The sequence below is a fragment of the Mycobacterium sp. 4858 genome, assembly GCF_900240975.1.
Classification (GTDB): Bacteria; Actinomycetota; Actinomycetes; order Mycobacteriales; family Mycobacteriaceae; genus Mycobacterium.
In genome coordinates this window covers 1610179-1667849 of the sequence record NZ_LT968775.1, presented here as the reverse complement: position 1 = coordinate 1667849, position 57671 = coordinate 1610179, and the positions used below count along the sequence as shown (strand labels likewise).

At 69.4% G+C, this 57671-nt stretch carries 52 protein-coding genes and 1 tRNA gene (2 of these 53 only partly in view); 32 read left to right on the top strand and 21 right to left on the bottom strand.

Annotated elements, in window-relative coordinates:
* Positions 1 to 477, bottom strand: the 5' portion of a protein-coding gene (locus tag C1737_RS07600) for a lipase family protein (protein ID WP_102417627.1). 864 nt of this gene lie to the left of the window's left edge; only the first 477 of its 1341 coding nucleotides appear in the window; it begins with the start codon at positions 475 to 477; the stop codon falls past the left edge of the window.
* 182 nt (positions 478 to 659) lie between these two features.
* Complete coding sequence (locus tag C1737_RS07595; protein ID WP_068098483.1) at positions 660 to 1379, bottom strand: NUDIX domain-containing protein; 720 nt, start codon at positions 1377 to 1379, stop codon at positions 660 to 662.
* 46 nt (positions 1380 to 1425) lie between these two features.
* Here C1737_RS07595 and nadA point away from each other — a divergent pair, with 46 nt between their 5' ends.
* Genes nadA through nadC form a run of 3 tightly spaced genes read left to right on the top strand, consistent with a single transcriptional unit; the run spans position 1426 to position 4897 of the window.
* Positions 1426 to 2475 (top strand): quinolinate synthase NadA, encoded by a 1050-nt coding sequence (nadA, locus tag C1737_RS07590; protein ID WP_102417626.1) that lies wholly within the window; start codon positions 1426 to 1428, stop codon positions 2473 to 2475.
* Complete coding sequence (locus tag C1737_RS07585) at positions 2472 to 4046, top strand: L-aspartate oxidase (RefSeq protein ID WP_102417625.1); 1575 nt, start codon at positions 2472 to 2474, stop codon at positions 4044 to 4046. The genes nadA and C1737_RS07585 overlap by 4 nt, the downstream gene beginning before the upstream one ends.
* Positions 4046 to 4897, top strand: a complete 852-nt coding sequence (nadC, locus tag C1737_RS07580; protein ID WP_068098480.1) for a carboxylating nicotinate-nucleotide diphosphorylase — start codon at positions 4046 to 4048, stop codon at positions 4895 to 4897. The genes C1737_RS07585 and nadC overlap by 1 nt, the downstream gene beginning before the upstream one ends.
* Positions 4898 to 4902: 5 nt before the next feature.
* Here nadC and C1737_RS07575 read toward each other — a convergent pair whose 3' ends face one another.
* Positions 4903 to 5469 carry a TetR/AcrR family transcriptional regulator gene (locus tag C1737_RS07575; protein ID WP_102417624.1) on the bottom strand — a complete coding sequence of 189 codons (567 nt, stop codon included), beginning with the start codon at positions 5467 to 5469 and terminating at the stop codon, positions 4903 to 4905.
* Between the two features lie 40 nt (positions 5470 to 5509).
* On the opposite strand from C1737_RS07575, the gene C1737_RS07570 reads away from it, so the two are divergent.
* The gene (locus C1737_RS07570; RefSeq protein WP_102417623.1) at positions 5510 to 6538 is read left to right on the top strand and encodes an alcohol dehydrogenase catalytic domain-containing protein; all 1029 of its coding nucleotides are present in this window, start codon (positions 5510 to 5512) and stop codon (positions 6536 to 6538) included.
* A gap of 99 nt (positions 6539 to 6637) precedes the next feature.
* Here C1737_RS07570 and C1737_RS07565 read toward each other — a convergent pair whose 3' ends face one another.
* On the bottom strand, positions 6638 to 7060 hold the full coding sequence (locus tag C1737_RS07565; protein WP_102417622.1) for a nitroreductase family deazaflavin-dependent oxidoreductase: 423 nt from the start codon (positions 7058 to 7060) through the stop codon (positions 6638 to 6640).
* Positions 7061 to 7176: 116 nt separating this feature from the next.
* Here C1737_RS07565 and hisD point away from each other — a divergent pair, with 116 nt between their 5' ends.
* The 8 genes from hisD (at position 7177) to hisI (ending at position 13637) form a co-directional block, all read left to right on the top strand.
* Complete coding sequence (gene hisD / locus C1737_RS07560; protein WP_197509156.1) at positions 7177 to 8505, top strand: histidinol dehydrogenase; 1329 nt, start codon at positions 7177 to 7179, stop codon at positions 8503 to 8505.
* Positions 8502 to 9638, top strand: coding sequence for a histidinol-phosphate transaminase (locus C1737_RS07555; RefSeq protein ID WP_102417621.1), 1137 nt, complete (start codon positions 8502 to 8504; stop codon positions 9636 to 9638). The genes hisD and C1737_RS07555 overlap by 4 nt, the downstream gene beginning before the upstream one ends.
* Positions 9635 to 10255 carry an imidazoleglycerol-phosphate dehydratase HisB gene (gene hisB / locus C1737_RS07550; protein ID WP_102417620.1) on the top strand — a complete coding sequence of 207 codons (621 nt, stop codon included), beginning with the start codon at positions 9635 to 9637 and terminating at the stop codon, positions 10253 to 10255. Before C1737_RS07555 ends, hisB begins: the two co-directional genes overlap by 4 nt.
* The gene (hisH, locus tag C1737_RS07545; RefSeq protein ID WP_102417619.1) at positions 10252 to 10872 is read left to right on the top strand and encodes an imidazole glycerol phosphate synthase subunit HisH; all 621 of its coding nucleotides are present in this window, start codon (positions 10252 to 10254) and stop codon (positions 10870 to 10872) included. The genes hisB and hisH overlap by 4 nt, the downstream gene beginning before the upstream one ends.
* An 82-nt stretch (positions 10873 to 10954) precedes the next feature.
* Positions 10955 to 11698 carry a bifunctional 1-(5-phosphoribosyl)-5-((5-phosphoribosylamino)methylideneamino)imidazole-4-carboxamide isomerase/phosphoribosylanthranilate isomerase PriA gene (priA, locus tag C1737_RS07540; protein ID WP_067920810.1) on the top strand — a complete coding sequence of 248 codons (744 nt, stop codon included), beginning with the start codon at positions 10955 to 10957 and terminating at the stop codon, positions 11696 to 11698.
* Positions 11699 to 11705: 7 nt separating this feature from the next.
* A complete protein-coding gene (locus tag C1737_RS07535) occupies positions 11706 to 12506 on the top strand; it encodes an inositol monophosphatase (RefSeq protein WP_067920812.1) in 801 nt (266 codons plus the stop codon).
* A 1-nt stretch (position 12507) separates the two neighbouring features.
* Positions 12508 to 13293, top strand: coding sequence for an imidazole glycerol phosphate synthase subunit HisF (gene hisF / locus C1737_RS07530; RefSeq protein WP_067920814.1), 786 nt, complete (start codon positions 12508 to 12510; stop codon positions 13291 to 13293).
* Positions 13290 to 13637, top strand: a complete 348-nt coding sequence (gene hisI, locus C1737_RS07525) for a phosphoribosyl-AMP cyclohydrolase (RefSeq protein ID WP_067920816.1) — start codon at positions 13290 to 13292, stop codon at positions 13635 to 13637. The genes hisF and hisI overlap by 4 nt, the downstream gene beginning before the upstream one ends.
* A gap of 34 nt (positions 13638 to 13671) precedes the next feature.
* On the opposite strand, the gene C1737_RS07520 is transcribed toward hisI, so the two are convergent.
* A complete protein-coding gene (locus C1737_RS07520; protein ID WP_082973112.1) occupies positions 13672 to 14028 on the bottom strand; it encodes a WhiB family transcriptional regulator in 357 nt (118 codons plus the stop codon).
* 239 nt (positions 14029 to 14267) lie between these two features.
* Between C1737_RS07520 and C1737_RS07515 the strand changes: the two genes are divergently transcribed.
* Positions 14268 to 15359 carry a calcium:proton antiporter gene (locus C1737_RS07515; RefSeq protein ID WP_067920817.1) on the top strand — a complete coding sequence of 364 codons (1092 nt, stop codon included), beginning with the start codon at positions 14268 to 14270 and terminating at the stop codon, positions 15357 to 15359.
* Between the two features lie 3 nt (positions 15360 to 15362).
* Here C1737_RS07515 and C1737_RS07510 read toward each other — a convergent pair whose 3' ends face one another.
* Positions 15363 to 15818, bottom strand: a complete 456-nt coding sequence (locus tag C1737_RS07510) for a peroxiredoxin (RefSeq protein ID WP_067920819.1) — start codon at positions 15816 to 15818, stop codon at positions 15363 to 15365.
* Between the two features lie 95 nt (positions 15819 to 15913).
* On the opposite strand from C1737_RS07510, the gene C1737_RS07505 reads away from it, so the two are divergent.
* The 11 genes from C1737_RS07505 to C1737_RS07455 all read left to right on the top strand — a co-directional run bounded on the left by C1737_RS07505 (position 15914) and on the right by C1737_RS07455 (position 27765).
* On the top strand, positions 15914 to 17452 hold the full coding sequence (locus C1737_RS07505; RefSeq protein WP_068098471.1) for an anthranilate synthase component I: 1539 nt from the start codon (positions 15914 to 15916) through the stop codon (positions 17450 to 17452).
* Positions 17445 to 18134, top strand: a complete 690-nt coding sequence (locus C1737_RS07500) for a TIGR02234 family membrane protein (RefSeq protein WP_102417618.1) — start codon at positions 17445 to 17447, stop codon at positions 18132 to 18134. Before C1737_RS07505 ends, C1737_RS07500 begins: the two co-directional genes overlap by 8 nt.
* A gap of 113 nt (positions 18135 to 18247) precedes the next feature.
* Complete coding sequence (trpC, locus tag C1737_RS07495; RefSeq protein WP_055404126.1) at positions 18248 to 19066, top strand: indole-3-glycerol phosphate synthase TrpC; 819 nt, start codon at positions 18248 to 18250, stop codon at positions 19064 to 19066.
* Positions 19067 to 19083: 17 nt separating this feature from the next.
* Positions 19084 to 20346, top strand: coding sequence for a tryptophan synthase subunit beta (gene trpB / locus C1737_RS07490; protein ID WP_067920827.1), 1263 nt, complete (start codon positions 19084 to 19086; stop codon positions 20344 to 20346).
* The gene (gene trpA, locus C1737_RS07485; protein ID WP_068098468.1) at positions 20343 to 21158 is read left to right on the top strand and encodes a tryptophan synthase subunit alpha; all 816 of its coding nucleotides are present in this window, start codon (positions 20343 to 20345) and stop codon (positions 21156 to 21158) included. Before trpB ends, trpA begins: the two co-directional genes overlap by 4 nt.
* Positions 21155 to 22501, top strand: a complete 1347-nt coding sequence (locus tag C1737_RS07480; RefSeq protein ID WP_102417617.1) for a prolipoprotein diacylglyceryl transferase — start codon at positions 21155 to 21157, stop codon at positions 22499 to 22501. The genes trpA and C1737_RS07480 overlap by 4 nt, the downstream gene beginning before the upstream one ends.
* A gap of 59 nt (positions 22502 to 22560) precedes the next feature.
* A complete protein-coding gene (locus C1737_RS07475; protein ID WP_233214712.1) occupies positions 22561 to 22965 on the top strand; it encodes a DUF2752 domain-containing protein in 405 nt (134 codons plus the stop codon).
* Positions 22966 to 23031: 66 nt separating this feature from the next.
* A complete protein-coding gene (gene pyk, locus C1737_RS07470) occupies positions 23032 to 24450 on the top strand; it encodes a pyruvate kinase (protein ID WP_067920576.1) in 1419 nt (472 codons plus the stop codon).
* Positions 24419 to 25363 carry an acyl-CoA thioesterase II gene (locus tag C1737_RS07465; RefSeq protein ID WP_197509147.1) on the top strand — a complete coding sequence of 315 codons (945 nt, stop codon included), beginning with the start codon at positions 24419 to 24421 and terminating at the stop codon, positions 25361 to 25363. The genes pyk and C1737_RS07465 overlap by 32 nt, the downstream gene beginning before the upstream one ends.
* A 143-nt stretch (positions 25364 to 25506) precedes the next feature.
* Positions 25507 to 26904, top strand: a complete 1398-nt coding sequence (locus tag C1737_RS07460) for a bifunctional lysylphosphatidylglycerol flippase/synthetase MprF (RefSeq protein ID WP_102417616.1) — start codon at positions 25507 to 25509, stop codon at positions 26902 to 26904.
* Positions 26905 to 26979: 75 nt separating this feature from the next.
* On the top strand, positions 26980 to 27765 hold the full coding sequence (locus tag C1737_RS07455) for a maleylpyruvate isomerase N-terminal domain-containing protein (RefSeq protein WP_142393436.1): 786 nt from the start codon (positions 26980 to 26982) through the stop codon (positions 27763 to 27765).
* On the opposite strand, the gene cydC is transcribed toward C1737_RS07455, so the two are convergent.
* From cydC to C1737_RS07425, 6 genes are all read right to left on the bottom strand, one after another.
* A complete protein-coding gene (gene cydC, locus C1737_RS07450; protein ID WP_068091990.1) occupies positions 27754 to 29391 on the bottom strand; it encodes a thiol reductant ABC exporter subunit CydC in 1638 nt (545 codons plus the stop codon). The two genes, C1737_RS07455 and cydC, sit on opposite strands and share 12 nt — an antisense overlap.
* Entirely contained in the window at positions 29378 to 30991 is a 1614-nt protein-coding gene (cydD, locus tag C1737_RS07445) for a thiol reductant ABC exporter subunit CydD (RefSeq protein WP_102417615.1), read from the bottom strand. The genes cydC and cydD overlap by 14 nt, the downstream gene beginning before the upstream one ends.
* Positions 30992 to 31071: 80 nt before the next feature.
* On the bottom strand, positions 31072 to 32112 hold the full coding sequence (gene cydB / locus C1737_RS07440; protein WP_102417614.1) for a cytochrome d ubiquinol oxidase subunit II: 1041 nt from the start codon (positions 32110 to 32112) through the stop codon (positions 31072 to 31074).
* A 33-nt stretch (positions 32113 to 32145) separates the two neighbouring features.
* Positions 32146 to 33618 carry a cytochrome ubiquinol oxidase subunit I gene (locus C1737_RS07435; protein ID WP_102417613.1) on the bottom strand — a complete coding sequence of 491 codons (1473 nt, stop codon included), beginning with the start codon at positions 33616 to 33618 and terminating at the stop codon, positions 32146 to 32148.
* A gap of 83 nt (positions 33619 to 33701) precedes the next feature.
* On the bottom strand, positions 33702 to 34298 hold the full coding sequence (locus tag C1737_RS07430) for an HdeD family acid-resistance protein (RefSeq protein ID WP_102417612.1): 597 nt from the start codon (positions 34296 to 34298) through the stop codon (positions 33702 to 33704).
* Between the two features lie 29 nt (positions 34299 to 34327).
* Positions 34328 to 35656: an adenylate/guanylate cyclase domain-containing protein gene (locus C1737_RS07425; RefSeq protein ID WP_102417611.1), complete on the bottom strand. Its 1329-nt coding sequence runs from the start codon at positions 35654 to 35656 to the stop codon at positions 34328 to 34330.
* 199 nt (positions 35657 to 35855) lie between these two features.
* On the opposite strand from C1737_RS07425, the gene C1737_RS07420 reads away from it, so the two are divergent.
* Positions 35856 to 36050, top strand: a complete 195-nt coding sequence (locus C1737_RS07420; protein WP_142393435.1) for a hypothetical protein — start codon at positions 35856 to 35858, stop codon at positions 36048 to 36050.
* A 348-nt stretch (positions 36051 to 36398) separates the two neighbouring features.
* On the opposite strand, the gene C1737_RS07415 is transcribed toward C1737_RS07420, so the two are convergent.
* A tRNA-Leu gene (locus tag C1737_RS07415) sits at positions 36399 to 36475 on the bottom strand.
* Positions 36476 to 36601: 126 nt separating this feature from the next.
* On the opposite strand from C1737_RS07415, the gene C1737_RS07410 reads away from it, so the two are divergent.
* Positions 36602 to 37216: an ANTAR domain-containing response regulator gene (locus C1737_RS07410; RefSeq protein ID WP_102417823.1), complete on the top strand. Its 615-nt coding sequence runs from the start codon at positions 36602 to 36604 to the stop codon at positions 37214 to 37216.
* Positions 37217 to 37318: 102 nt separating this feature from the next.
* Here the strand turns inward: C1737_RS07410 and C1737_RS07405 are convergent, their stop codons facing one another.
* Together C1737_RS07405 and C1737_RS07400 are read right to left on the bottom strand one after the other, a co-directional pair.
* Positions 37319 to 38515, bottom strand: a complete 1197-nt coding sequence (locus C1737_RS07405; RefSeq protein WP_102417822.1) for a lipid-transfer protein — start codon at positions 38513 to 38515, stop codon at positions 37319 to 37321.
* Positions 38515 to 38955, bottom strand: a complete 441-nt coding sequence (locus C1737_RS07400; protein WP_068091982.1) for a Zn-ribbon domain-containing OB-fold protein — start codon at positions 38953 to 38955, stop codon at positions 38515 to 38517. Before C1737_RS07400 ends, C1737_RS07405 begins: the two co-directional genes overlap by 1 nt.
* Positions 38956 to 39102: 147 nt before the next feature.
* Between C1737_RS07400 and polA the strand changes: the two genes are divergently transcribed.
* The 3 genes from polA (at position 39103) to coaE (ending at position 44681) form a co-directional block, all read left to right on the top strand.
* Positions 39103 to 41763 (top strand): DNA polymerase I, encoded by a 2661-nt coding sequence (gene polA, locus C1737_RS07395; RefSeq protein WP_199182813.1) that lies wholly within the window; start codon positions 39103 to 39105, stop codon positions 41761 to 41763.
* Positions 41764 to 41999: 236 nt separating this feature from the next.
* The gene (gene rpsA, locus C1737_RS07390; protein ID WP_068091975.1) at positions 42000 to 43439 is read left to right on the top strand and encodes a 30S ribosomal protein S1; all 1440 of its coding nucleotides are present in this window, start codon (positions 42000 to 42002) and stop codon (positions 43437 to 43439) included.
* A 12-nt stretch (positions 43440 to 43451) separates the two neighbouring features.
* Positions 43452 to 44681: a dephospho-CoA kinase gene (gene coaE, locus C1737_RS07385; protein ID WP_102417608.1), complete on the top strand. Its 1230-nt coding sequence runs from the start codon at positions 43452 to 43454 to the stop codon at positions 44679 to 44681.
* On the opposite strand, the gene C1737_RS07380 is transcribed toward coaE, so the two are convergent.
* The 4 genes from C1737_RS07380 to C1737_RS07365 form a co-directional block, all read right to left on the bottom strand.
* The gene (locus C1737_RS07380; RefSeq protein WP_102417607.1) at positions 44678 to 45094 is read right to left on the bottom strand and encodes a hypothetical protein; all 417 of its coding nucleotides are present in this window, start codon (positions 45092 to 45094) and stop codon (positions 44678 to 44680) included. The two genes, coaE and C1737_RS07380, sit on opposite strands and share 4 nt — an antisense overlap.
* A 42-nt stretch (positions 45095 to 45136) precedes the next feature.
* Entirely contained in the window at positions 45137 to 46144 is a 1008-nt protein-coding gene (gene ligD, locus C1737_RS07375) for a non-homologous end-joining DNA ligase (RefSeq protein WP_102417606.1), read from the bottom strand.
* Positions 46129 to 46569, bottom strand: coding sequence for a DUF402 domain-containing protein (locus tag C1737_RS07370; protein WP_068091963.1), 441 nt, complete (start codon positions 46567 to 46569; stop codon positions 46129 to 46131). The genes ligD and C1737_RS07370 overlap by 16 nt, the downstream gene beginning before the upstream one ends.
* A 75-nt stretch (positions 46570 to 46644) precedes the next feature.
* Positions 46645 to 49257, bottom strand: a complete 2613-nt coding sequence (locus tag C1737_RS07365) for an FHA domain-containing protein (RefSeq protein ID WP_102417605.1) — start codon at positions 49255 to 49257, stop codon at positions 46645 to 46647.
* A 288-nt stretch (positions 49258 to 49545) separates the two neighbouring features.
* On the opposite strand from C1737_RS07365, the gene C1737_RS07360 reads away from it, so the two are divergent.
* The 3 genes from C1737_RS07360 (at position 49546) to C1737_RS07350 (ending at position 55378) form a co-directional block, all read left to right on the top strand.
* A complete protein-coding gene (locus tag C1737_RS07360; RefSeq protein ID WP_102417604.1) occupies positions 49546 to 51570 on the top strand; it encodes a serine/threonine-protein kinase in 2025 nt (674 codons plus the stop codon).
* A gap of 181 nt (positions 51571 to 51751) precedes the next feature.
* Positions 51752 to 53911, top strand: a complete 2160-nt coding sequence (gene uvrB, locus C1737_RS07355) for an excinuclease ABC subunit UvrB (protein WP_068091957.1) — start codon at positions 51752 to 51754, stop codon at positions 53909 to 53911.
* A 57-nt stretch (positions 53912 to 53968) separates the two neighbouring features.
* On the top strand, positions 53969 to 55378 hold the full coding sequence (locus C1737_RS07350; RefSeq protein ID WP_102417603.1) for an MFS transporter: 1410 nt from the start codon (positions 53969 to 53971) through the stop codon (positions 55376 to 55378).
* A 12-nt stretch (positions 55379 to 55390) separates the two neighbouring features.
* Here the strand turns inward: C1737_RS07350 and C1737_RS07345 are convergent, their stop codons facing one another.
* Together C1737_RS07345 and C1737_RS07340 are read right to left on the bottom strand one after the other, a co-directional pair.
* Positions 55391 to 56110 carry an MgtC/SapB family protein gene (locus tag C1737_RS07345; protein ID WP_068091954.1) on the bottom strand — a complete coding sequence of 240 codons (720 nt, stop codon included), beginning with the start codon at positions 56108 to 56110 and terminating at the stop codon, positions 55391 to 55393.
* A 52-nt stretch (positions 56111 to 56162) separates the two neighbouring features.
* Positions 56163 to 57671 carry the 3' portion of a glycosyltransferase family 39 protein gene (locus tag C1737_RS07340; RefSeq protein WP_102417602.1) on the bottom strand. It continues 63 nt past the right edge of the window, so the window shows 1509 of its 1572 coding nt (coding positions 64-1572); its start codon lies off the right edge, out of view; it ends in the stop codon at positions 56163 to 56165.

Sequence of the window (57671 nt, the reverse complement as noted above, 5' to 3'; positions counted from 1 at the left end):
GGGCACCGAGACGGCCCAGCCCTCGGCGACGGCGGCGGCGATCAGGAAGTACTCGAACTGACCGATGGCCCCCAGGGCCTTCGCCCTGCGCCGGAGCGCGTAGGACGGGAAGCAACGCGACGACACGGCGTCGATCGCGCACTGGTAGGACAGCAGCGGGCAGGGCCGTTCCGGGGCGAGCTCGGCCGGGACGATCACGGTCGTCACGGTCGCCTCGGGCTCGCCGTTCATGTCCATCGTCCGGTAGAGCAGCTGCACCGCCTTGACCGGCTGTGGAATCAGGCCCAAAAACGCCAGCTCCACGTCGCGCGAGCGCAGCACCGTCCCGGGCTCGGCGTGTTGGAACCCCAGTGGTGGCTGGTAGAACGGGTCGTCCGAGGGCAGCAGCGGGCGTACTTTGCGCTGCAATTCCTCGTGTGGGGGCCGGGCGATCCACTCCGCCCCGCGTGTGCCTGCCAGATTGCCGAGCTCAGCCATTGAGGCTCCCTTCTAGGCCACCCGGCATTCTCGCCCATGAACGGCAGGTAACCAAAACGCAATCGCCGCATCGTGGGCGACTTCTCGCCGGGAAAGGCAGTCAGGCGCGCCACGGTTGCCGATTCACCTGTGTCCCCCGACCGGGCTTTCCGCAAACTTGCCGGGTCGGGCGCCGCGGGCCGTCAGACCTGGCCTGGCTGCCCGGGGGGCCGCAGCGCGGCGAATTCGTCGGTGACCCGCAGCCGGGAGTCGGTGAAGTGGTACAGGGCCGCCGGCCGGCCTCCGCTGCGACCGGACTGCGCGATGGTGCCGGTCTGGCTGATCACGCCGCGGCGGACCAGCACGCGCTGCAGGTTCGTCGCGTCGACCTGGTAGCCCAGCGCGGCGCCGTAGATGTCGCGCAGCGTGGACAACGCGAATTCCTTTGGCGCCAAAGCAAACCCGAGGTTGGTGTAGGACAGCTTGGCGACCAGCCGGGCGTGGGCGTGGGTGACCATCGGGCCGTGGTCGAACGCCATCTCGGGCAGGCAGCTCACCGGGTGCCACCGCGTGTCCGGCGGCAGCTCGGGGGTGGCGGGGGAGGGCACCAAGCCCAGGAAGGTCGAGGCGATCACCCGGGCGCCCGGCACCCGGTTCGGATCGGAGAACACCGCCAGCTGTTCCAGGTGCGCCAGCTCCTTGAGGTCCACCTTCTCGGCCAGCTGCCGGCGGACCGAGCTGGTCATGTCCTCGTCGTTGCGCAGCCGTCCGCCCGGCAGCGACCAGGCACCGCGCTGCGGGTCCCTGGCGCGCTGCCATAACAGCACGTTAAGCTGCGGTTTCTGTATTCGCGGGCCGTCCGTTACCTGGCGAACCTGAAACACCACCGCAAGCACCTCGTGTTCAGTGCTAGTATGGGCCATGTTTTCGATTATAAGTCGAAAACCTCCTGGGCTGAAAGGAGCCGCCGTGACGGTTATGAATCGCATGGACACGCTCGCCGAAGACATGATGGCCGACGTCACCAACACGCCCACCGGTTACACCGGTGTGGAGGGCGACGAGCAGTGGGCCGCGGAGATCCGCCGCCTGGCGAAGCTGCGCGGTGCCACCGTGCTGGCGCACAACTACCAGCTGCCCGCGATTCAAGACGTCGCCGACCACGTGGGGGATTCGCTGGCCCTGTCGCGGATCGCCGCGGAGGCGCCCGAGGACACCATCGTGTTCTGCGGGGTGCACTTCATGGCCGAGACCGCCAAGATCCTCAGCCCCGACAAGACGGTCCTCATCCCGGATCAGCGGGCCGGCTGCTCGCTGGCCGACTCGATCACCGCCGACGAGCTGCGCGCCTGGAAGGACGAGCACCCCGGCGCCGTCGTCGTCTCCTACGTCAACACCACCGCCGCGGTGAAGGCCCTGACCGACATCTGCTGCACGTCGTCCAACGCGGTCGACGTGGTGAACTCGATCGACCCCGACCGCGAGGTGCTGTTCTGCCCGGACCAGTTCCTGGGGGCCCACGTGCGGCGGGTGACCGGCCGCACGAACATGCACGTGTGGGCCGGTGAATGCCATGTCCACGCCGGGATCAACGGCGACGAGCTGTCCGAACAGGCCAGGGCGAATCCCGACGCCGACCTCTACGTGCATCCCGAATGTGGTTGTGCCACTTCGGCGTTGTACCTCGCCGGCGAGGGTGCCTTCCCGGCGGACCGGGTCAAGATCCTGTCCACCGGCGGCATGCTCGACGCCGCGCACCAGACCCGGGCCCGCAAGGTGCTGGTGGCCACCGAGGTCGGCATGCTGCATCAATTGCGCAGGGCCGCACCCCAGGTCGATTTCCGCGCGGTCAACGACCGGGCGTCCTGCAAGTACATGAAGATGATCACGCCCGCGGCGCTGTTGCGCTGCCTGGTGGACGGCGCCGATGAAGTCGACGTCGACCCCGAGATCGCGGCGGCGGGCCGGCGCAGCGTGCAGCGGATGATCGAGATCGGTCAGCCGGGGGGCGGCGAATGACCGCCCGCCCGGCCTGGACCGACAGCGCCGACGTCGTCGTCATCGGTACCGGCGTCGGGGGATTGGCCGCCGCGCTGGCCGCCCACCGCGCGGGGCGCCGCGTCGTCGTGCTGAGCAAGGCCGACCAGGCGCGCGGGGCGACGGCCACGCACTACGCCCAGGGCGGCATCGCGGTGGTCCTGCCCGACAACGACGACTCCGTCGAGGCCCACGTCGCCGACACCGTGGCTGCCGGCGCCGGCCTCTGCGATCCCGACGCGGTGACCTCCATCGTCGCCGACGGCTATCGGGCGGTGTCCGAATTGGTCGGTGCCGGAGCGCGATTCGATGAGGCGGCCCCGGGCCGCTGGGACGTGACGCGTGAGGGCGGGCACTCGCGGCGGCGCATCGTGCACGCTGGGGGCGACGCCACCGGCGCCGAGGTGCAGCGCGCGCTCGACCACGCCGCCCGGCTGCTGGACGTCCGCACCGGCCACGTCGCGCTGCGTGTGCTGCACGACGGCGCGGCCGTGACCGGCGTGTCCGTCGGCAACCGCGACGGGTACGGAATCATCGACGCGCCGGCGGTCATCCTGGCCTCCGGTGGCCTCGGGCACCTCTACGGCGCGACCACCAATCCCGCGGGCTCGACGGGCGACGGCATCGCGCTGGCGCTGTGGGCCGGCGTCGCGGTCAGCGACCTCGAGTTCATTCAGTTCCATCCGACGATGCTGTTCGGTGGGGGCGGCGGCCGGCGTCCGCTGATCACCGAGGCGATCCGCGGTGAGGGCGCGATACTGCTTGACCGGCAAGGCAAGTCGGTCACCGCGGGTGTGCACCCGATGGGCGATCTGGCGCCGCGCGACATCGTCGCCGCGGCCATCGACGCGCGGCTGAAGGAAACCGGTGACCCGTGCGTCTTCCTCGACGCGCGTGGCATCGCGGGTTTTGCGACCCGGTTCCCGACCGTGACCGCCGCGTGCCGGGCCGCCGGCATCGACCCGGTCCGCCAACCCATCCCGGTCGTACCGGGGGCGCACTACAGCTGCGGCGGCGTCGTCACCGACGTCTTCGGGCAGACCGAACTGCCGGGGCTGTTCGCCGCCGGCGAGGTGGCGCGCACCGGCATGCACGGCGCCAACCGGCTGGCGTCCAACAGCCTGCTGGAAGGCCTGGTGGTCGGCGGGCGCGCCGGCAAGGCCGCGGTCGCGCACGCACTGGCGGCAGGGCGCGTCCGGGCCACAGAGTGCGAGCCGTCGGTCCACACCGCGCCGGACCGCCGCGAATTGCAGGCCGCGATGAGCCGCGACGCTTCGGTGGTGCGCGACGCCGCCGGGCTGAACCGGTTGTCCGACGCGCTCTCGGCGGCCCGGGTGCGCACCATCGCCGGCCGTCGCGACTTCGAGGACGTCGCGCTGGCCGTGGCCGCCCGCGCCGTGACCGCCGCCGCCCTGGCGCGCAGCGAGAGCCGGGGCTGCCACCACCGAGCGGAACACCCCGAGCCCACGCCGGAGCAGGCGCGCAGCAGCGTGCTGCGGCTGGCCGACGACGGGAACTCGGTGTTGGCGGAGGCGCTGGCGGCGGTGGGCTGATGATGCTGCCCGACGAACGTAGCGCCGCTCAGGACACCATCCGGCGGGCTCTTGAGGAGGACCTGCGCTACGGGCCCGACGTCACCACCCTCGCGACGGTGCCCGCCGGCGCGGTGGCCACGGCGTCGATGGTGCCCCGCGAGGCCGGCGTGATCGCCGGCGTCGAGGTCGCGCTGCTGGTCCTCGACGCCGTCCTCCCCGGTGGCTACGAGGTGGTGCACAGCGTCGAGGACGGCGCCCGGCTGCAGCCCGGCGAGCCGGTGCTGACCGTGCGCGCGGACACCCGCGGCCTGCTGACCGCCGAGCGGACCATGCTGAACCTGGTCTGCCACCTGTCGGGCATCGCCACCACGACGGCGGCCTGGGTCGACGCCGTGAACGGCACCAAGGCCAAGGTCCGCGACACGCGCAAGACCCTGCCCGGGCTGCGTGCGCTGCAGAAGTACGCGGTGCGCGTCGGCGGGGGAGTCAACCACCGGATGGGCCTGGGGGACGCGGCGCTGATCAAGGACAACCACGTGGTGGCCGCGGGATCGGTCGTCGACGCGTTGCGGGCGGTCCGCGACGCGGCGCCCGATCTGCCGTGCGAGGTGGAGGTCGATTCGCTCGAGCAGCTGGACGAGGTGCTGGCCGAGAAGCCGGAACTGGTCCTGCTGGACAACTTCCCGGTGTGGCAGACGCAGATGGCCGTGCAGCGCCGGGACACGCGCGCACCCGCCGTCCTGCTGGAGTCCTCCGGCGGGCTCAGCCTGGACAACGCCGCCACCTACGCGGCCACCGGGGTGGACTACCTGGCCGTCGGCGCGCTGACGCACTCGGTGCGCGCGCTCGACGTCGGCCTGGACATGTAGGCCCTTCAGCCACGCAGCAGCGTCCGTGCGGCGGGCTTGGCGGCGTCCAGCGCGCTCGCGTCCCCGGAGATCCGGGACAGGATCAGTGCCCCCTCGATCAGTGCGATCACCGCCAGCGCAACCTGTCTGGCCTCCGCGGCAGCCCAGCCGTCGGAGCGCAGGCGCTCGTCGATCGCCGCGCACCAGCCCCTGAAGGCGCGCGCCGACGCGTCGCGCACCAGCGGGCTCGCGTTGACCGACTCGGTGGCGATCGGCTCGATCGGGCAGCCGTCGCGGTGGTCGCCGGCCAGCCCCGCGGCCAGTAGGTCGATCCACCGATCGACGATGTCGGCGGCGGGGCGGCCTGTGGCCAGGAAGCGGCGCAGCAGTTGTTCGATACCTGCCCCCTCGTTGTCGACGACTGCGGCGGCCAGCTGTTGCTTGCCCTGCGGGAAGTGGTGATACAGCGAACCGGGTTTGACGCCGGTCTCCTCGAGGATCTGATTGAGGCCCGTCGCCGCGTACCCCTGGCGCCGGAACAGGGTGGCGGCTTTATCGATCAACGCTGCGCGGCTGCGATCAGGTCTCGGCACGCTGTTGACAATACTTGAGAGATCACTCAAGAATGCTGAGATGAGGCAGCTCACCTACGAAGAAGTCGGACGATACGCGTGGCGCGACGTGCCCGACCCGCAGATCACCGCGCCCGAACAGGCGCTGGTCCGGCCGCTCATGGTGGCCTGCTGCGACCTCGATGTCGCGGTCGCTCATGGCCGGCTGCCGTTGCCGCCGGGATACGCGGTGGGCCACGAGGGTTTGGCCGAGGTCGTCGCCGTCGGCGACGGCGTCAAGGGTGTTCGGGTGGGCGACCGTGTCGTGGTGCCGTTCCAGATCAGCTGCGGGACGTGCCGCGAATGCCGCCGTGGGGTGACCGGTTCATGCGGCTCGGGGCCCCTGATGGCGATGTACGGAATGGCACCGATCGCCGGCCTCGACGGCGGCGGCTTCATGTCCGATCTGGTGCTGGTGCCGTATGCGGACGCAATGCTGATCCCAGTGCCCGACGGCGTCGACCCCGTCTCGATCGCGTCCCTGTCGGACAACATCCCCGACGGCTGGCGGACCGTGGGGCCGTTCGCCGATGAGCTGAATGCGCTCGACCCTGCCGACCGCCGCGTCCTGGTAGTCGGGCGGCTGTCGATCGGGTTGTACTCGGCCGCCTTCGCGGCGGCGCTGGGCGCCACGGTCGACTACGTCGACACCGACCCGCGGCGGCTGGCCGCCGCCGAGAAACTCGGTGCGGTGATCCACGACGCCGCCAAACCCGACAAGTCGTGGGATCCGTATCCGGTCACCGTGCACACCACCGGCGATGCGGCGCTGCTCTCGGCCACACTGCGTGCTACCTGGCCGGACGGCGTGTGCACCGACACGGGGATCTACCCCGAATACAAGGTCGAGATGCCGTTGCTGCCGATGTACACCCGTGGTGTGCGATTCATCACCGGACGAGTGAGCGCGCGGACGGTCATTCCGCAGGTGCTCGAGCGGCTCGCCGACGGCCTGGATCTGGCGCCGGCCGTCGATCGCGTCGTCGCCTGGGACGACGCGCCGTCGGCCTGGCCGACGATGAGCGGCAAAACGGTCTTCACCAGGGCGTAGACCGCTGGCGCGCGCGTCCGGGACTTCGAGTGTGCGCCCAGGCCGCTCCCCAGCGGCGTGTGACCGCCGTGAGCGCACGCGCAAAAGAGCGCGGCCGCCTCAGGCGACGTCGCCGACGAACACGCCGACCCGGCGCAGCTGCATGCGGGCCATCCGGGGCAGGCGCTCGGCGTCGGGGCCGTCCGAGCCGGCCGGCAGGATCCGCGGGTTGGTGATGTGCACCACGCGGTTGCGGCTGTACTGCACGTCGGCCTCGCCGGCGGCCAGCACGTTCTTGACCCAGTTCGTCTTGCCGTGGCCCAGCGCGATCGCCAGCACGTTCCCCTTGCGGTAGGGGGTGATGATGGTCTCGTACGGCGTGCCCGACGTGCGGCCGCGGTGCTTGATGGTGGCGGTGCCGGGCAGAAAGCGGGCGATCGGCTTGACCGCCGGGTTGAAATACTTGATCTGGAAGCGCTCGAACCAGGGCGGGAACACCATTGGGACGCCCGGCGCGTTGTTGGGATGATCCTTCGCGGACATGACGGCTCCCTGAGGTTGGTAGGGGCTTACCCGGCCTTACACGGGCACTGTACCGGTCGAATATCGACTTGAGTTGCTCTGGGACAATGGTGGCGATGAGTACCGCTTCAGCACCCGTGATGGCCCGCATCGACCTGCGGGGCGTTCAGCTGACGGCTGCCCGGTTGCGGACGGCGCTGCCGCGCGGGGGCGCCGACGTGGAGAGCGTGCTGCCCAGGGTGCGCCCGATCGTCGAGGCCGTCGCCGAGCGCGGCGCCGAGGCGGCCCTGGAGTTCGGGGAGTCGTTCGACGGGGTGCGGCCCGCGGCGGTCCGAGTGCCCGCGGCGGCGCTGGAGGCGGCGCTCGCCGAATTGCATCCCGACGTCGTCGAGGCCCTGCGGGTGATGATCGAACGCGCCCGCGCCGTGCACGCCGACCAGCGCCGCAGCGACGTCACCACCACGCTGGGGCCGGGCGCGACGGTGACCGAGCGGTGGGTCCCCGTCGAACGGGTGGGCCTGTACGTGCCCGGCGGCAACGCGGTGTACCCGTCGAGCGTGGTGATGAACGTGGTGCCGGCGCAGGTCGCGGGCGTCGATTCGCTGGTGGTGGCCAGCCCGCCGCAGGCCCAGTCGCAGGGTCAGTTCGAAGGCCTGCCGCACCCGACGATCCTGGCCGCCGCCCGGCTGCTGGGGGTCGACGAGGTGTGGGCGGTCGGCGGCGCGCAGGCGGTGGCGCTGCTGGCCTACGGCGGCACCGACACCGACGGTGGGGAACTGGCGCCCGTCGACATGATCACCGGCCCGGGCAACATCTACGTCACCGCCGCCAAGCGGCTGTGCCGTTCGCGCGTGGGCATCGACGCCGAGGCCGGGCCGACGGAGATCGCCATCCTGGCCGACCACACCGCCGACCCGGCGCACGTCGCCGCCGACCTGATCAGCCAGGCCGAACACGACGAGATGGCGGGCAGCGTGCTGGTCACCCCCAGCGCGGAGCTGGCCGACGCCGCAGCCGCCGAGGTGGCCGCCCAGCTGCGCACGACCGTGCACCGCGACCGGGTGGCCACCGCGCTCGGCGGCCGCCAGTCCGCGATCATCCTGGTCGACGACCTGGACGCCGGCGTCAAGGTGGTCAACGCCTACGCCGCCGAGCACCTGGAGATCCAGACCGTCGACGCGGCGAAGGTCGCCGGGCGAATCCGTTCGGCCGGTGCCGTTTTCGTCGGACCGTACTCGCCGGTCAGCCTCGGCGACTACTGCGCCGGCTCCAACCACGTCCTGCCGACCGCGGGCTCGGCCCGGCATTCCAGCGGCCTGTCGGTGCAGACTTTCCTGCGCGGCATCCACGTCGTCGACTACACCGAGGCCGCCCTCAAGGACGTCTCGGGACACGTCGTCACGCTGGCCAAGGCCGAAGACCTGCCGGCGCACGGCGAGGCGATCCGGCGGAGGTTCGAGCGATGACCGGCCCGGAGAACCCCACGCTGGACGACCTGCCCCTGCGCGACGACCTGCGCGGCAAATCGCCCTACGGCGCGCCGCAACTGGCGGTCCCGGTGCGGCTGAACACCAACGAGAACCCGCACCCGCCCAGCCGTGCGCTGGTGGACGACGTGGTCCGGTCGGTGGCCGAGGCGGCCACCGACCTGCACCGCTACCCGGACCGGGACGCGTCTGCCCTGCGCCGCGACTTGGCCGGCTATCTCACCGCGCAGACCGGCGTGCCGCTCGGCGTGGAAAATGTCTGGGCGGCAAACGGTTCCAACGAGATCCTGCAACAGCTGCTGCAGGCGTTCGGAGGGCCCGGGCGCACCGCCATCGGGTTCGTCCCGTCGTACTCGATGCACCCGATCATCTCCGACGCCACGCGCACGGAATGGCTGGAGGGCGTCCGCGCCGACGATTTCAGCCTCGACCTCGACGCGGCGGTCGCCGCGATCACCGAGCGCCGGCCCGACGTGGTGTTCATCGCCAGCCCGAACAACCCGTCCGGGCAGAGTGTTTCGCTGCCCGCCCTGCGGCGGCTGCTCGACGCGGTACCGGGCATCCTCATCGTGGACGAGGCCTACGGCGAGTTCTCCTCCGAGCCCAGCGCCGTGGGGCTGGTGCGCGAGTATCCGACCAAGCTCATCGTCACCCGCACGATGAGCAAGGCGTTCGCGTTCGCCGGCGGGCGGCTCGGCTACCTGATCGCCACGCCCGCGGTGATCGACGCGATGCTGCTGGTGCGGCTGCCGTATCACCTGTCGTCGATCACCCAGGCCGCGGCCCGGGCCGCGCTGCGGCACGCCGACGACACCCTGGGCAGCGTCGGCACCCTGATCGCCGAGCGTGAACGCGTCACGAAGGCGTTGACCGGCATGGGTTTTCGGGTCATCCCGAGCGACGCCAACTTCGTGCTGTTCGGGCGGTTCACCGACGCCCCGGCCACCTGGCAGCGCTACCTGGACGCCGGCGTCTTGATCCGCGACGTCGGGATCCCGGGCTACCTGCGCGCGACCACCGGGCTGGCCGAGGAGAACGACGCCTTCCTGCGGGCCAGCGCCCAGATCGCCGCCACCGAACTGGCCCCAGCCACCCCAGTAGGAGCCCCGTGACCACTATTGCGACCCGGCGTGCGCGTATCGAGCGCCGCACCAGGGAATCCGACATCGTCATCGAGCTGGACCTCGACGGCACCGGCCAGGTCCACGTCGACACCGGTGTGCCGTTCTACGACCACATGCTGACCGCCCTGGGCAGCCACGCCAGTTTCGATCTGACCGTCCGTACCAAGGGCGACGTCGAGATCGAGGGCCACCACACCATTGAGGACACCGCGATCGCCCTGGGCCAGGCGCTTGGGCAGGCGCTCGGTGACAAGCGGGGCATCCGCCGGTTCGGCGACGCGTTCATCCCGATGGACGAGACGCTGGCCCACGCCGTCGTCGACGTGTCCGGCCGGCCCTATTGCGTGCACACCGGCGAGCCGGATCACCTGCTGCACACCACCATTGCCGGCAGCTCGGTGCCCTACCACACCGTCATCAACCGGCACGTCTTCGAGTCGCTGGCCATGAACGCCCGCATCGCGCTGCACGTGCGCGTGCTGTACGGCCGCGACCCGCACCACGTCACCGAAGCGCAGTACAAGGCGGTGGCCCGCGCGTTGCGCCAGGCCGTCGAGCCCGACCCCCGGGTGACCGACGTGCCGTCCACCAAAGGCGTTCTGTGACAAAACCATCCGTCGTCGTCCTGGATTACGGCTCGGGCAACCTGCGGTCGGCCCAGCGCGCCCTGCAGCGGGCGGGCGCCTCGGTGGAGGTGACCGCCGACGCCGATGCGGCGGCCGCCGCCGACGGGCTGGTGGTGCCCGGCGTCGGGGCGTTCGAGGCCTGCATGACCGGCCTGCGCAGGGTCCACGGAGAACGCATCATCGCCGACCGGGTCACCGCCGGCCGCCCGGTACTGGGGGTCTGCGTCGGCATGCAGATCCTGTTCGCCAGCGGCGTCGAATTCGGTGTGCAGACAACGGGTTGCGGGCAGTGGCCTGGTGAAGTCACCCGGCTGGACGCCCCCGTGATCCCGCACATGGGCTGGAACGTCGTCGACGCTGGGGCCGGCAGCACCCTGTTCAAAGGGCTGGACCCCGACACGCGGTTCTACTTCGTGCACTCCTATGCCGCACAGCGATGGGAGGGTCCGCCCGAGGCCGTGCTCACCTGGGCCACTCACCGGGTGCCGTTCTTGGCCGCGGTAGAGCAAGGGCCGTTGTCGGCCACCCAGTTCCACCCCGAGAAGAGCGGGGACGCCGGTGCGGCGGTGCTGCGCAACTGGATCGAGGCACTGTGATCACCTCCGCGAAACTGTATTCCGCTACGCAAACGTCGAGAGGAAGCGTACCCAGTTGCAGCCTCGGAGCAGAGGAGAAAGCGTGTTGATCTTGTTGCCCGCGGTCGACGTGGTCGATGGCCGCGCGGTGCGGTTGGTCCAGGGCAAGGCGGGCAGCGAAACCGAATACGGTTCGGCGCTGGACGCGGCGCTGGGCTGGCAGCGCGACGGCGCGGACTGGATCCACCTGGTGGACCTGGACGCGGCGTTCGGGCGCGGCTCCAACCGCGAACTGCTCGCCGAGGTGGTCGGCAAGCTCGACGTGCAGGTGGAGCTGTCGGGCGGCATCCGTGACGACGAGTCCCTGGCCGCGGCGCTGGCCACCGGCTGCGCCCGGGTCAACCTGGGCACCGCGGCGCTGGAGAACCCGCAGTGGTGCGCGCGCGCGATCCGCGAGCACGGCGAGAAGGTCGCCGTGGGGCTGGACGTCCAGATCGACCAATCCAGGCCAGCGGGGCAGCACCGGTTGCGTGGCCGCGGTTGGGAAACCGACGGCGGTGACCTGTGGGAAGTGCTGGAACGCCTTGACCGCGAAGGCTGTTCGCGCTTCGTCGTCACCGACGTCACCAAGGACGGCACGCTGGGCGGTCCCAACCTCGACCTGCTGGCCGCCGTCGCCGACCGGACCGACGCCCCGGTGATCGCCTCCGGCGGCGTGTCGAGCCTGGACGACCTGCGCGCGATCGCCACCCTGACCGACCGCGGCGTCGAAGGAGCCATCGTCGGGAAAGCCCTCTACGCCGGGCGGTTCACCCTGCCGCAGGCGCTGGCCGCGGTTGCGGGGTAGGGCCGCGATGGACCTGGAGGCGTTGGTGAAGAAGGCGGCGGCGATCCTCGACGACGCCACCGAGCCGTTCCTGGCCGGCCACCGCGCCGATTCGGCGGTCCAGAAGAAGGGCAACGACTTCGCCACCGACGTCGACCTCGCGATCGAGCGGCAGGTGGTCGACGCGCTGACCGAGGCAACCGGAATCGGGGTGCACGGCGAGGAATTCGGCGGCACGGACGTCGACTCCGAATGGGTGTGGGTGCTCGACCCCGTCGACGGCACGTTCAACTACGCCGCCGGCTCCCCGATGGCGGGCATTCTGCTGGGCCTGCTGCACCGTGGCGACCCGGTCGCCGGGCTGACCTGGCTGCCCTTCGTCGACCAGCGTTACACCGCGGTGGTGGGCGGCCCGTTGCTGAAAAACGGTGTCCCGCAGCCGCCGCTGGCCGACATCGACCTGGCCGACGCCCTGATCGGCGCCGGCTCCTTCAGCGCCGACGCGCGGGGCCGGTTCCCGGGGCGCTACCGGATCGCAGTGCTGGAGAACCTCAGCCGGGTCTCGTCGCGGTTGCGCATGCACGGCTCCACCGGACTCGACCTCGCCTACGTCGCCGACGGAGTCCTTGGTGGCTCAATCAGTTTCGGCGGCCACGTGTGGGACCACGCGGCCGGGGTCGCGCTGGTGCGGGCCGCGGGCGGCGTCGTCACCGACGTCCACGGCGAACCCTGGACGCCGGCGTCGGATTCCGCACTGGCCGCGGGCCCCCGCGCGCACGCCGAGATTCTCGAGATCCTGCGCGGCACCGGTCGACCGGAGGACTTCTGAGATGCCCGCCGGTAACGGCCTTGCGGTGCGGGTCATTCCCTGCCTGGACGTCGACGCCGGGCGGGTGGTCAAGGGGGTCAACTTCGAAAACCTGCGCGACGCGGGCGATCCCGTCGAGCTCGCCGCGGCCTACGACGCCGAGGGCGCCGACGAGCTCACCTTCCTCGACGTCACCGCCTCGTCGTCGGGGCGGGCCACGATGCTGGACGTGGTGCGCCGCACGGCCGAGCAGGTGTTCATCCCGCTGACCGTCGGCGGCGGGGTGCGCACGGTGGCCGACGTCGACGTCTTGCTGCGGGCGGGCGCCGACAAGGTGTCGATCAACACCGCCGCAATCGCCCGCCCCGACCTGCTGGAGGAAATGGCGAGGCAGTTCGGCTCGCAGTGCATCGTGCTGTCGGTCGACGCCCGCACGGTGCCCCCGGGTTCGGTGCCGACGCCGTCGGGGTGGGAGGTCACCACGCACGGCGGGCGCCGTGGGACCGGCATCGACGCCGTCGAATGGGCTTCTCGCGGAGCCGATCTGGGGGTGGGAGAGATCCTGCTGAATTCGATGGACGCCGACGGCACCAAGGCCGGGTTCGACCTGGAGATGCTGCGGGCGGTGCGTTCGGCGGTCACGGTGCCGGTGATCGCCAGCGGCGGCGCCGGCGCGGCCGAACACTTCGCGCCGGCGGTCGCCGCGGGCGCCGATGCGGTGTTGGCGGCCAGCGTCTTTCACTTCCGGGAGCTGACCATCGGTCAGGTGAAGGCCGCCATGGCGGCCGAAGGGATCACCGTGCGATGACGCTGGACCCACAGATCGCCGCGCGCCTGAAACGCAACGCCGAAGGCCTGTTCACGGCCGTCGTGCAGGAACGCGGCAGCGGCGACGTGCTGATGGTCGCCTGGATGGACGACGCGGCGCTGGCCCGCACGCTCGAAACCCGTGAGGCGACGTACTTTTCGCGGTCCCGCGCCCAGCAGTGGGTCAAGGGCGCGACGTCCGGCCACACCCAACACGTGCACTCGGTGCGGCTGGACTGCGACGGGGACGCCGTACTGCTCACGGTCGACCAGGTGGGCGGCGCCTGTCACACCGGCGACCACAGCTGCTTCGACGCCGACGTACTGCTGCAGCCCGAGGCCTAGATTCGTCGCGGTGTCGGCGATCCGCCCCGCGACGCTAGTTCGCGGTGCGACGCTGACCCTGGGCGGCGGCCAGGAAGTCGACCCAGGACACCACCTCGGAGTGCTTTCTGAGCAGGGCACGGCGCTGGCGTTCCGTCATGCCGCCCCAGACTCCCCACTCGACCCGGTTGTCGAGCGCATCGGCGCCGCATTCCAGGATCACCGGGCAGTGCCGGCAGATCGTCGCGGCCTTTCTCTGGGCGGCGCCGCGAACGAACAGCCCGTCCGGGTTGCCGTTCCGGCAGAGGGCTTTGGAAACCCAGTCAGTGCGGTCGTCGTCCTTCGCGCTGCGCAGATGGTTGCGAATTGAGCTGTTGGCGCCGCTGTGTGCGGTGGTCCGGGTAGCTAACACCGCTTCCCCCTTCGATCCGGGCCGGCTACTTGACTTCCCTCCGGATCAGCCCGTGTAAACCTGAGGCGAATGTTGCGACCGTATGGAAGGCCGCCGGGTGGGCGTTAGGGGCTTTTGTCCCCAGCGCCCGGGGACTTTCGGTTCAAGAAATGTTGTCGCGGCGTCGCCGGGCGGCCCGGGAGGCCGGAACCGTGCTCCGAAGTCGCCCGAACGGGTGCCGTCGATGAGAATGGCGGTCGATGTTGAGACGGATGTCGTGGACCGCGGTCGTACCGTTGCTTGCCGTCGGGGTGCTGGCCGTGATCTGGGGCGAACGGCTCCGCCCGGCACTGGCCGCGGTGGTGGCGGCATTTCTCATCGGGGCGGTGCTGGCCGCGGTGCATCACGCCGAGGTGGTCGCGGCCCGGGTCGGCGAGCCATTCGGGTCCCTGGTGCTCGCGGCCGCGGTGACGGTGATCGAGGTGGCCCTCATCGTCGAGCTGATGGCATCCGGGGGCAACGAAGCAGCGACGCTGGCCAGGGACACCGTGTTCGCCGCGCTGATGATCACCACCAACGGCATCGCGGGCCTGTCGCTGCTGATGGGTTCGCGGCGTTATGGCGTCACGCTGTTCAACGCCGAGGGCAGCGGCGCGGCGCTGGCCACCCTGACCACGCTGGCGACGCTGAGCCTGGTGCTCCCGGCGTTCACGATCAGCGGCCTGGGCAAGGAGTTCTCGCCCGGGCAGCTGGTCTTCGCGGCGGTCGCCTCGCTGCTGCTGTACCTGGTCTTCGTCTTCACGCAGACGGTGCGGCACCGCGACTTCTTCCTGCCGGTCGCGCAGAAGGGCCAGAAGCGGCTGTTCGAGGACGAGAGCCACGCGGACCCGCCGAGCCGCGGCGCGGCGCTGGGCAGCCTGGGGCTGCTGCTGGTCGCCCTGCTCGCGGTCGTGGGGCTGGCCGAGGAGGAGTCGCCGGCCGTCGAGAGCGCGGTGACGGCGGTGGGATTCCCGCAGTCCTTCGTCGGCGTCGTGATCGCCTCGTTGGTGCTGCTGCCGGAAACCCTCGCCGCGGTGCGCGCGTCGCGGCAGGGCCGCATCCAGATCAGCCTCAATCTGGCCTACGGCTCGGCGTTGGCGAGCATCGGGCTGACCATCCCCGCGATCGCGCTGGCGTCGATCTGGCTCAAGGGACCGCTGGTGCTCGGCCTGGGCGCCATCCAATTGGTGCTGCTGGCGCTGACCGTCGTGATCAGCATGCTGACGGTGGTGCCCGGCCGGGCCACGCGGCTGCAGGGCGAGCTGCACCTGGTGCTGCTCGCCGCCTACGTGTTCCTGGCGATCAGCCCCTGACGCTCAGCGGGCGCGCAGCGTCTGCAGCGCCTTGTCCGCGTGGGCGTCCATGCTGAACTCGCTGGAGATCACGTCGAGCACCGTGCGATCGGTGTCGATGACGAAGGTGGTGCGCTTGACCGGCATCACCTTGCCGAGCAGGCCGCGCTTGACGCCGAACTGCGCGGCGACGGTCCCGTCCGTGTCGGACAGCAGCGGGTAGTCGAACTTCTGCATGTCGGCGAACTTGGCCTGCTTGTGCACGGGATCGACGCTGATGCCGACCCGGTTGGCCCCGACGGCGGCGAATTCGGCGGCCAGGTCCCGGAAGTGGCAGGCCTCCTTGGTGCAGCCCGGCGTCATGGCGGCGGGATAGAAGAACAGCACCACCGGTCCGCCGGCGAGCAGGTCGCTGAGCTTGCGTGGCGTCCCCGTTTGATCGGCAAGTTCGAAGTCCGCGACGGTGTCACCGGGTTTCATGTCGCGAGCGTAACGCCACCGCGGCCGGCGGGCCTCAGGAGCGCGGCCACGTTACGCTCGCGAGCCGCCGGGAGCTCGTCTGCGAGGATGGTTCGGTGCACGCCCACCTCGCCGCGACGACCTCACGAGAGGACTTCCGCCAGCTCGCAGCCGAGCACCGCGTGGTTCCGGTGACCCGCAAGGTGCTCGCCGACAGCGAGACACCGCTGTCGGCCTACCGCAAGCTCGCCGCCAATCGCCCGGGCACGTTCCTGCTGGAATCGGCCGAGCACGGCCGGTCCTGGTCGCGCTGGTCGTTCATCGGCGCGGGCGCGCCGTCGGCGTTGACCGTCCGCGGCGGCGAAGCGGTCTGGCTCGGGGCCGTGCCGCAGGACGCGCCCACCGGGGGCGACCCGCTGCACGCGCTGCGGGCCACCCTCGAGCTGCTGGCCACCGGCACCCTGCCCGGGCTGCCACCGCTGTCCGGCGGCATGGTCGGCTTGTTCGCCTACGACATGGTGCGGCGCCTGGAACGCCTGCCCGAGCTGGCCGTCGACGACCTGCACCTGCCGGACATGCTGCTACTGCTGGCCACCGACGTGGCGGCCGTCGACCACCACGAGGGCACCATCACGCTGATCGCCAACGCGGTGAACTGGAACGGCACCGACGAGCGGGTCGACGAGGCCTACGACGACGCGGTCGCCCGCCTGGACGTGATGACCTCGGCGCTGGGCCAGCCGCTGCCGTCCACGGTCGCCACGTTCGACCGGCCCGAGCCGCGATACCGCGCGCAGCGCACCGTCGAGGAGTACGGCAAGATCGTCGACTACCTCGTCGACCAGATCGCCGCCGGTGAGGCCTTCCAAGTGGTGCCCTCCCAGCGGTTCGAGATGGACACCGACGTCGACCCGATCGACGTGTACCGGATGCTGCGGGTCACCAACCCGAGCCCCTACATGTACCTGATGCATGTCCCGAATGATCATGGGGAAACGGACTTTTCGGTCGTGGGCTCCAGCCCGGAGGCGCTGGTCACCGTTCACGACGGCTGGGCGACGACGCATCCGATCGCCGGCACCCGGTGGCGGGGGCAGACCGACGAAGAGGATCAGCTGCTGGAAAAGGAACTGCTGGCCGACGAGAAGGAACGCGCCGAGCACCTGATGCTGGTGGACCTGGGCCGCAACGACCTGGGCCGGGTGTGCGCGCCGGGCACCGTGCGCGTCGAGGACTACAGCCACATCGAGCGCTACAGCCACGTCATGCATCTGGTGTCGACGGTGACCGGGATGCTCGCCGAGGGCCGCACCGCGCTGGACGCGGTGACGGCCTGCTTCCCGGCCGGCACGCTGTCGGGCGCACCCAAGGTGCGGGCCATGGAGCTGATCGAGGAGGTGGAGAAGACGCGGCGCGGCCTCTACGGCGGCGTGGTCGGCTACCTCGATTTCGCCGGCAACGCCGACTTCGCGATCGCCATCCGCACCGCGCTGATGCGCGACGGCACCGCCTACGTGCAGGCCGGCGGCGGGGTGGTGGCCGACTCCAACGGCCCCTACGAGTACACCGAGGCGTCCAACAAGGCTCGCGCGGTGCTCAACGCGATCGCCGCCGCCGAGACGCTGACCGCCCCGGAGGCCGGCCGCCATGGCTGACGCCCGGCCCAACCGCCGGGCAAGGCTGGCCGTCGGGATGGCCCAGGTCTTGCTGGTGCTGTCGGCGGCGGCGTTGTGGGCGGCGTCCCGGCTGCCGTGGGTGGTGATCCGGTCGTTCGACGGGCTCGGACCGCCGCGCGAGGTGACGCTGTCCGGCGCGTCGTGGTCGACGGCGCTGCTGCCGTTGGCGGTGCTCATGCTGGCGGCGGCCGTGGCGGCGATCGCGGTGCGCGGCTGGCCGCTGCGGGCGCTGGCGGGGCTGCTGGCCCTGGCCAGCCTGGCCGTCGCATACCTCGGCGTCAGTCTGTGGGCGCTGCCCGACGTCGCCGTGCGCGGGGCCGATCTGGCCCACGTCGCGGTGATGACGCTGGTGGGCAGCGAGCGGCGCTACGTCGGCGCCGGTATCGCGGTGGCCGCGGCGGCGTGCACCCTGATCGCTGCCGTCCTGTTGCTGCGGTCGGCCGGCGATGCCGGGGCGGCGAGGCTGAGCGCCCGAAAGTATGCGGCCCCGGCGACGCGCCGCTCGAATGCGCTACGCGACGACGCCGATGGCGCGATGCTGGAGCAGCCGGAGACGCCGGAAATGTCGGAGCGGATGATCTGGGACGCGCTTGACGAGGGCTGTGACCCAACGCAGGAGCCGACCGATCTGCCCCGCGGCTCGGACACCGAGGGTCGGTGACGGGCCGCGAGCCGGGGGCCGCTACCCTTCATTCACGTCGTCGCAATCGGCTCCGATTTGTCAGGTAGGCCGTGGGGTGACGATGGGTGACAGCGCGAAGGGAAGCAACAGGCATGAGTCCGGCTACCGTGCTTGACTCCATCCTCGAGGGAGTCCGGGCCGACGTCGCCGCGCGCGAAGCCCTCATCAGCTTGTCCGAGATCAAAGCCGCCGCCGCCGCGGCGCCGCCACCGCGTGACGTGATGGCCGCCCTGCGCGAGCCCGGCATCGGCGTCATCGCCGAAGTCAAGCGCGCCAGCCCGTCGGCGGGTTCCCTGGCCACCATCGCCGATCCGGCGAAACTGGCCCGCGCGTACGAGGACGGCGGAGCCCGGATCATCAGCGTGCTGACCGAGGAGCGACGCTTCCACGGCTCGCTCGACGACCTCGACGCGGTCCGCGCCGCCGTCTCGATACCGGTGTTGCGGAAAGACTTTGTGGTGCAGCCGTATCAGATCCACGAAGCCCGCGCGCACGGCGCCGACATGTTGTTGCTCATTGTCGCCGCGCTGGACCAGTCCGCCCTGGTGTCGATGCTGGACCGCACCGAATCGCTGGGCATGACCGCCCTCGTCGAGGTGCACACCGAGGAGGAAGCCGACCGAGCGCTGAAGGCGGGGGCCAACGTAATCGGTGTCAACGCACGCGATCTCGCGACGCTGGAAGTCGACCGGGATTGCTTTGCGCGCATCGCTCCCGGGCTGCCCAGCAACGTGATCAGGATCGCCGAGTCCGGTGTTCGTGGCACCGGGGACCTGTTGGCGTATGCCGGCGCCGGTGCGGACGCCGTTCTGGTCGGTGAGGGTTTGGTCAAAAGCGGTGACCCGCGCGCCGCGGTCGCCGACCTGGTCACCGCGGGCACCCACCCGTCCTGCCCGAAGCCGTCTCGCTAGTCGTCAAGTCGCTGGTGATGGTCAACCTGTCCCGCTCGGACCTTCCCCGTCCGAGTGCAGCCGTCGCCGAAACCACCCGCCACGAACCCGATGCGGGCGGCCATTTCGGTGTTTACGGCGGCCGCTACGTCGCGGAGGCGTTGATGGCGGTGATCGAAGAGGTCACCGCCGCCTACGAGAAGGAACGCATCAACCCCGACTTCCTGGACACCCTGGACGATCTGCAGGTCAACTACACCGGCCGGCCGTCGCCGCTGTACGAGGCCACCCGGCTGTCCGAACACGCCGGCGGCGCGCGCATCTTCCTCAAGCGAGAAGACCTGAACCACACCGGTTCTCACAAGATCAACAACGTGCTCGGTCAGGCGCTGCTGGCCAAGCGAATGGGCAAGACCCGGGTGATCGCCGAGACGGGCGCCGGTCAGCACGGCGTCGCCACGGCCACCGCGTGCGCCTTGCTGGGCCTGGAGTGTGTGATCTACATGGGCGCGGTGGACACGGCGCGCCAGGCGCTCAACGTGGCCCGGATGCGACTGCTGGGCGCCGAGGTGGTGTCCGTGCAGAGCGGCTCGAAAACGCTCAAAGACGCCATCAACGAGGCGTTTCGTGACTGGGTGACCAACGCCGAGCGCACCTACTACTGCTTCGGCACCGCCGCGGGGCCGCATCCGTTCCCGGCGATGGTGCGCGATTTTCAGCGCATCATCGGGCTGGAGGCGCGGGTGCAGATCCAGGCCCAGGCGGGCCGGTTGCCCGACGCGGTAGTGGCCTGTGTCGGTGGGGGATCCAACGCCATCGGCATCTTCCACCCGTTCATCGACGATGCGGGGGTCCGCCTGGTCGGCTTCGAGGCGGCCGGTGACGGCGTCGAAACCGGAAGGCACGCCGCGACGTTCGCCGGCGGCTCACCCGGTGCCTTCCAGGGGTCGTTCTCCTACCTGCTACAGGACGAGGATGGCCAGACCATCGAATCGCATTCGATCTCAGCGGGTTTGGACTATCCGGGGGTGGGCCCCGAGCATGCGTATCTCAAGGAGATCGGGCGTGCCGAATACCGGCCGATCACCGACGCCGAGGCGATGGACGCGTTCGCGCTGCTGTGCCGCACCGAGGGGATCATCCCGGCGATCGAATCGGCGCACGCGGTCGCCGGCGCGGTCAAGCTGGGCCTCGAGCTGGGGCCGGGCGCGATCATCGTGGTGAACCTCTCGGGCCGCGGTGACAAGGACGTCGAGACGGCCGCGAAATGGTTCGGCCTGATGGGGCCCAGCGAGCGATGAACGTGCAACAGCGGCAGGCAAGCAGGCTCGGGCCGGTCTTCGACGCGTGCCGCGCGGACGACCGTGCCGCGTTGATCGGCTACCTGCCCACCGGTTACCCCGACGTGCGGGCCTCGGTGGACGGGATGATCGCCCTCGTCGAATCGGGTTGCGACATCATCGAAGTCGGTGTGCCGTACTCCGATCCCGGCATGGACGGGCCGACCATCGCCCGCGCCACCGAGGCCGCGTTGCACGCGGGAGTGCGGGTCCGCGACACGCTCGCCGCCGTCGAGGCGATCAGTGCGGCCGGTGGGCGCGCGGTCGTGATGACGTATTGGAATCCGGTGCTGCGGTACGGGGTCGACGCGTTCGCGCGGGATCTCGCGTCGGCCGGGGGACAGGGCCTGATCACCCCGGACCTCATCCCCGACGAAGCGGGGCCGTGGCTGGCGGCCGCCGAGGAGCATCGGCTGGATCGGATTTTCCTGGTGGCGCCATCCTCGACACCGCAACGGCTGGCGATGACCGTCGAGGCGTCGCGGGGATTCGTCTACGCTGCTTCCACGATGGGGGTAACCGGAGCGCGGGACGCGGTGTCGCAGGCCGCACCCGAACTGGTGGCACGGGTGAAGGCCGTGTCGGACATACCGGTCGGCGTCGGCCTCGGCGTGCGGTCGCGAGAGCAGGCGGCGCAGATCGCCGACTACGCCGACGGGGTGATCGTCGGGTCCGCGCTGGTGTCGGCGCTCGGTGACGGTGGGTTGCCCGCGCTGCGCGCGCTCACCGAGGAGCTGGCCGCCGGTGTGCGGCAGAGGGCGTCCGGCCGATGACGATGTTGCCGACGTATTTCCCGAGCCCGCACCAAGGTGTCTGGCACCTGGGGCCGCTGCCGATTCGCGCCTACGCGCTGTTCATCATCACCGGCATCGTGGTGGCCCTGCTGATCGGCGACCGGCGCTGGGAGGCCCGCGGCGGCCAGCGCGGGGTCATCTACGACATCGCCCTGTGGGTCGTGCCGTTCGGATTGGTGGGCGGCAGGCTGTATCACCTGGCCACCGACTGGCGGACCTATTGGGGGCCCGGTGGAGCGGGGCTCGGTGCGGCGGTGCGGATTTGGGACGGCGGCCTGGGCATCTGGGGCGCGGTGGCGCTCGGCGGTGTCGGAGCCTGGATCGGTTGCCGGCGGCACGGCATCCCGCTGCCGGCCTTCGCCGACGCGATTGCGCCGGGCATCATCCTGGCGCAGGCCATCGGCCGGCTCGGGAACTATTTCAACCAGGAGCTCTACGGCCGGGAAACCACGCTGCCGTGGGGCCTGGAGATCTTCTACCGCCGGGACCCCTCGGGGTACGTCGACCCCCATTCGTTGGACGGTGTCTCCACCGGCCAGGTGGCGCTGGTCGTGCAGCCGACGTTTCTCTACGAATTGATCTGGAACGTCTTGGTTTTCGCCTTCCTGCTCTACGCGGACCGGCGGTTCACGCTGGGCCACGGGCGGCTGTTCGCGCTGTATGTGGCCAGCTACTGCATCGGGCGCTTCGGTGTGGAGCTGCTGCGCGACGACACCGCCACCCACATCGCGGGTATCCGGATCAACTCGTTCACATCGACTTTCGTGTTCATCGGCGCGGTGGTGTACATCATGGTGGCGCCGAAGGGGCGGGAGGCACCCGAGAGCCTGCGCGGCACCGACCACACCGCCGCGGAATCCCCGGCGGAGGTGCCGGCGGACGAGTCACCGACCGTCGTCTCGGCCGAGGCAGCGACCGCGGCGGTCGCGGCGGGTGCCGGCGGTGACGACGATGAACCCGCCGAGCCGGCGGAAAACGGCGAGGCTGCCCACGTAGACGAGCCCGAGACGGTCAAAGCGGAGGCTGCCGAAGAGCCCGGAGAGGCCGAGGAGCCGGAAGCGCAAGAGCCCGAAGCGGACGAGGCCGAGGGCGCAGCCGAAGAGGGTCAGCTCGACGAACCAGAGGCGGAAGTCGAGGAAGAGCCCGACGCCGATGAGTCCGAGGGCGACAAACCGGAGGCCGAAGAGCCCGAACCCGAGGCGGGCGATGAATCCGAGCCAGAGGCGGCACAGGACTCGGCCGAACCGGCTTCGGCCGCCGAGCCGTACAAGTCACCACGCAGCCGCTGGAGGCTGCGAAGGAACCGGCCGTCGAACAGCTAGTGGCCGGCTGCGTCTGGCATGCTGAGAATGTGACGCAACCGCATTCAGCTGGACAAGCGGTGGAACGGCGTCACGGCCCGCGCCGATACGCCGCCGCCGCCGGAACCGCGTTGGCGCTGGGCGGCGCGCTCGGCTACATCGGCCTGGTCGACCCGCACAACAGCAATTCGGTGTATCCGCTGTGCCCCTTCAAATGGCTCACCGGATGGAACTGCCCGTTCTGCGGTGGCCTGCGGATGACAAACGACCTGCTGCACGGCCACCTGGCCGCCGCCGTCAACGACAACGTTCTCCTGCTGTTCGGCATCCCGATGCTGGCCGGCTGGCTGCTGGTCCGCCGTGGTCGCGGCAAGCCGGCGCCGTCAACGGCGGCCTGGCTGACGATGGTGCTGGCTGTCATCGCGTGGACGGTGGTGCGTAACCTGCCCGGCTTCCCGCTGTTTCCGACGATTCAGAGTGGTTAACGCGTCCGCCGCGCGAACGCCGTTCGGTCGGACCGGGCTGCTCTCACGCGACTATGCTGTGTCGGCGTGAGTAGACGCGGAAAGATCGTCTGCACCCTTGGCCCTGCGACGAATTCGGACGAGCTGATTCTGGCGCTGGTCGAGGCCGGAATGGACGTCGCCCGGTTGAACTTCAGTCACGGCGACTACTCCGACCACAAGGCCGCCTACGAGCGTGTGCGGGCCGCCTCCGACACCACGGGCCGCGCGGTTGGGGTGCTCGCCGACCTGCAGGGCCCGAAGATCCGGCTGGGGCGGTTCGCGACCGGGTCCACGTACTGGGCCGACGGCGAAACCGTGTGCATCACCGTCGCGGACTGCGAAGGCACCCACGACCGCGTGTCGACCACTTACAAGAAGCTGGCCGCGGACGCGACGGTCGGGGATCGGGTGCTGGTCGACGATGGCAAGGTCGGCCTGGTCGTCGAGCGCATCGAGGGCGACGACGTCATCTGCACCGTGGAAGAGGGCGGCCCTGTCAGCAACAACAAGGGCATCTCGCTGCCCGGCATGAACGTGTCCGCACCGGCCTTGTCCGAGAAGGACATCGAGGACCTGACGTTCGCGCTGGATCTCGGCGTCGACCTGGTGGCGTTGTCGTTCGTGCGCTCGCCGTCCGACGTCGAGTTGGTGCACGAGGTGATGGACCGGATCGGGCGGCGGGTGCCGGTGATCGCCAAACTGGAAAAGCCGGAAGCCGTCGACAATCTGGAAGCGATCGTGCTGGCCTTCGACGCCGTCATGGTGGCCCGCGGCGACCTCGGCGTCGAGTTGCCGCTCGAAGAGGTGCCGCTGGTGCAGAAGCGCGCCATCCAGATGGCCCGGGAGAACGCCAAACCCGTCATCGTGGCGACGCAGATGCTCGACTCCATGATCGAGAACTCGCGGCCCACGCGGGCCGAGGCCTCCGACGTCGCCAACGCGGTGCTCGACGGCGCCGACGCGGTGATGTTGTCGGGTGAGACGTCGGTGGGGAAGTATCCGCTGGCTGCCGTCCGGACCATGGCCCGGATCATCTGTGCCGTCGAGGACAATTCGACCGCCGCTCCACCGCTGACGCACGTGCCACGCACCAAGCGCGGGGTGATCTCGTACGCCGCCCGCGACATCGGCGAGCGGCTCGACGCCAAGGCGCTGGTCGCCTTCACCCAGTCCGGCGACACCGTCAAGCGGCTGGCGCGACTGCACACCCCGCTGCCGCTGCTGGCCTTCACCGCGTGGCCCGAGGTGCGCAGCCAACTCGCCATGACCTGGGGCACCGAGACGTTCATCGTCCCGATGATGACCTCGACCGACGGCATGATCCGCCAGGTCGACAAGTCGCTGCTCGACCTCGGCCGCTACAAGCGCGGTGACCTGGTGGTCATCGTCGCCGGTGCGCCACCTGGCACAGTGGGTTCGACCAACCTGATCCATGTGCACCGGATCGGGGAGGACGACGTTTAGCGCAACGACCCATGGGACCCCGGTAGGAGACGCCGCCATCAGCACCAATTCGGATTTCGAGGAACTGCTGGCGACGCTCGACCTCAACCGCGTCACCGACGAGCGTTTTGTCGGGTCTCATCCCAGCAAGAACCCCATGCGGACCTTCGGCGGCCAGCTCATGGCCCAGTCGTTCGTCGCGAGCAGCCGCACGCTGGTCCGCGACGACCTGCCGCCCAGCGCGCTATCCGTGCACTTCGTCAACGGCGGCGACACCGCCAAGGACATCGAGTTCCACGTCACCAAGCTGCGTGACGAGCGGCGCTTCGCCAATCGGCGCGTCGACGCCGTGCAGGACGGCGTGCTGTTGTCCTCGGCGATGGTCTCCTACATGTCCGGCGGCCGCGGCCTGGAACACGCCGTCGACCCGCCGCAGGTGGGTGAGCCCGAAACGCAGCCGCCGATCGGCGAGCTGCTCCGCGGTTACGAGGAGACCGTCCCGCACTTCGTCAACGCCCTGCAGCCGATCGAATGGCGCTACACCAACGACCCGGCCTGGGTGATGCGCGAGAAGGGCGACCGGCTGCCCTACAACCGGGTCTGGATGAAGGCCGGCGGCACCATGCCGGACGACCCGGTCCTGCACACCGCGACCATGGTGTACTCCTCGGACACCACGGTGCTGGACTCGGTGATCACCACCCACGGCCTGTCGTGGGGGTTCGACCGCATCTTCGCCGCCTCCGCCAACCATTCCGTGTGGTTTCACCGGCAGGTCAACTTCGACGACTGGGTGCTGTATTCGACGTCGTCGCCCGTGGCCGCGGAGTCGCGCGGGCTCGGCACCGGCCACTTCTTCGACCGCTCCGGGCAGGTCCTCGCCACGGTGGTCCAAGAAGGGGTGCTGAAATACTTTCCGCCCGCCCGCCGATAGACCGGGCGGGATACCCGCAGGACGTCGCCGCGGATTCGGCCCAGATGGGGCCAGATCGGGCGTAAGTTCGTGGCAGCCGGGTATTCGGTGCAGAGGCGGCGATCAGCCGCCCAGCTGGAACGTCAGCGCATCGGGAGGTGGTTGTGAGCGGGCCCTTGGTCGAGGTCTCAGCGAAGCCCCGCGCGCGCGAGCGCGTCGTCGTCTCGGTCGATTCGCGGGCAGCCCGGTTGATCGGTGCGCTGGCCCTGCTCAGCGCCACCTGCTGGCTGGGCGAGATCCTTGCCCGCCACCATCACCAGCCGGCCTGGCACTACACCGATCGACTGGCGTGGTCGCTGACGGTCCTTGTCGCGGTGGCGTGGATCGCGCGCGGCATCTTCCTGGGCCGTCCCGTGACGGCGACGCACGCCGCCGCCGCGGGTTTCTTCGTGCTGGCAGGCCTGGGCCTGCACGTGCTGGCCTTCGACCTGCTCGGCGACGTGGTGATCGCCTGCTCCGGCATGGTGCTGATGTGGCCGACGTCGTCGCATCCGCGTCCGGAGGACCTGCCCCGGGCCTGGAATCTGATCCAGGCCACCACGGATGACCCGCTGGCGCCGTTCGCGATGCAGACCGGCAAGAGCTACCACTTCACTGCGGACGGCGGTGCGGCGCTGGCCTACCGGACACGCCTGGGCATCGCCGTGGTCGGCGGTGACCCGATCGGCGACGAGACCCGATTCCCCGAGCTGGTCGCCGACTTCGCGGCCATGTGCCACACCCACGGCTGGCGGATCGCGGTGGTGGGGTGCAGCGAGCGGCGGCTCGGCCTGTGGAGCGACTCCGCGGTGATCGGGCAGTCGTTGCGCGCCGTCCCGATCGGGCGCGACGTGGTCGTCGACGTCACCGGTTTCGACTTGGTGGGACGCAAGTTCCGCAACCTGCGTCAGGCGGTGAAGCGCACGCACAATTGCGGCATCACCACCGAGATCGTCGGGGAACAGGAGCTCAACCCCGAGCAGCTGGCCGAGTTGACCGAGGTGGTGCGCGCGTCGAGCAAAGCGGCCCACACCGAGCGCGGATTCCACATGAACCTCGACGGCGTGCTGGAGGGCCGATTCCCCGGCATACAGCTGATCGTCGCCAGGGACGCCTCGGGCAAGGTGCAGGGCTTCCACCGGTACGCGACGGCCGGCGTCGGCAGCGACATCACCCTCGACGTGCCGTGGCGCCGGCGCGGGGCGCCCAATGGCATCGACGAGCGGCTCAGCGTCGACATGATCATGGCCGGCAAAGAAAATGGCGCGCAACGGCTTTCGCTCGCATTCGCGGCCTTCCCGGAAATCTTCGAAGAGAAGGATCGCACCCGCGTCCAGCGCGTGTTCTATCGGTTGATCCACGTCCTCGACCCGTTGATCGCGCTCGAGTCGCTGTACCGATACGTGCGCAAGTTTCACGCGCTGGACGCCCGGCGCTACGCGCTGGTCTCGATGACGCAGATCGGCACGTTGCTGATCGTGTTGCTGTCGCTGGAATTCATGCCGCGCCGGCGACACCTCTGATCGCATCGATCCGGTACCGCTGTGAGGTCGCAAAACCGCCAGCTTCTCGCCGTGGTGAGCTGTTGAGTGGAGGGCGTGAGTTCTCAGATTGCCCTGGCGGCCGCATCGAAATTGCGCGATGAAGCCATGCGCGAATTCATTTCGAGTTTGTCGGGGTTGCAGGCCACGGCGCCCACCTGGTGTTCAGGTTGGAGCGCCCATGACCTCACCGCGCACGTGGCGGCCGCCGCAAAGGAACGAGCCGATCTCATCGACGAGCACCTGGCGGGTGAGCCGGCCAGGGCGACCCGCTCGTGGGAGGTGCGCGAGCCGCCATTCCGGGCGATGCCCGACGCGGCGCTTCGAGAACGGCTGGTAGACGAAGCGTTTCGCTTCGAGTCGGCCGTGGCGGCGCTCGGCGAAAGCGACACGATCGTGTACACGGGGTGGACGATGAGCGCCGAGCGGCTTCGCATGCATAGTCATAGCGAGGTGGTGCTGCACCGATGGGATCTCGTGGGTGACGACGACGTCAGCGTCCGCTTGCTCTCCGATGCCGCGATGGTGGGCCACGCGGTCGCGGTGTTCGACGCGGTGCCCGCGTTGGCGGAAGCGCAGCGCTGGCGTCGCACGGACCCGCGGGCGCAGCCGGTGGTGCTGCGCAGCGGTGGCCGCCCGGATGTTGTTGTGTCGCCGGGGGAGGGCCTATCCCAGCAGCCGACCGGCCGCGGAGTCGTGATAGAGCTGCGGCCCCACGAGCTGCCGCTTCTCTTGTGGGGACGCTGCCCCTCGAGGATGCGCGACCCGAACCTCAACGCCGACTCGATAGCCGACGTGTTGCGGCGACTAAGCCGCGCCGGCGGCGCTGACTCAAATTCGTAGTTCGCGACAGCCAATGTCGTCGGGTAGGTGGTGGGTAGCCACCACCACGGTCCGGTCCGCGGGCATCAGCGCGGAACCGGGGCCCAGCAGGTCGCGCAGAATCGGTTCGGCGTCGACGGCGTCCAGGTGTTCGGTGGGCTCGTCGAGCAGCACGATCCGGGCGGGCGCGAGGAGCGCCCGCGCCAGCAGCAGCCTCCTGCGCTGACCGCCCGAAAGGGCCTGCGCGCCACCGGTCAACACCGTCGACAGGCCGTCGGGCAAACCGGCGAGCCAGGCGCCGAGCCCGACCGCATCGAGCGCGACCCCCAGTTCGGCGTCCGCGCAGTCTCCGCGGGCGACCAGCAGGTTGTCCCGGACCGTCGTGGCGAAGACGTGCGCGTCCTCGGCGAAAAATCCGACCGCGCCGCGTAAGTCCTCTTCCCGGAAGTCCGTCACGTCGGTGCCGCCGAGGGTCACCCGTCCCTCCAGCGGGGACAGCAGCCCGGCCAGCGTCATCAACAGCGTGGTTTTGCCGGACCCGCTGGGACCGGTGACGGCCAGCCGGGCGCCCGGGGGGAGCTCCAGGGTGATGCGGTTCGAGCGGGCGGCTCCGGCGTGCCCGGCGTGGATGTCGGCGGCCAACACGGCCGCGGGTTCCGGCGGGGCCGCGGCCGATTCGGGCTGCTGCGGGAGGTCGCCCGCCGTGAGGTCGAGCAGCCGGCGCGCGGCGATGCGCGACCGCGTCAACTGGATGGCGGCGGCCGGTAGCGGGGTCATCGCCTCGAATGCGGACAGCGGCAACAACATCAGGACGGCCAGCGTGGTGGGTGCGACCGAGGGGGCCAGGCCGATGCCGGCGACCACCGCGCCCAGCACGCTCGCCCCGATCGCCGCTGTGGGCGCGGCTTCGGCCAGGGCGGCCGGCCTGGCGGCGGCGTCGAGCGCCGCCCCCCATGCGCGTTGGCGGCGTTGCGATTCGGCGATGACGCGGGGCAGCAGGCCGGCGACGCGGAGCTCGGGCGCGTGTTCCAGCGCGATCATCGCCGAGGTGTCGCGCTGGGAATGCTGCTGCCGCGCAAGGCTTTCCTGGCTCGCCGCGGCCTTGCCCGCGAGTCGCGGAGCGGCGAAGCCCGCGACCAGCAGGCTGATCGCCAACACCACAGCGGCCGGTAGCGAGATGGCCGCGATCACCGCGGTTGCCGCCACGGCCAGTACCACCGCGACGCCGATCGGCACCACGGCACGCACCAGCACGTTGGCCAGTTCTTCGACGTCGGAGCCCACTCGGGTGACGAGCTCGCCGCTGTGCAGACGAACGGCGGCCGCCGCGGGCCCCTGGGCCAGCCGCTGGTAGATCCCCGCCCGGGCGGTGCCGGCCGCGCGCAGCGCGGTGTCGTGGGTGACCAGCCGCTCGCAGTAGTGCAACACGCCCCGCGAAATCGCGAACGCGCGCACCGCGACGGCCGCGACCGACAGGTCGACCACCGGCGGCATCTGCCAGGCCCGCGTGATGAGCCACGCCGAGACGCCGGCCAGCGCCAGCGCGCTGCCCAGTGACAGCACACCCAGCGCGATCGCCCCCACGATGCGGAGGAGCCGGGGCCGCAGCAGCGGCGCGGCCGCCAACAGCGGATCAGACCGGGGCATAACGCACCCCACTGTCGGCGACCACTTCGACCACCCGGTCGCCGATGGCCAGAACCGGTTCGCGGTGACCGACGACCACGACGGTCGCGCCGGCCCGGGCGCGCTCCACGATCGCTCGCAACACGCGTTGCTCGGCCCGGGCGTCCAGGTGGGCGGTGGGCTCGTCGAGCAACAGCACTGCCGCCGACGATCCGAGTGCGCGGGCGAGCCCGAGCCGTTGCCGCTGTCCCAGGGACAGGCCGACGCCGCCCCGGCCGAGCACGGTGTCCAGCCCGTCGGGCAGGTCACCCAGCACCGCGTCGAAACCGGATGCCGCGCAAGCCGTCTCAAGGTCGTCGAGATTGCCGAACAGCACCAGGTTGTCCCGGACGGTGCCCGGAACCAGTGCGGGGCGCTGCGGAAGCCAGGACAGCTGCCGCCACCACGCGCCGGGCTCGAGGTCGGCGACGTCGACTCCGGCCACGGTCACGCGGCCGCACGTCGGCGCGGTGACCCCGGTGATCGCCTGCAGGGTCGTGCTCTTGCCCGCGCCGTTGCGTCCGGTCAGCACCGTCACCGAGCCGGGTGCGATGACCGCGGTGAGGTCGTGGGGCGCATGGCCGTCACGGCCGGCGACGCTGAGCCCGTCGAGACCGATCTCCGCGCCTCGGGCGGTGACCGTCCGGCCCTGGGCCCGCGGGGGAGCCGGCTCGCCGATGAGGGCGAAGGCCTTGTCGGCGGCGGTCCTTCCGTCCTGCGCGGCATGGAATTCCACACCGATCCGGCGCAGCGGCCAGTAGACGTCGGGTGCCAGCAACAGCACCGTGAGGCCCGTCGCCAACGTCATCTCGCCGAACACCAGGCGGAACCCGATCCCCACCGCGATCAGCGCCACGCCCAGCGTCGCCAGCAGTTCCAGCACCAGCGCCGACAGGAAGGCGATCCGCAGTGTCGCCATCGCCGAGCGGCGATGCGCGGCGGCCAGTTCGGCGATGCGCCGTTCCGGGCCCCGGACGCGTCCCAGCGCCCGCAGCGTGGGGATACCGGCGATGAGGTCGAGCAGCCGCCCCTGCAGCGTCGTCATGGCGGCCAGGGCGGCCGCGGACCGGTCGGCGGTGGCCAGGCCGATGAGCACCATGAAGATCGGTATGAGCGGCAGGGTGATGGCCACGATCACCGTGGACCTCAGGTCGTAGAACGCGATGACGGCGACGGTCGCCGGGGTCAGGATTGCGGCGAGCAACAACGTGGGGAGGTAGCCGGTGAAGTAGGGACGCAGGCCGTCGAGACCTCGGGTGACCACCACCGCGGCCTCGTCGCGTTGGGCGGCGAGCTCACCGGGCTGCCGGGCCGTCACCGCGGTCAGCACCTGACCGGACAGCTCGGCGATGACCGCGCTCGCGCCCCGTTGGCCCAGGCGGCCCTGAAGCCACTGCGCCAGCGTGCGAACGGTCCACAGCGCCAACAGGATCGACAGCGGCCCGAGCCAGGCCCGCAGGCCGTGCGCCGCATGGTCGCGCACGGCGCGGGCGACCACGCCCGCCAGCACGACCGCCGAGCCGATCGCGCAGCCGGAGATCACCACTCCGCAGCAGACCGTTGCGCCCAGGTGGCGCCGCAACGCGCTCGATGCCCGCCACAGTCGCGGGTCCAGGGGCCCCCGCGCTCTCGATCTTGATCCGGGCGGCGAGTTCGTTGCGGTCAGGACACGTGCCTCGTCAGGCCGATCGACGGCGGTATCCGGTCCGCCGAGATCCGTTGCCGGAACACCCAATACGTCCAGGCCTGGTACACCACCGTCAGCGGCGCCATGAACGCGGTGACCCACGTCATGACCTTGAGGGTGTAGGGCGTCGACGAGGCGTTGTGGATCGTCAGGCTCCACTGCGGGTTCAGTGTCGAGGGCACCAGGTTGGGGTAGAGCGCGCCGAACAGCAGGATCACCACCGACCCGACGACGATCGCCGTGCACGTGAACGCCCAGCCGTCGGAGACGCGCCGCCACACCAGCAGCACGGCCGCCAGCTGCGCCACCACGGCGACCGCGAGCACCAGCCAGGTCCAGTCCTTGCCGTGGGCCAGTTGTGTCCAGATGCCAAAGCCCGCAACCAGTCCGGTCACCGGAAGCGACAGCCACACCGCCAGCCGGTGGGCGTCGTCACGGATGGCGCCGGAGGTCTTCAGGGAGATGAAGACCGCACCGTAAAGCAGGAACAGCCCGGCGGTGGCCAGGCCGCCCAGCAGCGTGTAGGGATTGAGCACGTCGGCGATCGACAGGTCGATCTTGCCGGCGCCGTCCACGGGGAGTCCGCGAACCAGGATCGCGAACGCCACACCCCACAACACGGCGGGCAGCCAGGAACCGGCGGCGATGCCGAAATCCGCCCAGCCCCGCCATTTTGTGTCGTCGACCTTCCCGCGCCACTCGATGGCCACGGCGCGCAGGATCATCCCGAACAGGATGGCCAGCAGCGGCAGGTACAGCGTGGAGAACACCGTGGCGTACCAGCCGGGAAAGGCGGCGAACATGGCGGCGCCGCCCACGATCAGCCACACCTCGTTGCCGTCCCAGATGGGGCCGATGGTGTTCAGCGCCGTTCGCCGGATGGGCTCGGCCTCACCGATGCCGACGCGGGCGAGCGGTTCCATCAGCATGCCGACGCCGAAGTCGAAGCCTTCCAGGACGAAGAAACCGAGGAACAGCAATCCGATGATGCAGAACCACAACTCCTGCAGTCCCATCGGTCAGCTCCTTTCTAGTTCGTGAGCCGGCGCCTAGTAGGCGAACGAAAGCGGCGCCACCTCGTCCTCGCCGGGTGCGGGCGGCGGAGCCGGTTCGGCGTCGTGTTCCCGCGGCCCTTCGGTGACATACCGCTTGAGCAGCCAGAACCAGATGACCGCCAGCACCGCATACACGAGGGTGAACGTCACCAGGGAGGTGATGACCATGCCGGGCGCATGCTGCGAGACGGCCTCATGGACGGTGAACCGAACCTGTTGGTCGCCGGTGGGATTGGGCGCGACGATCCAGGGTTGCCGCCCCATCTCGGTGAACACCCACCCGGAGATGTTCGCCAGGAACGGCGTGGGAATCGTCGGCAGCGCCAGCCAGGAGAACCATCGTTGGCCGGGCACCCGCCCGCCGCGGGTGAACCACAGCGCCGCGAGCGCGAACAAGACCGGAACGGCGAGGAACCCGATCATGGCGCGGAACGACCAGTAGGTCACGAACAGGTTGGGCCGGTAGTCGTTCGGGCCGAACCGATACTCGAAGTCCTGCTGGATGTTGCGCACGCCCTGCAACGTGACGTCGCTGGTGCGGCCCTCGGCGAGGAACGGCAGCACGTAGGGGACCTCGATCACGCGGGTGATGCTGTCGCAGTTGTTGTGCGTGCCCACGGTCAGAATCGAGAAGTCGGGATCGGTTTGGGTGCTGCACAACGATTCCGCGGAAGCCATCTTCATCGGTTGCTGAACGAACATCAGCTTGCCCTGGCGGTCGCCGGTGAAGAACAGGCCGACGGCCGCGAGCAGCACCACCCAGCAGCCCAGGATGGCCGCCGGGCGAAACATGGTGCGGGCATCCGATTCACCGGCGGGGGTGGCGGTCTCCGGGCGGCGGGAGCGGACCAGGAACCACGCGCTGACGGCGGCAACGAACGTCGCAGCGGTCAGCAACGCGCCGCTGACGGTGTGGGTAAACGCCCACCGCGCAGTGTTGTTGCCCAGCAGCGCGCCGATGCTGTCCAGCTCGGCGCGGTGCGTAACCGGGTTGTAGTGCGCGCCGACCGGGTGCTGCATGAACGAGTTCGCCACGATGATGAAGAACGCGGACATGTTGACACCGATTGCGACGATCCAGATGCAGGCCAGGTGGATCAGCTTCGGCAGCCGATCCCAGCCGAAGATCCACAGCCCGATGAAGGTGGACTCGAAGAAGAAGGCGAACAAGCCTTCCATGGCCAGCGGCGCGCCGAAGATGTCGCCGACAAACCGCGAATACTCGCTCCAGTTCATGCCGAACTGGAATTCCTGGACGATCCCCGTCGCCACGCCGATGGCGAAGTTGATCAAGAACAGCTTGCCGAAGAACTTGGTGAGGCGATACCACGCGGTGTTGCCCGTGGCGACCCACACCGTCTGCATGACGGCGAGCAGGGGCGCCAAACCGATGGTGAGCGGCACGAAGATGAAGTGGTAGACGGTAGTGATACCGAACTGCCACCGAGAAATATCGACGACATTCATCTGTCACTCCCAGGACTGCGTGGCCGTACGCACGGCTACTACGCAGTGTAGTAGAAGGGTCGGGGCGGCGCGACCAAGGGGCGTCAGCCGGTCAGGGCCTTGGAGGCTTTCCGGATGCTGAACGACGACACGATCTCGAAGATGCCGAGGACCACGAACCAGACCCCGACCACGAGCGCCAGCGTCACAATGGATTCCAGCGGCGACGCGAGGACGACGATGCCGGCCAGCAGGCTGATGATGCCGATGAAGATGGCCCATCCCCGACCCGGCAGAAGCGGATCCTGGATGGCCGAAATCGTCGTGCCCACGCCGCGAAAGATGAATCCGATCCCAATCCAGATGGCCAGCAACAGGATTGCGTAACCCTGACCGAAATGGCGAAACGCCAACAACGCCAGGATGAGTGACGCGGCGCCGCTGATGAACAACAGGATCCGGCTTCCCGCCGAGACATGCAGGCTGAAAGCGAAGAACACCTGTGCGGCGCCGGTGATCAACAGGTAAACGCCGAATGCGACCGCGGCGACCACGATGGAGATTCCGGGCCACGCCAGCACCAGCACGCCGAGGGCGAGCGACAGGATTCCCGATAGCAGGGTCGATTTCCACAGATGCGGCAACAAACTTGGAGCGGGCAGAGATCCAGGTGTGGTTTGCATGGCCGCAGTGTGACACAAACGCCGCCCTCGGTATAGGGCACTTTGGGCTACACGTGGGCCGTACGCGAATCCTCGGCCAGCAGATCGGCCGACTCGTCGGTCGCCTTGCGACCGATCAGGTACCAGGTGCGCATCAGGCCTTTGCCTTTGACGTCGATGTGGCCGCGCTCCTGCAGCACGAATTCGTCCTTGAGGCGCTCGTACATGGCCTCGGGCACCTGAATTCGGCCCACCGAGTCGGTGGATTCCATCCGGGACGCGACGTTGACCGCGTCGCCCCACACGTCGTAGAAGAAGCGCCGCGAACCCACGACACCGGCAACCACCGGCCCGCACGCCATGCCCACCCGCAGCGGGACCGCATTGCCGTGCGGATCCTTCAGCCGGGCCGCGACATTGGCCATGTCGAGCGCGAAGTCCGCCAGGGCCTGCGCATGGTCCGGTCGGGCCCGCGGGACCCCGCTGACCACCATGTAGGAGTCGCCGCTGACTTTGATCTTCTCCAGGCCGTGCTTGTCCACCAGGGCGTCGAAGGCGCTGTAGAGCCGGTCGAGGAAGCGCACGAGGTCGGCCGGCGCCGCGCCGCTGGCCCGCTCGGTGAACCCGACGATATCGGCGAACAGCACGGAGGCGACGTCGAACTTGTCGGCGATGATGCCGCGGTCCGGCTCCTTGAGCCGCTCGGCGATGCTGGCGGGCAACATGTTTGCCAGCAGCGCCTCCGAGCGCTCGTACTGCGCTTCCATCACGGCCTCGGCGCGAGCGGTGTCGCGAAGGGCGAACCACACCGTCACGACCACCATCACGACGCTGGAGACCGCGGTCACGATGAAACCGGTCGACTGGACCCAGGCCGGCTGCAGCCCGGTGTCGCGGGGGACCAGGAACTCGACGGCGACGATCAGGCCGGCGGCGACAGCGGCCAGCGCCGAGGCCAAGATGATGTGTTCGATTCCGAGCAACAGCACGACGATGCAGGCGCCCACCAGGAAGAAGAACTGAGCTCCCGACCCGGTGCCGACGTCCACGCAGCTGGCGAAGACGGACACGTAGGCCGCGCCCAGAAAGGTGAGCGGCGCGACCAGTTCGCCGAAGCGCTGCAGCCACGGGACCATCGCGAAGACCATCGCGCCGATGACGTTGATCGAACTCACCTGCCACAACCAGGCCCCGCTGAGAATCTGCACCAGCACGAAGCTCGCGCTCACCGTCACGGCGAGCCATGAGGTGATGGTGAGGATTCTGGCGCGGCGCGCGGCGCTCGCGGCGTAATGCTGGTTGCGGTCGCGCGTCTGCGCCCGCACCGCGGCTACGCAGTCCGGGCTTCTCGACGAGCCGTCCGACACGGGTGGGGCGCCGCACTTCCTAGCCGCCACGTTCAAAGCGTAACCGCTGAGCAGCGCAGTCGCCGGACGTCTTCATGAAATCCGGCGTTTTCGCCCCCGTAAGTTCCGAGTCTGATAACTGTTCTTGTTATCGGGTTGTAATCGGGTTTGCGGATTGTTCGGTTTGGTTATTCAGCACCTGTTCGACAGGGCTGTTAGACGCGTGTTCGCCTCGACTAAGGGGTGCTGGATGGCGGGTCTGAAGAGATTCGTTCTCGCATTAATCCTCTCTGTCACCGCCGTGCTCATGGGCGGCTGCGGTGTCGGCTGTGGCGAGCCGAATTGGCTCCTCCGGCTCGCCGGCGACTCCCTCGTCAACGATCCAACGCAAGTGAATGTCGCTGCGTCAGACCAGATTTGCGTCACTCGATCGTTCGGCGACTGAACCGGCGGCGCCCCCAGGGACGGTGCCTTTTCGACCATCCTGGGTCGTGGTGAGCGGTCGTCGGACGACCTTGCGACAACGCGGTGGAGGCCACTGCCGGGTTGTTGTGGCGTGCGGGCTGCGGACACCGAGAATTAATATGAATTCATGATGTATTTGTTTCGATCTTGTGAATGCAACGCCTCGTCCATATAGCCTGAAGTTTATTAAATCGAGAGAATTCATACCTTTGGCACGCATTTGGCGCGGATAACAGACTTTGGGAATTGACTCGGTCCGGACAGGCGCTGCTTCGGCGCCCCGCGCCCGAGACCGTCGCCCCGATGCCGGGACCGTGGATGGTGTGGGTGGTGCCCTCGGTGGGATTCGAACCCACACTGGACGGGTTTTGAGTCCGTTTCCTCTGCCAGTTGGGATACGAGGGCTTGATTCTGCTCGAGTCCGGCCTCCTACCTTAGAGGCAGCCTCCCACCATAGAGGATTTGGCGCGGCCGCCCGTCTGACCGCCCCCGAGGTCGCTGGTCTGACGCGTTCACGACACAATGTCGGTCATGACAGGCCCCACGACCGACACCGACGCCGCTGTGCCGCGCCGGGTCCTGATCGCGGAAGACGAAGCGCTGATCCGAATGGACCTCGCAGAGATGCTGCGAGAGGAGGGTTACGAGATCGTCGGGGAGGCCGGCGACGGACAGGAAGCCGTCGAGTTGGCCGAACGCCACCAGCCCGACCTGGTGATCATGGACGTGAAGATGCCCCGCCGCGACGGGATCGACGCCGCCTCGGAGATCGCCAGCAAGCGCATCGCACCCATCGTCGTCCTGACCGCCTTCAGCCAGCGCGACCTGGTGGAGCGCGCGCGCGACGCCGGGGCGATGGCCTACCTGGTGAAGCCCTTCACGATCAGCGACCTGATCCCGGCCATCGAGCTGGCCGTCAGCCGCTTCGCCGAGATCACTGAGCTGGAGCGGGAGGTGGCGACGCTGTCCGACCGGCTGGAGACGCGCAAGCTCGTCGAACGCGCCAAGGGCCTGCTGCAGACCAAACAGGGCATGACCGAGCCCGAAGCGTTCAAGTGGATTCAGCGCGCTGCCATGGACCGGCGGACCACGATGAAGCGGGTCGCCGAAGTCGTCCTGGAAACGCTCGGCGCCGAAGAGGAGTAGGCGCTCAGCCGTCGAGCGTGCGCTCAGGGCTTTGAGTGTGCACTGAGGGCGGCGACACGCCGCGCGAGGCCGCCGTGGCCGCACACTCGATGAACGAGAGCGTCAGCGCGCCACGATCACCGACGAGCCGTGCCCGAACAGCCCCTGGTTGGCCGTGACGCCGACCGTGGCGTTCTCCACCTGGCGGCCGGTCGCCTGGCCGCGCAGCTGCCAGGTCAGCTCGCAGACCTGGGCGATGGCCTGCGCGGGGATGGCCTCGCCGAAGCAGGCCAGACCGCCGGACGGGTTGACCGGCACCCTGCCACCGATGGTCGTCGCGCCGCTGCGCAGCAGCGCCTCCGCCTCACCCCTCGGGCACAGGCCCAGGTGCTCGTACCAGTCGAGCTCGAGCGCGGTGGACAGGTCGTAGACCTCAGCCAGGCTGACGTCCTCGGGCCCGATGCCCGCCTCGGCATAGGCAGCATCCAGGATCTGATCCTTGAACACCCGCTCCGGTGCGGGCACCGCGGCGGTGGAATCCGTTGCGATGTCGGGTAATTCAGGCAGGTGCTGCGGGTAGCGCGGGGTGACCGTGCTGACCGCGCGCACCGACGGGACACCGTCGAGTGAGCCGAGGTGCTTGCGGGCGAACTCGGCGCTGGCGACGATCAGGGCCGCCGCGCCGTCGGAGGTGGCGCAGATGTCGAGCTGTCGCAGCGGGTCGGCCACCACCGGGCTGGCGAACACGTCGTCGACCGAGGCCTCCTTGCGGTAGCGCGCATTCGGGTTCTGCAGGCCGTGCCGCGAGTTCTTCACCTTCACCTGGGCGAAGTCCTCGGATGTCGCGCCGTACAGGTCCATCCGGCGGCGCGCCAGCAGCGCGAAGTACACCGGGTTCATCGCGCCGATCAGGTGGAAGCGCTGCCAGTCGGGATCGTTCTTGCGTTCCCCGCCGACGGGGGCGAACGCGCCCTTGGGGGTGGTGTCGGCGCCGATCACCAGCGCGACGTCGCAGAAGCCGGCCAGGATCTGCGCCCGCGCGCTCTGCAGCGCCTGGGAGCCGCTGGCGCACGCGGCGTAGCTCGAGCTCACCGGCACGCCGTTCCAGCCCAGCTTCTGGGCGAACGTCGACCCGGCGATGAAGCCCGGGTAGCCGTTGCGGATCGTGTCCGCGCCGGCGACCAATTGGATTTGTGTCCAGTCCAGGCCGGCCTCGGCCAGCGCGGCGCGCGCCGCGACCACCCCGTATTCGGTGAAGTCGCGACCCCACTTGCCCCACGGGTGCATGCCGGCGCCCAGGATGTACAGCGGTTCGGGCATCAGGCGATCCTCCACGCATAGACGAGGCGCTGCACACCTTCGTCGTCGGTGAACAGCGGCATCGTGGTCAACTCCATCTCCATGCCGACCTTCAGATCCTCGGCCAGCGTCCCCTCGACCACCTTGCCCAGCACGATCAGCCCTTCGGCGGCCAGCTCGACCGCGGCGATGGCGAACGGCTCGAACGGATCCGGGGCCGGGTAGGGCGGGGGCGGCGGGTACCGGTTCTCGGTGTAGCTCCACAGCGTTCCCCGGGTCGACAACGCGACGGGCTCGAGTGTGTCGCTGGCGCAGGCGGGGTTGGGGCAGTTGTTCTCGCGCGGCGGGAAGACATAGGTGCCGCACTCGGGGCACTTGCCGCCGATCAGATGCGGGTTGCCTGCTTCATCGGTGGCGAACCATCCGTCGATCGCGGGTTCTTGGCTGGTGACCTCTGGCACTCGGCCAGACTACCCAGCCGCAATGCAAAACTGAAACGTGTTGCAGTTCTGGCCCCGGGGTGGTCGGGGACGCGTGCCGAGTCGTACCGGGTGCCTAGAGTGTGAGCCGTGAGCACCATCGCCGAGGAGCAGACGAAGCCGACGCTGATGCTGCTGGACGGCAATTCGCTGGCCTTCCGCGCGTTCTACGCCCTGCCCGCCGAGAACTTCAAGACCCGGGGCGGCCTGACCACCAACGCCGTGTACGGCTTCACCGCGATGCTGATCAACCTGCTGCGCGACGAGGCGCCCACGCACGTGGCCGCCGCGTTCGACGTGTCGCGGCAGACCTTCCGCTCCGAGCGGTACCCGGAGTACAAGGCGAACCGATCGTCGACGCCCGACGAGTTTCACGGCCAGATCGACATCACCAAGGAAGTGCTGAACGCGCTCGGCATCACGGTGCTCGCCGAGCCCGGCTTCGAGGCCGACGACCTGATCGCGACGCTGGCCACCCAGGCCGAGAACGCGGGGTTCCGCGTCCTGGTGGTCACCGGGGACCGGGACTCCCTGCAATTGGTGAGCGACGACGTGACGGTGCTGTATCCGCGCAAGGGCGTCAGCGAGCTCACCCGGTTCACGCCCGAGGCCGTCGTCGAGAAGTACGGGCTGACCCCCACGCAGTACCCCGACTTCGCCGCCCTGCGTGGCGATCCCAGCGACAACCTGCCCGGCATCCCGGGCGTGGGGGAGAAGACCGCGTCGAAATGGATCGCCGAATACGGCTCGCTGCAAGGCCTGGTGGACAACGTCGACTCGGTGCGCGGGAAGGTCGGGGACGCGCTGCGGGCCAACCTCGCCAGCGTGATCCGCAACCGCGAGCTGACCGACCTCGTCAAGGACGTGCCGCTGGCGCAGACCCCGGACACGCTGCGCATGCAGCCGTGGGATCGCGACCACATCCACCGGCTCTTCGACGACCTCGAGTTCCGGGTGCTGCGCGACCGATTGTTCGACACGCTGCCCGCGGTGGAGCCCGAGGTCGACGCGGGTTTCGACGTGCGCGGCGGTGCACTGCAGCCCGGCGAGCTGGCCGTCTGGCTGGCCGGGCACAGCTCGGGCAAGCGCTTCGGCCTGGCCGTCGTCGGCACCCACCTGGCGTACGACGCCGACGCCACCGCGCTGGCCATCGTGTCCGCCGACGGTGAGGGCCGCTACATCGACACCTCGGCGCTCGAGCCCGACGACGAGGCGGCGCTGGCGTCCTGGCTGGCCGACCCCGGTCCGCCCAAGGCGCTGCACGAAGCCAAGCTGGCCATGCACGATCTCGCCGGCCGGGGATGGACGCTGGCCGGCGTCACCTCCGACACCGCGCTGGCCGCCTACCTGGTGCGCCCCGGGCAGCGCAGCTTCTCCCTCGAGGACCTCTCCCTGCGCTACCTACGGCGGGAGCTGCGCGCGGAAACAACTGAACAGCAACAACTTTCGCTTCTCGACGATACCGACGGCACGGACGACCAGGCGGTGCAGACGCTGATCCTGCGGGCCGTGGCGGTGCTCGACCTCGCCGACGCGCTCGACGAGGAGCTGGCCCGCATCAACTCCACATCGCTGCTGGGCGGCATGGAATTGCCGGTGCAGCGGGTGCTGGCCGGGATGGAACACACCGGTATCGCAGTCGATTTGGGGCTGCTCGGGGAGCTGCAGAGCGAGTTCGCCCAGCAGATCCGCGATGCGGCCGAGGCGGCCTACGCGGTGATCGGCAAGCAGATCAACCTGGGGTCGCCGAAGCAGTTGCAGGCGGTGCTGTTCGACGAGCTGGAGATGCCGAAGACCAAGCGCACCAAGACCGGTTACACCACCGACGCGGACGCCTTGCAGTCGCTGTTCGACAAGACCGGCCACCCGTTCCTGCAGCACCTGCTCACCCACCGCGACGTGACCCGGCTCAAGGTCACCGTGGACGGGCTGTTGGCCTCGGTGGCCTCCGACGGGCGCATCCACACCACGTTCAACCAGACGATCGCGGCGACGGGCCGGTTGTCGTCGACCGAACCGAACCTGCAGAACATCCCGATCCGCACCGAGGCCGGCCGGCGGATCCGCGACGCGTTCGTGGTCGGTGACGGCTACAGCGAGCTGATGACGGCCGACTACAGCCAGATCGAGATGCGGATCATGGCGCACCTCTCCCGGGACGAGGGACTCATCGAGGCCTTCAACACGGGGGAGGACCTGCATTCGTTCGTCGCGTCGCGGGCGTTCGGCGTGCCCATCGAGGAGGTCACCGCCGAGCTGCGCCGGCGGGTCAAGGCGATGTCGTACGGGCTGGCGTACGGGCTGAGCGCCTACGGCCTGTCGCAACAGCTGAAGATCTCCACCGAAGAGGCGAAGGAACAGATGGAGGCCTACTTCGCCCCGTTCGGCGGGGGGCGGGACTACCTGATGAACGTCGTGGACCAGGCGCGCAAGGACGGCTACACCTCGACGGTGCTGGGCCGCCGCCGTTACCTTCCCGAGCTGGACAGCAGCAACCGCCAGGTGCGGGAGGCCGCCGAGCGGGCGGCGCTCAACGCCCCCATCCAGGGCAGCGCCGCCGACATCATCAAGGTGGCGATGATCGAGGTCGACAAGGCGATCAAGGAGGCGGGGCTGAAATCCCGCATGCTGCTGCAGGTCCACGACGAGCTCCTGTTCGAGGTCGCACCCGGCGAACGCGACCAACTCGAGGCCCTGGCCCGCGAGAAGATGGGCGGCGCCTACCCGCTCGACGTCCCGCTGGAGGTTTCGGTGGGGTACGGCCGCTCGTGGGACGCCGCCGCGCACTAGCGCGGGAAATCCCCTAGGCAGCGCATTTACCGGCGCGTCGGCGCCCGGGTGTGATTTCATGGTGAAAAAATTTGGCCCGAATTCGCACTGGCGTCACTTTCACCGTGGCCGACCGCCCGGTATGGCGCAGGTGACGCGCCGCCCGGGTTTGGCCAGCGTGTACGCAGTCGAGTAGCCTCAATAGGTAAATCCCAGTTTTGTCCCTACGACCCAACCTGTCCGGAGCAACCCACCACATGCCGAGTCCCACCGTCACCTCGCCCCAAGTAGCCGTCAACGACATCGGCTCCAGCGAGGACTTTCTTGCCGCAATAGACAAAACGATCAAGTACTTCAACGATGGCGACATCGTCGAGGGGACGATCGTCAAAGTGGACCGGGACGAGGTGCTCCTCGACATCGGCTACAAGACCGAGGGCGTCATCCCCGCCCGCGAGCTCTCCATCAAGCACGACGTCGACCCCAGCGAGGTCGTTTCCGTCGGCGATGAGGTCGAAGCGCTTGTCCTCACCAAGGAGGACAAAGAGGGCCGCCTGATCCTGTCCAAGAAGCGCGCCCAGTACGAGCGCGCCTGGGGCACCATCGAGGCGCTCAAGGAGAAGGACGAGGCCGTCAAGGGCACCGTCATCGAGGTCGTCAAGGGTGGCCTGATCCTCGACATCGGCCTGCGTGGCTTCCTGCCCGCGTCGCTGGTCGAGATGCGCCGGGTCCGCGATCTGCAGCCGTACATCGGCAAGGAGATCGAAGCCAAGATCATCGAGCTGGACAAGAACCGCAACAACGTGGTGCTGTCGCGCCGGGCCTGGCTGGAGCAGACCCAGTCCGAGGTGCGCAGCGAGTTCCTCAACCAGCTGCAGAAGGGCGCCATCCGCAAGGGTGTGGTTTCCTCCATCGTCAACTTCGGCGCGTTCGTCGACCTGGGCGGTGTGGACGGCCTGGTGCACGTCTCCGAGCTGTCCTGGAAGCACATCGACCACCCGTCCGAGGTCGTCCAGGTCGGTGACGAGGTCACCGTCGAGGTGCTCGACGTCGACATGGACCGCGAGCGGGTCTCGTTGTCGCTCAAGGCAACCCAGGAAGACCCGTGGCGGCACTTCGCCCGCACGCACGCCATCGGCCAGATCGTGCCCGGAAAGGTCACCAAGCTGGTTCCGTTCGGCGCGTTCGTCCGCGTCGAGGAGGGCATCGAGGGCCTGGTGCACATCTCCGAGCTGGCCGAGCGCCACGTCGAGGTGCCCGACCAGGTGGTCGCGGTCGGCGACGACGCCATGGTCAAGGTCATCGACATCGACCTCGAGCGCCGCCGGATCTCGTTGTCGCTCAAGCAGGCCAACGAGGACTACACCGAGGAATTCGACCCGGCGAAGTACGGCATGGCCGACAGCTACGACGAGCAGGGCAACTACATCTTCCCCGAGGGCTTCGACGCCGAGACCAACGAATGGCTCGAGGGATTCGAGAAGCAGCGCGCCGAGTGGGAGGCCCGTTACGCCGAGGCCGAGCGCCGGCACAAGATGCACACGGCGCAGATGGAGAAGTTCGCCGCGGCCGAGGCGGCCGGGCACGCCGAGCAGTCGTCGGGCAACGGCGCGCGCGAGGAGAAGGCGGCCGGCGGGTCGCTGGCCAGCGACGCCCAATTGGCCGCCCTGCGGGAGAAGCTCGCCGGCAACGCCTAACAGCGGTCCCGCATGCTGCGTATCGGGTTGACCGGTGGCATCGGCGCCGGCAAGTCGGCGCTGTCGGCCACCTTCGCGAAATGCGGTGCGGTCATCGTCGACGGCGACGTCATCGCGCGCGAAGTGGTCGAGCCGGGCACCGAGGGGCTGGCGGCGCTGGTCGACGCGTTCGGTGACGACATCCTGCTTCCCGACGGATCGCTGGATCGTCCTGCGTTGGCCGCCAAGGCCTTTGCCGATGACGAGGCGCGCCAACGGCTGAACGGTATCGTGCACCCGCTGGTCGGCAAGCGCCGCGCCGAGATCATCGCCTCGGTGCCCGAGGACTCGGTTGTCGTGGAGGACATTCCGCTGCTGGTGGAATCGGGGATGGCGCCGCTGTTCCCACTGGTCGTCGTGGTGCACGCCGACGTCGAGGTGCGGGTGCGGCGGCTGGTCGACCAACGCGGCATGCCCGAATCCGACGCCCGCGCGCGGATCGCGGCGCAGGCCAGCGACGAGCAGCGTCGTGCGGTCGCCGACATCTGGGTGGACAACTCAGGCAGCCCGGAGGACCTGGTGCAGCGGGCACATGAGCTGTGGGACCACCGGATACGGCCCTTCGCGGAGAACCTGAGTCGGCGTCAGTACGCCGCGGCGGCGGCGCGGTTGGTGCCGCCCGATCCGGGCTGGCCGGACCAGGCGCGGCGGATCGCGAACCGGTTGCGGACCGCCTGTGGGCACCGGGCGATTCGGGTGGACCACATCGGTTCGACCGCCGTGCCGGACTTTCCGGCCAAGGACGTCATCGACATGCAGATCACCGTCGAATCCCTGGCCGTCGCCGACGAACTCGCCGAGTCGCTGCTGGCCGCCGGTTACCCGCGGATCGAAAGCATCACCTCCGACGTCGCCAAGCCCGATGCCCGCAGCGCCGTCGAGCGATACGACCACACTGACGATGCGACGTTGTGGGACAAGCGGATTCACGCCTCGGCGGATCCGGGGCGTCCGACCAACGTGCACATCCGGGTGGACGGCTGGCCCAATCAACAGTTCGCCCTGTTGTTCGTGGCCTGGCTGTCGGCCGACGCGGACGCGCGGGCCGACTACCTGTCCGTGAAGCGGTCAGCCGAAATCGAGGCCGGCGGCGGCGACACCGCGCCGTACGTCGCGGTCAAGGAGCCGTGGTATGCCGACGCCTACCGGCGCGCGTGGGCGTGGGCGGACTCCGCGGGCTGGCGGCCCGAGCCCAAGCCTTAGGCCGGCAAGGGTGCGCCGCATGCCAGCGCACCGTTGTTGGGGTCCGTGTTTCCCGGTGTGGGCCGGACCATTTGGTCGGTCTGGGTGAAAACGTTGTCGTCGACGTCGATCTCGCAGTGCACGTTCGCCGAGTAGGGGAAGTGCAGCACGATGCGCATCCCGGCTTGTTGCGGATCGGGCAGCACGGTGTTGGCTTCGAATGCGTTGCCGGGCATGGACGGCAGGTTGGTGGTGTTGGTCTGGCCGCCGTTGATGATGAACGTGGCCTGACTGCCGGTGGTCAGCGCGTCGATCCGGGCGCGGTAGGTGATGTTGTGCAGGTCCGCCCGCGCGGTCGCCGGGCTCAACTGGGAGCCGACGGCGACGATCGTCACCGCGGTGATCGGCAGCAACCTGCTTGCGGTGCAGCTCATGGTTGCTGACATTACGCTCGCCGGCTTCCCGGGACCAGGTGGTCACGCCCCGGTCTCGCGCACCACCTCGGCGGCGTCCTTGTCCGTGCGGATGCCCAGATAGCGCGGGTGGCGCAGCTTCCCGTCGCGGGTCCACTCGGTGAAACCGATCTGGACCACCAATTCCGGGCTCGCCCAGTGGGCGTCGGGTTCCCGCACCAGGCCGCGGCTGAAGGGCGGCGTGTCGCGTGTGATCGTCGATAGCCGCCCGTGCAGTCGGCGCAGCGTGGCGTCGTCGAAGCCGGTGCCGACCTTCCCGGCGTAGACCAGGTCGCGGCCGTCGTAATAGCCCAGCAGCAGCGCGCCCAGCTCGACCCGGCTGCCCTTGGGGCTGGTGTAGCCGCCGACCACGAACTCCTGGTCGCGCACGCACTTGAACTTCAGCCAATTCCTCGAGCGGCCACCGTCATACCTCGAATCGGCCAGCTTCGCGATCACCCCTTCGTCGCCGCGCTCACAGGCCGCGCGGTAGGCGGCCAGGCCGTCCCCAACCCGATGCGGGGTGTACCGGAGCGGACCGCCGAACTCGATCGCCTTGCGCAGCAGCCGCTTACGCCACAGCAGCGGCGCGTCGACGGTGGACTTGCCGTCCAGGTGCAGCAGGTCGAAGACGTAGTAGAAGACTCGCACCGGCGACGCGCGGGCCACCTCGGGGTCGGTGATGCCCAGGCGGGCCTGCAACCGGGCGAAGCTGGTGCGGCGACCCTCGAACGCCACCACCTCGCCGTCCAGCACGAAGCGCGTGCTGTGCTGGGCGGTGACCGCGTCGACCAGCTCCGGGTAGGTGCCGTTGAGCGGCTGGCGGTTTCGCGACAACAGCCGCACCCGGCCGTCGTCGCGAAACGCCAGGCAACGCATGCCGTCGAACTTGCGCTCGAAGATCCAGTTGGGATCGGAGAACCGCTTGTCGGTCAGGGTGGCCAGCGTGGGGGACCGCCAATCGGGCACCGGCTCGTCGTGCAGCGCCTCGCGCACCGCCTCGGGCAGGGCCGCCCCTACGTCTCGCGCCACGTCAGCTCCATCCCCTGGCCGGCCAGCCAGCGGGATAGGTCATAGCCGTTGCGGGCCAGCCCGTCCACGGCGTCCACCGCGCACCGCACCGCCCGCTCGGCGACCTCCGGCGTCAACAGGCCGTGGCGGACGGCCTCCAGCAGCTCGTCGACGTCGGCCAGCTCCGCGCCGTCGCCGGTGCGGACCTCGATGTCGAGGTAGTGGTCTTCCGAACGCCAGACGTCGGGACCGGGCGTGTATTCGCCCACGTCGAGGTAGTAGTCGAGATGACGTTCATGGCCCGGATTGAAGTGAAAGACCGTGGCGCGCAGGCCGAGCGACGGCAGCAGCCACGATTCGAGGTAGTGGAACTGAGCGCGGCCGGGCGTGGGCCGGGCCACGTACAGGCCCCACGGGTGGACCGCATAGTCGTCCACGGCCCGCACGATGCCCTTCGGATCGGTGTTGGTGCGGGCGAGGAGGTCGAACGTCTCGCGCTTCGGTGGGTGGATGAGGCAATCTTAACGACGAAGCCGGATTCTCCAGCGCACGAAACCGGCATAGAACAGCGACAACGCCGCCAGCATGCCCATGTCGAGCAGCCAGACCCTCGACGTGTGTTGCCAGAACCGGTCCTGGGACAGCAGCGAGTCGGGCACCACGTGCCGCAGGTCGACCGTCGACGCCGCGGCGGCGTACCCCCAGCGCGCGGGCATCGCGAAGGACAGCTGGTCCAGCCCCAGCCGGCCGGTCACCGGGACCATGCCGCCGCACAGCACCAGCTGTGCCATCACCGCCACCACGAACAGCGGCATGATCTGCTCGCTGGAGCGCACCAGCGACGAAATCGCCAGGCCGAGAATGGCCGAGGCCACACAGGTGGCCGCGACGGTCGCGAACAGTTCGGCGGTCGCGCCGACGGTCGAATGGCCGAGCAGGACCGCGCCGCGCGTCGGCGCGCTCTTGCCGATCACCACGATGGCGGTGATGATCGCCGACTGCACGATCGCGAACCCGCAGAACACCGCGGTCTTGGCGAGCAGGTAGGCCGTGGTCGACAGCCCGACCGCCTGCTCGCGCTGGAAGATGGGGCGCTCGCCGACCAGGTCGCGAATGGTCAGCGCGGTGCCCATGAACGCCGCCGCGGGCATCAGCAACGCCAGGATCTGCGCCGCTTCATCGGGAGTCCCGGCGTTTGCGCCCGGCAGGTGGAATCCGTTGCTGCCCGGGACGGTCAGCGACAGCGAACCCAGGATGAACGGTAACAGCGCCAGGAAGGCGAAGTACGCGCGATCGGCGACCACCAGGCGGACCTGCCGCCTGGCGACCGTCGAAATCTGGCGCCGCACACTGGTATGCACCGGCTCGCCCAGGGCGCCCGGCTCGGCGGCCTTGTCCGGCAACAGCTTCTGCTTCTGCGCGTCGCGCTGCTCGATGAAGCGCCGGTTGGCCTCCTCGGGATCGGCGCCCACCTTGGTGAAGATCTTCGCCCAGTTGGTGGTGCCCATCGCCGCACCGATCTGGTCGGGCGGACCGCAGTAGGCCGTCTTGCCGCCCGGGGCCACCAACAGCAGCTGGTCGCAGGTGTCGAGGTAGGACAGCATGTGCGTCACCACGATCACCACGCGGCCGGCGTCGGCCAGCTGCCGCAGCATCGTCATGACCTGGTGGTCGAGCGCCGGGTCCAGGCCCGAGGTGGGTTCGTCGAGGATCAGCAGCGACGGGCCGGTGAGCAGCTCGAGCGCCACCGACGCCCGTTTGCGCTGACCGCCGGACAGCTTGTCCACCCGGGTGTCGGCGTGCTTGGTCAGATCCAGCTCTTCGAGGACCTGCGCGACCACCTTCGCCCGGTCGGATTTGCTGGTGTCGGGCGGCAGGCGCAGTTCGGCGGCGTAGCCGAGCGCCTGGTTGATCGTCAGCTGCCGGTGCACCACGTCGTCCTGCGGGACCATCCCGATGCGGCTGCGCAACGAGGCGTATTCGGCGTGAATGTCGTGGCCCTCGAACGTGACCGAGCCGGAGCTGGGCGTGGTGTAGCCGGCGATGAGCCTGGCCAGCGTGCTCTTTCCAGCGCCCGAACCGCCGATCACGGCGGTCAGCGTCCCGGGGCGCGCGATCAGCGAGATGTCGTCCAGCAGCTGTTTGCCGTTGTCGACGACGTACTCGACGTTGCGCACCTCCAGGCCGCCGGTGTGCGTCGCGGCATCGCTGCGTTCGGTCAGGGTGCCGTCGCGGAAAACGAGGTCGACGTTGCCGATGGTGACGACGTCGTCGTCGGTCAGGATCGCCGACCCGACCCGGGTGCCGTTGACGAAGGTTCCGTTGATGCTGTTGTCCCGGATCTCGGTGCCCAGGGGCGTCTGCACCAACGTCGCGTGCTGACGGGAGGCCAGCACGTCGGAGACGACGATGTCGCACTCGGCCGCGCGGCCGATCGTCAGGGCGCGGGTGCCCGCGGCCGCCGACGAGCGCGGTGAGAGCAACTTCACAAAGCGCGTCGCCAGGTTCGACACGTCCGCCGACTTGGCGTCGACGACGGTGAGTTCGGCGGCCGGCGCGCCGGCGTGCACGACGGTCCGCTCGTTCGGTGGCGTGCCGCGGCCGCCCGGCGTGGGCACGGGCCTGCTGGGTGCGGGCGCCGGCCGGGGCGGCGAAACCGCCTGCCGCGGCGGTGAATTCGGCGGCGCAGGTCGCGGTGCGTGGGGGCCGCTGCGGCCCGGGTTCCGGACCGGATTCGTTTGCTCGGGCAGCGCGGACCACGCCAGCGTCGGCGGCCCGGGCTCCGGGCTCGGCCGGATCCGGCCCGGCCGGTCGGCGTAGCCCTGCTGCGGCCCGATGGCGAAGGTCAGCCGCGGGCCCCGCGGATTGCCGACGTGAATGCTCTGACCGTCGTGGACGTCGATGACCGGCATCCGATAGCCGTTGAGGTAGGTGCCGTTCAGCGAGCCGTTGTCGATCGCCAACCAGCGTCCCTGGTCGAAACGCAGGATCAGGTGGGCGCGCGAGATGCGCGGATCGGCGATGCGCATGTCGGCCTGCATGTCGCGGCCGACGACCACCTCGTGTCCGGCCGCGAAGGATCGTTGGTACCCGTCGTGCCGAATCGTCAGGATGGGCGGGGCGGGTCGAGTCACTACTCAAGTATCGGTGCGTGGCGCGGGTGCTCTCTATTGGAACCGCCTGTGACTTCACTATGTTTCGGTGCGGGCACTCATAACCGTTTCATAGCTTCGTGAGACGAACCCCCCACCGGGATCCGGCATGATCTTGAACGTAAGGGGGATTTCGGTGCGCCGGGCACATCGTCGCGCCGGCCGAAGCGCCGAAGAAGCAAGGCGCCAATCGCGATGCATGTGCCGCGGTGTCGCGCGCCGTGCGGGGTCGCGGCAAGCCCGGGCGGCTACCAGGGGGTGAGGTGATCGATGGACGAGGACAAGGGGGCCACCCGGCGCATCGGTGCCGGGCGCCGGCTGTTGAGCAACCCGCGTCAGGCCCGCGCGGCGCTGCGCGCGGGCTTTCACTCGGTGCCCGCGGTCACCCTCGCCCACCTGTTCCGCCGCATCCCGCCGGTCGGTTCGGCCCCGGGCGCGGAGGTCGAGGCGGCGCCGCACCCCGGCCAGGTCGACGGTTCCCGCCCGTCGATCAACGGCGGGGCGCCGTTCGCGGGCTACACGATCTTGCGCCAGCTGGGCGCCGGTGGCATGGCCGAGGTGTACCTGGCGCTGCATCCCCGATTGCCGCGCCGCGACGTCATCAAGGTCTTGGCGGAGGCGGTCACGGCAGATCCCGAGTTTCGCGAAAGGTTCAACCGGGAGGCCGATCTCGCCGCGACGCTGTGGCATCCCCACATCGTCGGCGTGCACGACCGGGGGGAATTCAACGGCCACCTCTGGATTTCCATGGACTACGTCGAGGGCACCGACGCCTCCCGGCTGGTGAAGGAGCGCCACCCCGACGGCATGCCGATCGACGAGGTGCGCGCCATCGTGCACGCCGTCGCGGGCGCCCTCGATTACGCCCACGACCGCGGGCTGCTGCACCGCGACGTCAAACCGGCCAACATCCTGCTCACCCATCCCGATGATGGGGAACGTCGAATCCTGTTGGCGGACTTCGGTGTCGCGCGCCATCTGGGTGACATCAGCGGAATCACCGAAACCAACGTCGCCGTCGGAACGGTGGCCTACGCCGCACCGGAACAGTTGACGGGATCCAACATCGACGGCCGCGCGGACCAATACGCTTTGGCGGCAACGGCTTTCCATCTGCTCACCGGTACGCCGCCGTTTCAGCATTCGAATCCGATCGCGGTGATCAGCCAGCACCTGCACGAGGAGCCGCCCCGGCTCAGCGATTACCGACCGGAGCTGGCCCACCTCGACCAGGTGTTCGGCAAGGCCCTGGCCAAACAACCCGAGGACAGGTTCGAGCGGTGTCGCGCGTTCGCCGCCGCCGTCAGCGAGCGAGTCGACGACGTCGTAGAGGCCGGCCCCCAGGCCCAGCCGCGCAGCGTCGCGGCGCTGCGCCGTCGGTTCTCCTCGCGGACGCGGTGGGCGGTCGGGCTGGTGTGCGCGATGCTCATCGCCGTGGCGGCCACCTGGTCGGTGCTCTATTCGTTCGAGCCGGACACGCCGCCGGGTAACCCCGCGCTCGCGTCCAAACCGTCCGTCCCCACGCCCAGCGCCGCGCCGGCAAGCTCCGGCGGGCCGGTGCTCAACGGCACCTACAGGTTCGACTACGACCAAACCAAGCGCACCACCAACGGCGTCGCGATCCGCCATGACGGCCCCGCCACCGGGTGGTGGGCCTTCCGGTCGGTGTGCACCACCAACGGGTGCGCGGCGACCGGGGCGCGGCTGGACAACGCTGCCCATCAGACCGCCACCGGTCAGACGGACACCTTGCGCTTCGTCGGCGGCTATTGGCAGGGCGCGCCGCAACAGGACCGGCTGGGCTGCACCCCGCCCAACGGGCAGGCCCCGGCCACCCAGCAGGAGACCCTGGCATGGTCGCTCGCACCCCAGGCCGACGGCAGCCTGCGCGGCACCGTGACCGAGACCGTGCTCAGCAACGAGTGCGGCGCGCAGGGCGCGGTGGTCCGGGTGCCCGTGGTGGCCACCCGGGTCGGTGACGTGCCGGCCGGCGTGAACCTGGGCGACCCCGCCCAGGCCGTCAGCGCGTCGACGGCGGCGGCGACCCCGGCGCCGCCCGTGCTCGGCGCGGTCTGCGGCGACGTCGGCAAGCTGGCCTACGACCCGACCAACAGCGAGCAGATCGTCTGCGAGGGCAACAGCTGGGCCAAGGCGCCGATCACGATGGGCGTGCACGCCTCCGGCAGCTCCTGCGACCGCCCGGGCACCTCGGTCTTCGCCATGACCACCTCGAACGACGGTTATCTGCTGCAGTGCGATCCCGTCACCCGGACCTGGACGCGCCCGGGGGGATAGGGCCGGGTTCTGCCGCCGCGCCCCGGAGTCTCCGGACCAATAGGTGACTCGCGAATTTGATATCGCCCGCGCTATCAAATCCGGCGGTCGTCTTGTCCTTCCCCACCGGTACCCGTGTGACGGATGTGGCTCCCGTGGCCGGCGCCCGACACTTGTCGGTGCACGGTTCTACCCTGGTGGCATGGCTTTCGCCACGGAGCATCCGGTACTCGCACATTCGGAATACCGCGCGGTCGACGAGGTCGTGCGCGTCGGTGGCCACTTCGAGGTGGTCAGCCCGCACTCGCCCGCCGGCGACCAACCGGCCGCCATCGACGAGCTGGAACGCCGCATCAGGGCGGGGGAGCGCGACGTGGTGCTGCTCGGCGCCACCGGCACGGGCAAGTCGGCCACCACCGCCTGGCTCATCGAGCGGCTGCAGCGGCCCACGCTGGTCATGGCGCCGAACAAGACGCTGGCCGCACAGCTGGCCAACGAACTTCGAGAGATGTTGCCGCACAACGCGGTTGAGTACTTCGTGTCGTACTACGACTACTACCAGCCGGAGGCGTACATCGCCCAGACCGACACCTACATCGAGAAGGACAGCTCGATCAACGACGACGTGGAGCGGCTGCGGCACTCCGCGACGTCGTCGCTGCTCTCGCGTCGCGACGTGGTCGTGGTGGCCTCGGTGTCGTGCATCTACGGCCTGGGCACGCCGCAGTCGTATCTGGACCGTTCCGTGGAACTGCGCGTGGGCACCGAGGTGCCCCGCGACGCGCTGCTGCGGCTGCTGGTCGACGTTCAGTACACCCGCAACGACCTGTCCTTCACCCGCGGCTCGTTCCGGGTGCGCGGCGACACGGTCGAGATCATCCCGTCCTACGAAGAGCTGGCGGTGCGTATCGAGTTCTTCGGCGACGAGATCGAGGCCCTGTACTACCTGCACCCGCTGACCGGCGACGTGATCCGCCAGGTCGACTCGGTGCGCATCTTCCCGGCCACCCACTACGTCGCCGGCCCGGAGCGGATGGCTCACGCCATCTCGACGATCGAGGAGGAGCTGGCGGAGCGGCTGGCCGAGCTGGAGGGCCAGGGCAAGCTGTTGGAGGCGCAGCGGCTGCGGATGCGCACCAACTATGACATCGAGATGATGCGCCAGGTCGGCTTCTGCTCGGGCATCGAGAACTACTCGCGCCACATCGACGGCCGCGGCCCCGGCTCGCCGCCGGCCACCCTGCTCGACTACTTCCCCGAGGACTTTCTGCTGGTCATCGACGAGTCGCACGTCACGGTGCCGCAGATCGGCGGCATGTACGAGGGCGACATGTCCCGCAAGCGCAACCTGGTCGAATACGGGTTCCGGCTGCCGTCGGCGTGCGACAACCGCCCGCTGACCTGGGAGGAGTTCGCCGAGCGGATCGGACAGACGGTGTACCTGTCGGCCACCCCGGGCCCCTACGAACTCAGTCAGGCCGGCGGCGAGTTCGTCGAGCAGGTCATCCGGCCGACCGGCCTGGTGGACCCGAAAGTGGTGGTGAAGCCGACGAAGGGCCAGATCGACGACCTGATCGGCGAGATCCGCAAGCGCACCGACGCCGACGAGCGGGTGCTGGTCACGACCCTGACCAAGAAGATGGCCGAGGACCTCACCGACTACCTGCTGGAGATGGGTATCCGGGTGCGCTACCTGCACTCGGAGGTCGACACGCTGCGCCGGGTGGAGCTGCTGCGCCAGCTGCGGCTGGGCGAGTATGACGTCCTGGTCGGCATCAACCTCCTGCGCGAGGGCCTGGACCTGCCGGAGGTGTCGCTGGTGGCGATCCTGGACGCGGACAAGGAGGGCTTCCTGCGGTCCTCGCGCAGCCTGATCCAGACCATCGGCCGCGCCGCCCGCAACGTGTCCGGGGAAGTGCACATGTACGCCGACTCGATCACCGACTCGATGAAGGAGGCGATCGACGAGACCGAACGGCGGCGGGCCAAGCAGATCGCCTACAACGAGGCCCACGGCATCGACCCGCAGCCGCTGCGCAAGAAGATCGCCGACATCCTCGACCAGGTCTACCGCGAGGCAGACGACACGGAAGCGGTGGGGATCGGCGGGTCCGGCCGCAACGCCTCCCGGGGCCGGCGTGCCCAGGGTGAGCCGGGCCGCGCCGTCAGCGCGGGGGTGTTCGAGGGCCGCGACACCACCAGCATGCCGCGCGCCGAACTGGCCGACCTGATCAAGGACCTGACCGAGCAGATGATGGCCGCCGCGCGTGACTTGCAGTTCGAGTTGGCCGCGCGCTTCCGCGACGAGATCGCCGACCTGAAGAAGGAACTGCGGGGGATGGACGCCGCCGGCCTGAAATGAGTTTGCTGGCAGCACATCTCGGATGGGCGCCCAGGAGACACCCCATACGGTAGAAGGGTGACCGACACCGTGACCGTCACCGGCGGCTGGAACGAGCTGCTGGGGCCGAGGTATCTGAGGACCTCCATCCTGCTGGCCGGCGGGGTGGCGCTGTATGCCACCAACGAGTTCTTGACCACCAGCTTGTTGCCCAACACGATCGCCGAAATCGGCGGCAGCCGGCTCTACGCCTGGGTGACGACCCTGTACCTCGTCGGGTCCGTGGTGGCGGCGGCGATGGTCAATCCGATGCTGCTGCGGGCCGGGGCGCGGTCGTCTTACCTGACCGGACTTGCCGTATTCGGTGTCTCGAGCCTGGTTTGCGCGGCGGCGCCGAACATGCAGGTTTTGATAGCTGGGCGTGCCCTGCAGGGCGTCGCCGGCGGACTGCTGGCCGGCCTTGGTTACGCGGTCATCAATTCCGCGCTGCCGCGCACGCTGTGGACCCGCGGGTCGGCGCTGGTGTCGGCGATGTGGGGCGTGGCCACGGTGGTCGGCCCGACGACGGGTGGCCTGTTCGCCCAGCTCGGCCTGTGGCGATGGGCCTTCGTGGCGATGGCGGTGCTGACCGGCTTGATGGCGACGCTGGTGCCCGTCGCGCTGATCCGCGTCGCGCCCACCGCCACCGCGCTGCCGATGAAGGTGCCGGTGCGCTCGCTGCTGCTGATCGGAGCCGCCGCGCTCGCGGTCAGCGTCGCCCAGATTCCGCGCAACACGCTGGCGACGTTTGCGCTGCTCGCCGCCGGCATCGCGCTGGTGGGCCTGTTCGTGCTCGTGGACTGGCGCATGCACACGGCGATCCTGCCGCCCAGCGTGTTCGGCCCCGGCCCGCTGAAGTGGATCTATCTGACCATGGGCGCGCTGATGGGCGCCGCGATGGTGAACACCTACGTACCGCTGTTCGGCCAGCGGCTGGCGCATCTGACCCCGATCGCGGCCGGGTTCCTGGGCGCCGCGCTGGCGCTCGGCTGGACGGTCAGCGAGATCCTCAGCGCGTCGCTGGAGAGCCCCCGCACGATCGGCCGGGTGATCGTGGCGGCGCCGATCGTCGCCGCCTCGGGGCTGGCCCTGGCCGCCGTCGCGCGGCGCGGCGACACCTCACCCTGGACGGCCGCGCTGTGGGCGGTGGCGCTGCTGGTCGCGGGCACCGGGATCGGGATGGCCTGGCCGCATCTGTCGGCGCGCGCGATGGCGTCGGTCGACGACCCCGCCGAAGGAAGCGCCGCCTCGGCGGCGATCAACACCGTCCAGCTGATCTCCGCAGCGATCGCGGCCGGGCTGGCCGGGGTGGTGGTCAACACCGCCAAGGGCGGCGACGGCATGGCGGCGCACTGGCTGTTCACGGTGTTCACCGCCCTGAGCGCCGCCGGTGTCGCGGTGTCCTACGGCGCGACCCGCGGCGTGCGCGAGACGCAGCCGGTCGGCTGACCCGCGCCCCGCTCAGTCGGGGTAGTCGTCGGTTCGCAACACCGCCACCACCCCGTCGACGTCACCGAACACCTCTTGCGCGTTCGCGATCTGCGCGCCCGACAGCGTCATCGTCACCCGCACCTCGCCGTCGTCGATGTCGTGCGTGTCGGCGTCCAGCTCGGTGAGCTGCCAGTTCCGCTGCCCGCAGATCCGCAGCACCTCGCGCAGCATGCCCCGGCCGTTCTGGTAGATGATCTGCACCCGGACCGTACCGCGCAGCTGTGCCGTCAGCCGGCCTTCGACCGCCTTGAAGACCAGCGCGCTGACGAAATGCAGGGCCACCACCGCGATGGCGAGCAGCAGCAATCCGGCGCCCACGGCCATGCCGACGGCGGCCGATTCCCACACCGCAGCCGCGGTGGTGAGCCCGTGCACCGCACCGCGCCTGGTGATGATGATGCCGGCGCCCAAAAAGCCGATGCCGGAGACGATTTGGGCCGCGACCCGGGACGGGTCCAGCGCGATCGTGCCGGCCGAGAGCACGTCGGCGAAGCCGTACTTGCTCACCAGCATGATCAGCGCCGACGAGGTTCCCACGATCGTCTGGGTCCGCAGTCCGGCGCTTTTGCCCTGGATGGTGCGTTCCAGGCCGATGAGCGTGGTCAAACCGAACGCGACGAACAGTTCGACGAGATGTCGGACGCCTTGCACGTTGCCGCCCAACAGCGGTGCGGCCAGCCAGCTCTGCATACCGGTCAACTACCCAACAAATGGCGGTTCACGCCGTCGGCAATGCCGCAAATCAGCGCGTGGACTTCACCACCTGCGAGTAATGAAACTGCCAACGTTCGACAATGCGGAACCCGAGATAACTCGGGAATCGATAAGCCGGGGCGCGCCCGAAAGCGGGGCCGGGCGGCAATGACGGTCCGGATTGATGGTCGGGCAGTGAGGTTTCTTTATTGGTAATGGTCCAGATTGCGGGGCATTTGTTGATTTTTGCGGTCGTCAGCCACACCGCGACGTGACCGTCCCACAGGGACCCCACCTTGGGCCCGTACGTCCCGCGCTCGACGTCGATCAGCGACCGGAAGGCCGCCGGCCGGGTGGCCAGCAGGGCGCGGATCGGTCCGGGCCGCCACGGCACGGTGTTGTCCACCATCAGGCAGTCACCCGGGGCGGCGTGGGAGCCGATCAGGTCGGCCACCTGGCTGTAGTCCCAGCCCTCCTTGGCGTACGGCCAGCGCTGGATGAACAGGTAGTTCGGCACCGCGGCAAGCGCGCAGGCCAGCACCACGCCGGCGATGGGCCATGGCCTGCGGGCGAGCGTCACGACGCAGACGGCCAGGATGACGGCCATCGCGGGTGCGGTGAAGATCAGGTAGCGCGGATAGTAGATCGGCTCGCTGACGGCCGAGTAGATCACCACGAGCGCGGTGGGGATGACGAGCCACGCCGCGCAGACGATCAGCAACCGGCGCACGTCGCCGGCCGGGGGGTGAACGCCGGCCAGCCGGGCCCCGACCGCCGCCACGATGAGGACGGCGGCGCAGATGGCGAATGGAACGCTGTGGTCGAAATACTGGCGCAGGATGATGTCGAACGCGTAGTGCCAGCTGACCGGGTAAATCCAATTCACCTGCCACACCTGGCCATGCGCGAACACCAAGAACGGCGTCATCGCCGCGACGGCGACGGTAGAGCTGATCGCCCACCGAATGACGGGCGATTTCCGCGCCTTCGCCGGTGCCAGCAGCGGCACCATTACGGCATAAACCGGCACCAGCAGCACCATGTTCAGATTCAGCAGAATCGACAGCATCAGCGCAAGCGCATAGCAAACCCACACGCGCGTTCCGTTGCGCCGGACGGCGGCGACGAGCAATACGGTGAGCCAGATCGCCGCGGCGGCCGCGAAGGCGTACGGCCGCGCCTCGATTCCCGCCCAGGTGGTACGCGGCAGGACGGCGAACAGGACACCCGCGCACACCGCGACCGGCCGTGTCGAGAACTGCCTGGTGAACACCGTGACGCCCGCGGCGGCGGCGCCGATCGCCAGGGCGCTGGGCGCCCGCGACCAGAATTCGGTCGGCGGAAACAGCGCGAACCACCCGTGCATCAGCAGGTAATACAGCCCGTGCACGGCGTCAATGTGGCTCAGCAGCCGCCACAGCTCCGCCAACGTGCGGCTCGCCGCGGCCGATATGGTCGCGCCCTCGTCGAACCACAACGAGGGCCGGCAGGCCCAGGCGCCGCTGACAACGGTCGCGAACGCGGCGATCGCCCACGGATCGAGCAACCTGCCGGCCGG

Excerpts from the sequence above, each read along its gene's own strand:
- C1737_RS07465 (WP_197509147.1), top strand. The coding sequence starts at position 24,419 with ATGTGCACCGGATCGGGGAGGACGACGTTTAGCGCAACGACCCATGGG.
- C1737_RS07410 (WP_102417823.1), top strand. The coding sequence starts at position 36,602 with ATGACAGGCCCCACGACCGACACCGACGCCGCTGTGCCGCGCCGGGTC.
- C1737_RS07360 (WP_102417604.1), top strand. The coding sequence starts at position 49,546 with ATGGACGAGGACAAGGGGGCCACCCGGCGCATCGGTGCCGGGCGCCGG.
- cydB (WP_102417614.1), bottom strand. The coding sequence starts at position 32,112 with ATGGGACTGCAGGAGTTGTGGTTCTGCATCATCGGATTGCTGTTCCTC.
- C1737_RS07435 (WP_102417613.1), bottom strand. The coding sequence starts at position 33,618 with ATGAATGTCGTCGATATTTCTCGGTGGCAGTTCGGTATCACTACCGTC.
- C1737_RS07380 (WP_102417607.1), bottom strand. The coding sequence starts at position 45,094 with ATGAGCTGCACCGCAAGCAGGTTGCTGCCGATCACCGCGGTGACGATC.
- C1737_RS07480 (WP_102417617.1), top strand. The coding sequence starts at position 21,155 with ATGACGATGTTGCCGACGTATTTCCCGAGCCCGCACCAAGGTGTCTGG.
- cydC (WP_068091990.1), bottom strand. The coding sequence starts at position 29,391 with ATGCCCCGGTCTGATCCGCTGTTGGCGGCCGCGCCGCTGCTGCGGCCC.
- C1737_RS07555 (WP_102417621.1), top strand. The coding sequence starts at position 8,502 with ATGACCGGCCCGGAGAACCCCACGCTGGACGACCTGCCCCTGCGCGAC.
- uvrB (WP_068091957.1), top strand. The coding sequence starts at position 51,752 with ATGGCTTTCGCCACGGAGCATCCGGTACTCGCACATTCGGAATACCGC.
- hisF (WP_067920814.1), top strand. The coding sequence starts at position 12,508 with ATGCCCGCCGGTAACGGCCTTGCGGTGCGGGTCATTCCCTGCCTGGAC.
- nadC (WP_068098480.1), top strand. The coding sequence starts at position 4,046 with ATGATGCTGCCCGACGAACGTAGCGCCGCTCAGGACACCATCCGGCGG.
- C1737_RS07345 (WP_068091954.1), bottom strand. The coding sequence starts at position 56,110 with ATGCAGAGCTGGCTGGCCGCACCGCTGTTGGGCGGCAACGTGCAAGGC.
- trpB (WP_067920827.1), top strand. The coding sequence starts at position 19,084 with ATGGTCAACCTGTCCCGCTCGGACCTTCCCCGTCCGAGTGCAGCCGTC.
- C1737_RS07500 (WP_102417618.1), top strand. The coding sequence starts at position 17,445 with ATGGCTGACGCCCGGCCCAACCGCCGGGCAAGGCTGGCCGTCGGGATG.
- C1737_RS07405 (WP_102417822.1), bottom strand. The coding sequence starts at position 38,515 with ATGCCCGAACCGCTGTACATCCTGGGCGCCGGCATGCACCCGTGGGGC.
- C1737_RS07570 (WP_102417623.1), top strand. The coding sequence starts at position 5,510 with ATGAGGCAGCTCACCTACGAAGAAGTCGGACGATACGCGTGGCGCGAC.
- polA (WP_199182813.1), top strand. The coding sequence starts at position 39,103 with ATGCTGCTGGACGGCAATTCGCTGGCCTTCCGCGCGTTCTACGCCCTG.
- C1737_RS07565 (WP_102417622.1), bottom strand. The coding sequence starts at position 7,060 with ATGTCCGCGAAGGATCATCCCAACAACGCGCCGGGCGTCCCAATGGTG.
- C1737_RS07510 (WP_067920819.1), bottom strand. The coding sequence starts at position 15,818 with ATGAAACCCGGTGACACCGTCGCGGACTTCGAACTTGCCGATCAAACG.
- C1737_RS07515 (WP_067920817.1), top strand. The coding sequence starts at position 14,268 with ATGTTGAGACGGATGTCGTGGACCGCGGTCGTACCGTTGCTTGCCGTC.
- C1737_RS07535 (WP_067920812.1), top strand. The coding sequence starts at position 11,706 with ATGGACCTGGAGGCGTTGGTGAAGAAGGCGGCGGCGATCCTCGACGAC.
- C1737_RS07585 (WP_102417625.1), top strand. The coding sequence starts at position 2,472 with ATGACCGCCCGCCCGGCCTGGACCGACAGCGCCGACGTCGTCGTCATC.
- trpC (WP_055404126.1), top strand. The coding sequence starts at position 18,248 with ATGAGTCCGGCTACCGTGCTTGACTCCATCCTCGAGGGAGTCCGGGCC.
- C1737_RS07420 (WP_142393435.1), top strand. The coding sequence starts at position 35,856 with ATGGCGGGTCTGAAGAGATTCGTTCTCGCATTAATCCTCTCTGTCACC.
- rpsA (WP_068091975.1), top strand. The coding sequence starts at position 42,000 with ATGCCGAGTCCCACCGTCACCTCGCCCCAAGTAGCCGTCAACGACATC.
- hisI (WP_067920816.1), top strand. The coding sequence starts at position 13,290 with ATGACGCTGGACCCACAGATCGCCGCGCGCCTGAAACGCAACGCCGAA.
- C1737_RS07595 (WP_068098483.1), bottom strand. The coding sequence starts at position 1,379 with ATGGCCCATACTAGCACTGAACACGAGGTGCTTGCGGTGGTGTTTCAG.
- coaE (WP_102417608.1), top strand. The coding sequence starts at position 43,452 with ATGCTGCGTATCGGGTTGACCGGTGGCATCGGCGCCGGCAAGTCGGCG.
- trpA (WP_068098468.1), top strand. The coding sequence starts at position 20,343 with ATGAACGTGCAACAGCGGCAGGCAAGCAGGCTCGGGCCGGTCTTCGAC.